This is a genomic window from Mycobacterium sp. E3305 (genome assembly GCF_001666785.1).
Lineage (GTDB): Bacteria > Actinomycetota > Actinomycetes > Mycobacteriales > Mycobacteriaceae > Mycobacterium.
The window spans coordinates 1-47,227 of sequence record NZ_LZJA01000073.1; the positions used below are offsets into that span (position 1 = coordinate 1).

Annotated in this window: 58 protein-coding genes and 2 pseudogenes; 29 read left to right on the forward strand and 31 right to left on the reverse strand. The window is 67.7% G+C overall.

The annotated features are described in order from the left end of the window. Nucleotides 1-138: 138 nt before the first annotated feature. Nucleotides 139-660: pseudogene (locus tag A5701_RS06585) on the reverse strand (alpha-hydroxy-acid oxidizing protein); the annotation flags it as partial. Between the two features lie 25 nt (nucleotides 661-685). Here A5701_RS06585 and A5701_RS06590 point away from each other — a divergent pair. Continuing rightward, nucleotides 686-1,123 (forward strand): DUF1810 domain-containing protein, encoded by a 438-nt coding sequence (locus A5701_RS06590; RefSeq protein ID WP_067750005.1) that lies wholly within the window; start codon nucleotides 686-688, stop codon nucleotides 1,121-1,123. On the opposite strand, the gene A5701_RS06595 is transcribed toward A5701_RS06590, so the two are convergent. From A5701_RS06595 to A5701_RS06605, 3 genes are read right to left on the reverse strand one after another with little or no spacing between them, the layout of a single operon-like run. Next, the gene (locus A5701_RS06595) at nucleotides 1,109-2,419 is read right to left on the reverse strand and encodes an alpha-amylase family protein (protein WP_067750007.1); all 1,311 of its coding nucleotides are present in this window, start codon (nucleotides 2,417-2,419) and stop codon (nucleotides 1,109-1,111) included. The genes A5701_RS06590 and A5701_RS06595 overlap by 15 nt on opposite strands. Nucleotides 2,420-2,423: 4 nt before the next feature. Then, nucleotides 2,424-2,960: an alkyl hydroperoxide reductase gene (locus tag A5701_RS06600; RefSeq protein ID WP_067750009.1), complete on the reverse strand. Its 537-nt coding sequence runs from the start codon at nucleotides 2,958-2,960 to the stop codon at nucleotides 2,424-2,426. A 28-nt stretch (nucleotides 2,961-2,988) separates the two neighbouring features. Next, complete coding sequence (locus tag A5701_RS06605; protein WP_067750011.1) at nucleotides 2,989-3,576, reverse strand: peroxiredoxin; 588 nt, start codon at nucleotides 3,574-3,576, stop codon at nucleotides 2,989-2,991. A 101-nt stretch (nucleotides 3,577-3,677) separates the two neighbouring features. On the opposite strand from A5701_RS06605, the gene A5701_RS06610 reads away from it, so the two are divergent. Next, nucleotides 3,678-4,667, forward strand: a complete 990-nt coding sequence (locus A5701_RS06610; protein ID WP_067750015.1) for a hydrogen peroxide-inducible genes activator — start codon at nucleotides 3,678-3,680, stop codon at nucleotides 4,665-4,667. 20 nt (nucleotides 4,668-4,687) lie between these two features. On the opposite strand, the pseudogene A5701_RS29275 reads toward A5701_RS06610, so the two are convergent. Next, nucleotides 4,688-4,792 (reverse strand): annotated as a pseudogene (locus A5701_RS29275) (PPE domain-containing protein); the annotation flags it as partial. A gap of 147 nt (nucleotides 4,793-4,939) precedes the next feature. Here A5701_RS29275 and A5701_RS06620 point away from each other — a divergent pair. Genes A5701_RS06620 through A5701_RS06630 form a run of 3 tightly spaced genes read left to right on the forward strand, consistent with a single transcriptional unit; the run spans nucleotide 4,940 to nucleotide 6,858 of the window. After that, a complete protein-coding gene (locus tag A5701_RS06620; protein ID WP_067750018.1) occupies nucleotides 4,940-5,650 on the forward strand; it encodes a hypothetical protein in 711 nt (236 codons plus the stop codon). Continuing rightward, nucleotides 5,647-6,090, forward strand: a complete 444-nt coding sequence (locus A5701_RS06625) for a TIGR03618 family F420-dependent PPOX class oxidoreductase (protein WP_067750019.1) — start codon at nucleotides 5,647-5,649, stop codon at nucleotides 6,088-6,090. The genes A5701_RS06620 and A5701_RS06625 overlap by 4 nt, the downstream gene beginning before the upstream one ends. Nucleotides 6,091-6,108: 18 nt before the next feature. Next, nucleotides 6,109-6,858 (forward strand): enoyl-CoA hydratase/isomerase family protein, encoded by a 750-nt coding sequence (locus A5701_RS06630; RefSeq protein WP_067750020.1) that lies wholly within the window; start codon nucleotides 6,109-6,111, stop codon nucleotides 6,856-6,858. 6 nt (nucleotides 6,859-6,864) lie between these two features. Here the strand turns inward: A5701_RS06630 and A5701_RS06635 are convergent, their stop codons facing one another. After that, on the reverse strand, nucleotides 6,865-7,050 hold the full coding sequence (locus A5701_RS06635) for a bacterioferritin-associated ferredoxin (RefSeq protein WP_055405246.1): 186 nt from the start codon (nucleotides 7,048-7,050) through the stop codon (nucleotides 6,865-6,867). A gap of 357 nt (nucleotides 7,051-7,407) precedes the next feature. Between A5701_RS06635 and bfr the strand changes: the two genes are divergently transcribed. The 9 genes from bfr to A5701_RS29190 all read left to right on the forward strand — a co-directional run bounded on the left by bfr (nucleotide 7,408) and on the right by A5701_RS29190 (nucleotide 15,723). Further along, nucleotides 7,408-7,887 (forward strand): bacterioferritin, encoded by a 480-nt coding sequence (gene bfr, locus A5701_RS06640; protein ID WP_055405255.1) that lies wholly within the window; start codon nucleotides 7,408-7,410, stop codon nucleotides 7,885-7,887. A gap of 83 nt (nucleotides 7,888-7,970) precedes the next feature. Then, nucleotides 7,971-10,043 (forward strand): MDR family MFS transporter, encoded by a 2,073-nt coding sequence (locus A5701_RS06645; protein WP_067750021.1) that lies wholly within the window; start codon nucleotides 7,971-7,973, stop codon nucleotides 10,041-10,043. A gap of 29 nt (nucleotides 10,044-10,072) precedes the next feature. After that, a complete protein-coding gene (locus A5701_RS06650) occupies nucleotides 10,073-10,567 on the forward strand; it encodes a carboxymuconolactone decarboxylase family protein (RefSeq protein ID WP_067750023.1) in 495 nt (164 codons plus the stop codon). A gap of 100 nt (nucleotides 10,568-10,667) precedes the next feature. Beyond that, the gene (locus A5701_RS06655) at nucleotides 10,668-11,558 is read left to right on the forward strand and encodes a TIGR03854 family LLM class F420-dependent oxidoreductase (RefSeq protein WP_067750024.1); all 891 of its coding nucleotides are present in this window, start codon (nucleotides 10,668-10,670) and stop codon (nucleotides 11,556-11,558) included. A gap of 42 nt (nucleotides 11,559-11,600) precedes the next feature. Then, nucleotides 11,601-12,953: a glutamine synthetase family protein gene (locus A5701_RS06660; RefSeq protein ID WP_067750026.1), complete on the forward strand. Its 1,353-nt coding sequence runs from the start codon at nucleotides 11,601-11,603 to the stop codon at nucleotides 12,951-12,953. 9 nt (nucleotides 12,954-12,962) lie between these two features. Next, a complete protein-coding gene (locus A5701_RS06665; RefSeq protein WP_067750028.1) occupies nucleotides 12,963-14,072 on the forward strand; it encodes an amidohydrolase family protein in 1,110 nt (369 codons plus the stop codon). Nucleotides 14,073-14,103: 31 nt separating this feature from the next. Continuing rightward, nucleotides 14,104-14,937: a lysophospholipid acyltransferase family protein gene (locus A5701_RS06670; protein ID WP_067750029.1), complete on the forward strand. Its 834-nt coding sequence runs from the start codon at nucleotides 14,104-14,106 to the stop codon at nucleotides 14,935-14,937. Then, nucleotides 14,937-15,371, forward strand: a complete 435-nt coding sequence (locus A5701_RS06675) for an SRPBCC family protein (RefSeq protein WP_067750030.1) — start codon at nucleotides 14,937-14,939, stop codon at nucleotides 15,369-15,371. Before A5701_RS06670 ends, A5701_RS06675 begins: the two co-directional genes overlap by 1 nt. Nucleotides 15,372-15,474: 103 nt before the next feature. After that, nucleotides 15,475-15,723 (forward strand): DUF3761 domain-containing protein, encoded by a 249-nt coding sequence (locus tag A5701_RS29190; RefSeq protein ID WP_082950430.1) that lies wholly within the window; start codon nucleotides 15,475-15,477, stop codon nucleotides 15,721-15,723. A gap of 93 nt (nucleotides 15,724-15,816) precedes the next feature. Here A5701_RS29190 and A5701_RS06680 read toward each other — a convergent pair whose 3' ends face one another. The 3 genes from A5701_RS06680 to A5701_RS06690 form a co-directional block, all read right to left on the reverse strand. Continuing rightward, a complete protein-coding gene (locus A5701_RS06680) occupies nucleotides 15,817-16,806 on the reverse strand; it encodes a DMT family transporter (protein WP_067750031.1) in 990 nt (329 codons plus the stop codon). A 33-nt stretch (nucleotides 16,807-16,839) separates the two neighbouring features. Continuing rightward, nucleotides 16,840-17,064, reverse strand: a complete 225-nt coding sequence (locus tag A5701_RS06685; RefSeq protein WP_156669957.1) for a hypothetical protein — start codon at nucleotides 17,062-17,064, stop codon at nucleotides 16,840-16,842. A gap of 365 nt (nucleotides 17,065-17,429) precedes the next feature. Continuing rightward, entirely contained in the window at nucleotides 17,430-17,873 is a 444-nt protein-coding gene (locus A5701_RS06690; protein ID WP_067750034.1) for a nuclear transport factor 2 family protein, read from the reverse strand. Nucleotides 17,874-17,946: 73 nt separating this feature from the next. On the opposite strand from A5701_RS06690, the gene A5701_RS06695 reads away from it, so the two are divergent. Further along, the gene (locus tag A5701_RS06695; protein WP_067750035.1) at nucleotides 17,947-18,279 is read left to right on the forward strand and encodes a hypothetical protein; all 333 of its coding nucleotides are present in this window, start codon (nucleotides 17,947-17,949) and stop codon (nucleotides 18,277-18,279) included. On the opposite strand, the gene A5701_RS06700 is transcribed toward A5701_RS06695, so the two are convergent. The 6 genes from A5701_RS06700 to A5701_RS06725 form a co-directional block, all read right to left on the reverse strand. Then, entirely contained in the window at nucleotides 18,276-19,607 is a 1,332-nt protein-coding gene (locus A5701_RS06700; protein ID WP_067750036.1) for a cytochrome P450, read from the reverse strand. The two genes, A5701_RS06695 and A5701_RS06700, sit on opposite strands and share 4 nt — an antisense overlap. 54 nt (nucleotides 19,608-19,661) lie before the next feature. Then, entirely contained in the window at nucleotides 19,662-20,081 is a 420-nt protein-coding gene (locus tag A5701_RS06705) for a lipoprotein LpqH (RefSeq protein WP_067750038.1), read from the reverse strand. A 13-nt stretch (nucleotides 20,082-20,094) separates the two neighbouring features. Next, complete coding sequence (locus A5701_RS06710; RefSeq protein ID WP_067750040.1) at nucleotides 20,095-20,928, reverse strand: SDR family oxidoreductase; 834 nt, start codon at nucleotides 20,926-20,928, stop codon at nucleotides 20,095-20,097. Between the two features lie 6 nt (nucleotides 20,929-20,934). After that, a complete protein-coding gene (locus tag A5701_RS06715) occupies nucleotides 20,935-21,408 on the reverse strand; it encodes an SRPBCC family protein (RefSeq protein WP_197498853.1) in 474 nt (157 codons plus the stop codon). Between the two features lie 38 nt (nucleotides 21,409-21,446). Next, the gene (gene rpfC, locus A5701_RS06720) at nucleotides 21,447-21,896 is read right to left on the reverse strand and encodes a resuscitation-promoting factor RpfC (protein ID WP_197504929.1); all 450 of its coding nucleotides are present in this window, start codon (nucleotides 21,894-21,896) and stop codon (nucleotides 21,447-21,449) included. Nucleotides 21,897-21,989: 93 nt separating this feature from the next. Further along, nucleotides 21,990-22,571: a chorismate mutase gene (locus A5701_RS06725; RefSeq protein ID WP_067750044.1), complete on the reverse strand. Its 582-nt coding sequence runs from the start codon at nucleotides 22,569-22,571 to the stop codon at nucleotides 21,990-21,992. Nucleotides 22,572-22,615: 44 nt separating this feature from the next. On the opposite strand from A5701_RS06725, the gene A5701_RS06730 reads away from it, so the two are divergent. After that, on the forward strand, nucleotides 22,616-23,233 hold the full coding sequence (locus A5701_RS06730; RefSeq protein WP_197498852.1) for a hypothetical protein: 618 nt from the start codon (nucleotides 22,616-22,618) through the stop codon (nucleotides 23,231-23,233). Between the two features lie 73 nt (nucleotides 23,234-23,306). On the opposite strand, the gene A5701_RS06735 is transcribed toward A5701_RS06730, so the two are convergent. Beyond that, on the reverse strand, nucleotides 23,307-24,293 hold the full coding sequence (locus tag A5701_RS06735) for an esterase family protein (protein WP_067750046.1): 987 nt from the start codon (nucleotides 24,291-24,293) through the stop codon (nucleotides 23,307-23,309). A 601-nt stretch (nucleotides 24,294-24,894) separates the two neighbouring features. Between A5701_RS06735 and A5701_RS06740 the strand changes: the two genes are divergently transcribed. Further along, nucleotides 24,895-26,001, forward strand: coding sequence for a hypothetical protein (locus A5701_RS06740; RefSeq protein ID WP_067750048.1), 1,107 nt, complete (start codon nucleotides 24,895-24,897; stop codon nucleotides 25,999-26,001). Between the two features lie 11 nt (nucleotides 26,002-26,012). On the opposite strand, the gene A5701_RS06745 is transcribed toward A5701_RS06740, so the two are convergent. From A5701_RS06745 to A5701_RS06755, 3 genes are read right to left on the reverse strand one after another with little or no spacing between them, the layout of a single operon-like run. Then, nucleotides 26,013-26,561 (reverse strand): YceI family protein, encoded by a 549-nt coding sequence (locus A5701_RS06745; protein ID WP_067750050.1) that lies wholly within the window; start codon nucleotides 26,559-26,561, stop codon nucleotides 26,013-26,015. 14 nt (nucleotides 26,562-26,575) lie between these two features. Then, nucleotides 26,576-27,589, reverse strand: coding sequence for an alcohol dehydrogenase catalytic domain-containing protein (locus tag A5701_RS06750; RefSeq protein WP_067750052.1), 1,014 nt, complete (start codon nucleotides 27,587-27,589; stop codon nucleotides 26,576-26,578). A gap of 10 nt (nucleotides 27,590-27,599) precedes the next feature. Next, nucleotides 27,600-28,883 (reverse strand): cytochrome P450, encoded by a 1,284-nt coding sequence (locus A5701_RS06755; RefSeq protein ID WP_067750054.1) that lies wholly within the window; start codon nucleotides 28,881-28,883, stop codon nucleotides 27,600-27,602. A 211-nt stretch (nucleotides 28,884-29,094) separates the two neighbouring features. Here A5701_RS06755 and A5701_RS06760 point away from each other — a divergent pair, with 211 nt between their 5' ends. Genes A5701_RS06760 through A5701_RS06770 form a run of 3 tightly spaced genes read left to right on the forward strand, consistent with a single transcriptional unit; the run spans nucleotide 29,095 to nucleotide 30,080 of the window. Further along, a complete protein-coding gene (locus tag A5701_RS06760; protein ID WP_067750056.1) occupies nucleotides 29,095-29,493 on the forward strand; it encodes a hypothetical protein in 399 nt (132 codons plus the stop codon). A gap of 11 nt (nucleotides 29,494-29,504) precedes the next feature. Further along, nucleotides 29,505-29,795: a hypothetical protein gene (locus tag A5701_RS06765; protein WP_067750058.1), complete on the forward strand. Its 291-nt coding sequence runs from the start codon at nucleotides 29,505-29,507 to the stop codon at nucleotides 29,793-29,795. Between the two features lie 57 nt (nucleotides 29,796-29,852). After that, the gene (locus A5701_RS06770; RefSeq protein WP_067750059.1) at nucleotides 29,853-30,080 is read left to right on the forward strand and encodes a hypothetical protein; all 228 of its coding nucleotides are present in this window, start codon (nucleotides 29,853-29,855) and stop codon (nucleotides 30,078-30,080) included. An 8-nt stretch (nucleotides 30,081-30,088) separates the two neighbouring features. Here A5701_RS06770 and A5701_RS06775 read toward each other — a convergent pair whose 3' ends face one another. Both A5701_RS06775 and A5701_RS06780 read right to left on the reverse strand, forming a co-directional pair. Continuing rightward, nucleotides 30,089-31,219 carry a nitronate monooxygenase gene (locus tag A5701_RS06775; RefSeq protein ID WP_067750060.1) on the reverse strand — a complete coding sequence of 377 codons (1,131 nt, stop codon included), beginning with the start codon at nucleotides 31,217-31,219 and terminating at the stop codon, nucleotides 30,089-30,091. Between the two features lie 124 nt (nucleotides 31,220-31,343). Continuing rightward, nucleotides 31,344-31,808, reverse strand: a complete 465-nt coding sequence (locus tag A5701_RS06780) for a hypothetical protein (RefSeq protein ID WP_067750065.1) — start codon at nucleotides 31,806-31,808, stop codon at nucleotides 31,344-31,346. Between the two features lie 467 nt (nucleotides 31,809-32,275). Here A5701_RS06780 and A5701_RS06785 point away from each other — a divergent pair, with 467 nt between their 5' ends. Together A5701_RS06785 and A5701_RS06790 are read left to right on the forward strand one after the other, a co-directional pair. Continuing rightward, on the forward strand, nucleotides 32,276-34,207 hold the full coding sequence (locus A5701_RS06785; RefSeq protein ID WP_067750067.1) for an NAD(P)/FAD-dependent oxidoreductase: 1,932 nt from the start codon (nucleotides 32,276-32,278) through the stop codon (nucleotides 34,205-34,207). A gap of 10 nt (nucleotides 34,208-34,217) precedes the next feature. Next, a complete protein-coding gene (locus A5701_RS06790; RefSeq protein WP_067750069.1) occupies nucleotides 34,218-35,243 on the forward strand; it encodes an alcohol dehydrogenase catalytic domain-containing protein in 1,026 nt (341 codons plus the stop codon). A 4-nt stretch (nucleotides 35,244-35,247) separates the two neighbouring features. Here the strand turns inward: A5701_RS06790 and A5701_RS06795 are convergent, their stop codons facing one another. Beyond that, nucleotides 35,248-36,159, reverse strand: a complete 912-nt coding sequence (locus A5701_RS06795; RefSeq protein WP_067750075.1) for a class I SAM-dependent methyltransferase — start codon at nucleotides 36,157-36,159, stop codon at nucleotides 35,248-35,250. Between the two features lie 60 nt (nucleotides 36,160-36,219). Further along, entirely contained in the window at nucleotides 36,220-36,651 is a 432-nt protein-coding gene (gene dtd / locus A5701_RS06800) for a D-aminoacyl-tRNA deacylase (RefSeq protein WP_067750077.1), read from the reverse strand. A gap of 51 nt (nucleotides 36,652-36,702) precedes the next feature. On the opposite strand from dtd, the gene A5701_RS06805 reads away from it, so the two are divergent. Continuing rightward, nucleotides 36,703-37,008, forward strand: a complete 306-nt coding sequence (locus A5701_RS06805; RefSeq protein WP_067750079.1) for an MTH1187 family thiamine-binding protein — start codon at nucleotides 36,703-36,705, stop codon at nucleotides 37,006-37,008. A 48-nt stretch (nucleotides 37,009-37,056) separates the two neighbouring features. Further along, a complete protein-coding gene (locus A5701_RS06810; RefSeq protein WP_067750081.1) occupies nucleotides 37,057-38,331 on the forward strand; it encodes a competence/damage-inducible protein A in 1,275 nt (424 codons plus the stop codon). Between the two features lie 13 nt (nucleotides 38,332-38,344). Here the strand turns inward: A5701_RS06810 and A5701_RS06815 are convergent, their stop codons facing one another. Together A5701_RS06815 and A5701_RS28005 are read right to left on the reverse strand one after the other, a co-directional pair. Next, the gene (locus tag A5701_RS06815) at nucleotides 38,345-39,541 is read right to left on the reverse strand and encodes an MFS transporter (protein ID WP_369807395.1); all 1,197 of its coding nucleotides are present in this window, start codon (nucleotides 39,539-39,541) and stop codon (nucleotides 38,345-38,347) included. A 157-nt stretch (nucleotides 39,542-39,698) separates the two neighbouring features. Continuing rightward, the gene (locus A5701_RS28005; protein ID WP_156669961.1) at nucleotides 39,699-39,842 is read right to left on the reverse strand and encodes a hypothetical protein; all 144 of its coding nucleotides are present in this window, start codon (nucleotides 39,840-39,842) and stop codon (nucleotides 39,699-39,701) included. 24 nt (nucleotides 39,843-39,866) lie between these two features. Between A5701_RS28005 and A5701_RS06820 the strand changes: the two genes are divergently transcribed. The 3 genes from A5701_RS06820 to A5701_RS06830 all read left to right on the forward strand — a co-directional run bounded on the left by A5701_RS06820 (nucleotide 39,867) and on the right by A5701_RS06830 (nucleotide 41,789). Continuing rightward, nucleotides 39,867-40,934 (forward strand): amidohydrolase family protein, encoded by a 1,068-nt coding sequence (locus A5701_RS06820; protein WP_067750083.1) that lies wholly within the window; start codon nucleotides 39,867-39,869, stop codon nucleotides 40,932-40,934. Between the two features lie 155 nt (nucleotides 40,935-41,089). After that, nucleotides 41,090-41,329 (forward strand): hypothetical protein, encoded by a 240-nt coding sequence (locus A5701_RS06825; protein WP_067750103.1) that lies wholly within the window; start codon nucleotides 41,090-41,092, stop codon nucleotides 41,327-41,329. Between the two features lie 58 nt (nucleotides 41,330-41,387). After that, nucleotides 41,388-41,789: a phage holin family protein gene (locus tag A5701_RS06830; protein ID WP_067750085.1), complete on the forward strand. Its 402-nt coding sequence runs from the start codon at nucleotides 41,388-41,390 to the stop codon at nucleotides 41,787-41,789. Between the two features lie 4 nt (nucleotides 41,790-41,793). On the opposite strand, the gene A5701_RS06835 is transcribed toward A5701_RS06830, so the two are convergent. The 6 genes from A5701_RS06835 to A5701_RS06860 all read right to left on the reverse strand — a co-directional run bounded on the left by A5701_RS06835 (nucleotide 41,794) and on the right by A5701_RS06860 (nucleotide 45,909). Continuing rightward, nucleotides 41,794-42,576, reverse strand: coding sequence for an enoyl-CoA hydratase/isomerase family protein (locus A5701_RS06835; protein WP_067750087.1), 783 nt, complete (start codon nucleotides 42,574-42,576; stop codon nucleotides 41,794-41,796). Continuing rightward, nucleotides 42,573-43,553: an FAD-dependent oxidoreductase gene (locus A5701_RS06840; RefSeq protein WP_067750089.1), complete on the reverse strand. Its 981-nt coding sequence runs from the start codon at nucleotides 43,551-43,553 to the stop codon at nucleotides 42,573-42,575. The genes A5701_RS06835 and A5701_RS06840 overlap by 4 nt, the downstream gene beginning before the upstream one ends. Before the next feature lie 43 nt (nucleotides 43,554-43,596). Beyond that, complete coding sequence (locus tag A5701_RS06845; protein WP_231969174.1) at nucleotides 43,597-44,166, reverse strand: hypothetical protein; 570 nt, start codon at nucleotides 44,164-44,166, stop codon at nucleotides 43,597-43,599. A 129-nt stretch (nucleotides 44,167-44,295) separates the two neighbouring features. Further along, entirely contained in the window at nucleotides 44,296-44,790 is a 495-nt protein-coding gene (locus tag A5701_RS06850; protein ID WP_067750091.1) for an SRPBCC family protein, read from the reverse strand. Continuing rightward, the gene (locus tag A5701_RS06855; RefSeq protein WP_067750093.1) at nucleotides 44,790-45,413 is read right to left on the reverse strand and encodes a nitroreductase family protein; all 624 of its coding nucleotides are present in this window, start codon (nucleotides 45,411-45,413) and stop codon (nucleotides 44,790-44,792) included. The genes A5701_RS06850 and A5701_RS06855 overlap by 1 nt, the downstream gene beginning before the upstream one ends. A 13-nt stretch (nucleotides 45,414-45,426) precedes the next feature. After that, a complete protein-coding gene (locus A5701_RS06860) occupies nucleotides 45,427-45,909 on the reverse strand; it encodes a carboxymuconolactone decarboxylase family protein (RefSeq protein ID WP_067750096.1) in 483 nt (160 codons plus the stop codon). 165 nt (nucleotides 45,910-46,074) lie between these two features. Here A5701_RS06860 and A5701_RS06865 point away from each other — a divergent pair, with 165 nt between their 5' ends. Together A5701_RS06865 and A5701_RS06870 are read left to right on the forward strand one after the other, a co-directional pair. Continuing rightward, nucleotides 46,075-46,773 (forward strand): hypothetical protein, encoded by a 699-nt coding sequence (locus A5701_RS06865; protein WP_067750098.1) that lies wholly within the window; start codon nucleotides 46,075-46,077, stop codon nucleotides 46,771-46,773. A gap of 9 nt (nucleotides 46,774-46,782) precedes the next feature. Then, on the forward strand, nucleotides 46,783-47,227 hold a 445-nt coding region (locus A5701_RS06870), incomplete at its 3' end, for an AMP-binding protein (RefSeq protein WP_156669962.1).

Sequence of the window (47,227 nt, forward strand, 5' to 3'; positions counted from 1 at the left end):
GCGATCGAAGACCTGGTGACCGCTGTTCCCCAGGGGCGCAAGTGGTTTCAGCTTTACATGTGGCGCGACCGCGACCGCTCGATGGCGCTGGTGAAGCGCGCGGCCGACGCGGGGTTCGACACCCTGCTGGCCACCGTCGACGTCCCGGTCGCGGTCGCGCCACATGTAAAGCTGAAACCACTTGCGCCCCTGGGGAACAGCGGTCACCAGGTCTTCGATCGCCGTGGTGCCCAGCGTGGAGAGCGAGAACGGGATCCCCGCCCGCGCGGCCGCCCGGGCGCCTGCGATCTCGCCCTCGGTGTGCATCAGCCGGGTGAATCCGGTGGGCGCGATGCCGAACGGCAGCACGACCGGTTGACCGAGGACGTTCCATCCGGCGGTCACATTGGAGACGTCGCGCAGGATGGTCGGGTGAAACTCGATGTCGCGGAAAGCCTGTCGGGCCCGCGCGATGGACAGCTCGTCGTCGGCGGCCCCGTCGGTGTAGTCGAATGCCGCCTTGGGCGTGCGCCGTTTGGCGATGCGTCGCAGATCGTAAATGGTGTACGCGGCGTCGAGGCGGCGCTTGGTCGCGTCGAACTGCGGACGCTTGAACTTGATCAGCGGCGCGAGGTCGCGCACCTTGGGCACTCGTCGTCGGACGGCCTTCCGTCTTTTCAATTCCACAGTGTGCAACCGTAGTCACATGGAACCGGAGAGCGACCCCTTCGACCTCCAGCGCTTCATCGACGCGCAGGCCCCGGTGTACCGCAACGTGGTCGAAGAGCTGCGGTCCGGGCGGAAACGCAGCCACTGGATGTGGTTCGTCTTCCCGCAGTTGCGCGGTCTGGGCGGCAGCCCCACCGCGGTGCACTACGGCATCTCGTCGCTCGACGAGGCCCGCGCGTACCTGCGCCACGATCTGCTCGGGCCGCGACTGCGCGAATGCGCGCGGCTGGTCAACGAGGTGCAGGGCCGATCGGTCGGCGACATTTTCGGCTCGCCCGACGACCTCAAACTTCGCTCGTCGATGACGCTGTTCGCACACGCGACGGAAGAAAACGAGGATTTCGTCGCGCTGCTCGACAAGTACTACGACGGCCGGCAGGACCGTCTCACGCTGGAGCGCCTAGCCCGAGCTTAGGATCCGCCAGCCGTGCGGCTCGACGACCACCGCGTCGAGGACCTCCTGGGGCGGCGCGGCGGACCCGCCGATGACCCGCCGGTGGGCGGTGCCCAGCTCCGAGGCCGCCACCCGCATCGGTTCGTCGCCGATGTTGAGCGCGACCAGCAGCGCGTCGTCGCCGCTGCGGGTCTCGTAGATGTAGTGCCGGTTTTCCAGCCGCAGCGCGCTCGTCGTCGCCCGGTGCAGCCACGGGTGGCGGCGGCGCAACCCTACGAGGAACTGGTGCAACGCCCACATATCGGTGCCGAACCTATCCAGTTGCATTGGGGGCGAGCCGAATTCGGGTCGCACGGCATCGTCGCCGCCGTAACGTTCTTCCTTGACGCCGCGGAAGCCCAATTCGTCGCCCGCGTACACGCTGGGCACGCCGCCGACGGTCAGCAGGATCACCAGCGCGTGCGCGACGTGCTCAGGACGTTCGAGGCGGCTGGCGATGCGGGTGACGTCGTGGTTGCCGATGAAGGTCAGCGGTGCGAAGCCGGCCAGGAACTCGGCGTGCCGCTGCAACGCCCAGTCCAACTCGAAGAAGTTGCCGTCGTTGAGGCTGCTCCAGATCGCCTTCCACAGCTCGTATTGGGTGGCCGAGTCGAACGTGGCGGCGCGCACCACCGCGGCGTAGTCGCCGTGGATGAGCTCACCGACGAACCAGGAATCCGGGAAGCGCTCGCGAACCCGCGGCAGCGTGGCCGCCCAAAAGCGTTCCGGCACCGTGTAAGCCGCGTCGAGGCGCCAGCCGTCGGCGCCGCGCCCCAGCCAGTGCGCCATCACATCCGCGGTGTAGTCGACGACCTCGGGGTTGTCGTGGTTGAGCGTGATCAGCTCGGAGTGGCCCTCGAAGGTGTGAAAGGCGCCGGGGCGTCCGCGGAACCAGCGCGCGGCCGCGTCATCGTGCGAAGCCTCCTGGTAGCGCGGGAAATCCACGCCGACGTGGTTGAACACGCCGTCGAGCAGGATGCGCAGGCCGCGGCGGCGGGCCTCGGCGACGAGGTGGTCGAAATCGGCGTCGTCACCCAGCCGCGGGTCAATGCGGTAATGGTCGGTGGTGTCGTAACCGTGTGTGCGCGAGGCGAATATCGGCCCCAGCGCAACGCCCGACGCCCCCAGGGCGATGGCGTGGTCGAACCAGTCGACGAGCCGCCGCAGCCGGTGTTCGCCCGGTTGCGGCGGCTCCGACGACGCGGGAAAGGCGCCGACGAACCCCAGCGGATAGACCTGCCACCAGATCGCGTGTTCTACCCAGGCTGGTTCCGTCACCGCGTCAGCCGACGGTGGCCAGCGTTTGGGAGGCGACGATCGCTTGCGCCACGCCGGAGATGATGGCCGCGGCCTTCAGCGCCTCCTGGATGGTCTCGCGACTCACGCCCGCCTCGCGCAGCGTGTGCTCGTGGGCGGCCACGCAGTCCGGGCATCCGTTGATCGACGACACCGCGAAACACCACAGCTCGAAGTTTGCCTTCTCCACACCGGGATTGGCGATGATGTTCATCCGCAATCCCGCGCGCAGATCGTCGTACTTCCCGTCGAGGAAGCCGCGGCCCCGGTAGAACACGTTGTTCATGCCCATGATCGACGCGGCCCCCAGCGCCGCGTTGTACGCCTCGGCCGACAGGACGTCGGCCGCCTCGGCGCCGATCTCGCTGATCACCTGGGTGTTCCGAGTCGCCGCGGCGCTCGCCAGCAGGGTGCCCCACAGCTGTTCCTCGTTGAGCTCCGTGGTGCGCGTGATAGAGCCCAGGTTCAGCTTGAGGTCCTTGGCGTACTCGGGCAGCGCCTCCTTGAGGTTTTCTACGCTCATCTCGCCTCCCTGATCAGACCCTAGGTGATTACGCCGAGGCCTTGAGCAGCTCGGTGGCGTTCAGCGTCGGGTCGCCCTTGCGCCAGTTGCAGGCGCACAGCTCGTCGGACTGCAGCGCGTCGAGCACCCGCAGCACTTCCTCCACGTTGCGGCCCACCGATCCGGCGGTGACCGAAACGAACTGGATCTCGTTGTTGGGGTCCACCAGGAAGGTGGCCCGGTCGGCGACGCCATCGGCGTTCAGAACGCCGGTGGCCAGGCTCAGCTCCCGCTTGATGTCGGACAGCATGGGGAACGGCAGCTTCTTCAGGTCCTCGTGCTGGGCCCGCCAGTTGAAGTGCACGAACTCGCTGTCGATCGAGACGCCCAGCACCTGCGCGTCGCGGTCGGCGAACTCGTCGTTGAGCTTGCCGAACGCGGCAATCTCGGTCGGGCACACGAAGGTGAAGTCCTTGGGCCAGAAGAACACAACGCGCCACTTGCCTTCGTGGTCCTCGCTGGTGACGGTGGTGAAGTAGTCCTCGGGCTGCTTGGCGTCGACCTTGGACAGATCGCCCGCGATCAGGGCGGTGAGCTCGTAGGCGGGGAATTGGTCGCCGATGGTCAGCAAAGGCATGGCTCTCCTAATTTGGATTTACTCAAGATTAGCTTTCCCTGTCATGTTGCCCGCATACCCTGTCTGAAGTAAAGGTGATATTTCCCACTACACTTATAGGCATGCCCGATAAGAGTTATCAGCCGACTATCGCCGGCCTGCGCGCCTTCGTCGCGGTCGCCGAAAGGCGCCAATTCAGCAGCGCCGCAACATCTCTCGGCGTCAGCCAGTCCACACTGTCACAGGCGCTGGCGGCGCTGGAAACCGGGCTGGGAACCCAGCTCGTCGAGCGCTCGACGCGGCGTGTCCTGTTGACACCCGAAGGTACGCAACTGCTGCCGCGCGCCCAGGCCGTGGTCGAAGCGGCGGAGGCGTTCGCGGCCGCCGCAACGGGAACGTCGGACCCACTGCAGGGCACCCTGCGGCTGGGCATGATCCCCACGGTAGCGCCCTACGTGCTGCCCACCGTGCTGGCCGGCGTCGCCGATCGCCTAACCGCGCTGACCCTGCGGGTGATCGAGGACCAGACCGAACGCCTGCTCACCGCATTGCGCGGGGGGTCCCTGGACGCCGCCCTGATCGCGCTGCCCGCCGACGCAACCGGACTCACCGAGGTCCCGATCTACGACGAGGACTTTCTGCTCGCGGTGCCGCCGGGGCACCCGCTGTCCGGCAAGCGCCGGGTGCCGGCGTCGGCGCTGGCGGATTTGCCGTTGCTACTGCTGGACGAGGGCCACTGCCTGCGCGATCAAGCCCTGGATGTCTGCCAAAAGGCCGGTGTGCGAGCCGAACTCGCGGACACCCGGGCAGCATCGCTGGCCACCGCGGTGCAGTGCGTGACGGGCGGGCTGGGGGTGACGCTGATTCCGCAGAGCGCCGCGCCCGTCGAGGCGGCACGCAGCCGGCTCGGGCTGGCGCAGTTTGCGAATCCACGCCCGGGCCGGCGCATCGGGCTGGTGTTCCGGTCGTCGAGCGGCCGCGACGAATCCTATCGGCGGCTGGCCGCCATCATCGGAGAGTCGATCGGCGGCGAACAGCGGGTGCGGTTGGTCAAAGAGCGTCACTCGGCGGCGGTGGCCAGCGCGTCCATCAGGGCGTCGACGTTGAGCTGAGATTGGATGCCCGCGGTTCCCGCGAGGCCCGGCGCGCCGGTTGCCGCGGCCAACAGCGGCCCCGACCCCGGGCCCGCATACATCAACCCCGAGTTGACCTCCGGGGGCAACGACCAAAAGTCCATGAATCCTTGCTCTCGTCGGCCGGCGCGGTCGCCGACCATCGTCGACCGAAACGACGAAAAACGGTCCGGGACGCACTACTGCACTTTTCGTCCCGACTAGGGAACGACTACTGCATTGCGCCCAGAGCGCGGCTGTAGGTTCTGCCTATGGAAAAGGTGATCGCGGTGCTCAGGACGGCGGATTTCGGCGACGATTGGTGTGCCCGCCAGCGGGGACCGGTCGCCGACGCGCTATTGGACCTGGGTTTGCCCGGGCTGTCGGTCAACGTGCGCGACGACGCGGTGCGCCATTCGCTGATGACGCTGACGACGCTGGACCCGCCCGTCGGCGCGGTGGTGAGCATGTGGACGCAGCAGTGCTACGGCGAGCAGATGACCGCGGCCCTCGACCTGCTGTCCGCCGAATGCGACCAACTCGCCGCGTACCTCGTCACCGAATCGGTGCCGCTGAAAGGGCCCAGCACCGAGCCGGGTTCGCGCACAACGGGTTTGGCCAACATCGCGTTGCTGCGCCGGCCCGAGGCCCTCGACCAGGTGAGCTGGCTGAACCGGTGGCAGCGCGACCACACCTCGGTGGCCATCGAGACGCAGTCGACCTTCGGCTACACCCAGAACTGGGTGGTGCGTGCCCTCACCCCGGGCGCGCCGGGAATCGCGGGCATCGTCGAGGAGTTGTTCCCCGCGGAGGCGATCACCGATCTCAAGGCGTTCTTCGGTGCCGCCGACGACAAGGACCTGCAGGACCGCTTGGGCCGAATGGTCGCCAGCACCACGGCGTTCGGCGCCAACGAGAACATCGACACCGTCCCCACCAGCCGCTACGTCTTCAAGACACCGTTCATCGAGGAACCCACATGACATCTCTGCGCGACGCCACGGCCCTGGCCGCGGCGGAAAGTGGCCTGGCGGTCGTCTCCACGGTTCGCGCCGACGCGACGGTGCAGGCGTCGCTGGTCAACGTCGGCCTGTTGCCGCATCCCGCGACCGGCCAGGAGGCGTTGGGCTTCACCACCTACGGCAAGGTCAAGCTGGCCAACCTGCGCGCGCGGCCCCAGCTGGCGGTCACCTTCCGCAAGGGCTGGCAATGGGCGACCGTCGAGGGCCGCGCGGAGCTGGCCGGCCCGGAGGACGCCCAGCCCTGGCTGACCACGGACGACCAGCTGCGACTCTTGCTCCGCGATGTCTTCACCGCCGCGGGCGGCACGCACGACGACTGGGACGAGTACGACCGCGTCATGGCCCGGGAGCGGCGCGCGGTTGTGCTGATCGCGCCCACCCGCGTCTACAGCAACGGCTGACCTGGTTAGGCTGCAGCCGTGACGCTGCAGATCGATGACGACAAGCGGGTGCGCACCCTCACGCTGAACCGGCCCGAGGCGCTGAACGCGTTCAACGAGGCACTGTACGACGCCACCGCGGAGGCGCTGTTGGCCGCGGCCGAGGATCCCGAGGTCGCCGTGGTGCTGTTGACCGGCGCGGGCCGCGGCTTCAGCGCCGGAACCGATCTCGCCGAGATGCAGGCCCGCATCACCGATCCGGACTTCACGCCGGGCAAGCACGGCTTCATCGGCCTGATCGATGCCCTCAGTGCGTTCCCCAAGCCGCTCATCTGCGCGGTCAACGGCGTCGGGGTGGGCATCGGCGCCACCATCCTCGGCTACGCCGACCTGGCATTCATGTCATCGACCGCCCGGCTGAAGTGCCCCTTCACCAGCCTGGGGGTGGCGCCGGAGGCGGCGTCGTCATACCTGCTGCCGCAACTGGTGGGCCGGCAGAACGCCGCATGGCTGCTGATGTCTTCGGAGTGGGTGGATGCCGACGAGGCGTTGCGGATGGGTCTGGTATGGCGGGTCTGCGAGCCCGACGATCTGCTGCCCGAAGCCCGTCGGCACGCGGAAATCCTTGCCAGCCGCCCCATTTCGAGCCTGATGGCGGTCAAGCACACGATCGTGGAGCCGGTCCGGCCCGAGATCGCGGCGGCCACTGCGCGGGAAAACGCTCACTTCGCCGAGCTGATGGGTGCCCAGGCCAACGCCGCGGCGCTGGCGGACTTCAACAAACGCTGACGCCGGCTAACGCGACGGGGCGGCCTCGAGGTTCGCCGACGCGGCGATGATCGCCCGCAGCGTTCGCCTGCAACGGCCGCAGTCGCCCCCGGCCCCGCACGCGGCCATGACCTCTTTCGAGGTGGAGGCGCCGCGCGCGACCACCTCGGACACCGTGTGGTTGGTCACGCCGACACACAGGCATACGTACATCAGCGCATCCCTTGCATGCGGGCGACGTTCTCTTGCCCGACGGCCTGGCCACGCGTGCGCAATTCGTCCTCCCTCTCGGCATCCCGTGTCAACGGGATTCCCGAAGAAAATGCCGAACCGACAGCCATATTAGTTGAGTCTAACCTAAGTTCGTTAGCGCAGTCTAACCTTAGTCGCCAGCAACGTCGGTCACGGGGGCGGCGCAGGACACACACTGAGCACAGCCATACCTTGCTGGCAGATTGAACTTCGGCATGGCAAAGTGCGACTACGGCCCCGCATGGTGCGCGCAGCCCAGCGCACCCCGCCAAGGCCAGGAATGACCACCGTTTCGACCGTCACCGTAGGGGAGTGATCATGCAAGGGGATCCGGATGTTTTGCGCTTGCTCAACGAGCAGTTGACCGGCGAGCTCACCGCGATCAACCAATACTTCCTGCACTCCAAGATGCAGGACAACTGGGGCTTCACCGAGCTCGCCGAGCACACCCGGGCCGAGTCCTTCGACGAGATGCGGCACGCCGAGGCGATCACCGACCGCATCCTGCTGCTCGACGGGTTGCCCAATTACCAGCGGCTGTTCTCGCTGCGCATCGGTCAGACGCTGCGCGAGCAGTTCGAGGCCGACCTGGCCATCGAATACGAGGTGATGGACCGGCTCAAGCCCGGCATCATCATGTGCCGCGAGAAGCAGGACACCACGAGCGCCAACCTGCTGGAAGAGATCGTCGCGGACGAGGAAAAGCACATCGACTACCTCGAAACCCAGCTGGAGCTGATGGACAAGCTCGGCGTGGAGCTCTACTCCGCGCAGTGCGTTTCGCGGCCGCCGAGCTAGCACAGCCCACGCCTTCGCGGGTTTTGGTTGCCACGGGTTGACCGTGGGCACTCACTACCATCGAAATCCGTGGGAAGGCGGGCATGACGAGGGCGACACCAGCGGCGGCTCCGGCCGGCCGCGCTTCGGACTCCGGCCCCGCGGACGTCGCGGTCGACCCGCAGCGGCGCAATTTCATCTTCGTGGCGATCCTGCTCGGCATGCTGATGGCCGCGCTGGACCAGACGATCGTGGCGACCGCGTTGCCCACTATCGTCGCCAATCTTGGTGGCGCAGGCCATCAATCGTGGGTTGTCACCAGCTACCTGCTCGCCTCGACCATCATCACCGCCCTCGTCGGCAAGTTCGGTGACCTGTTCGGCCGCAAGCGGGTGTTCCAGGCGGCCGTCGTGTTCTTCGTCGCCGGGTCGGTGCTGTGTGGGCTCTCGAGCTCGATGGGCATGCTGGTCGCGTCGCGGGCGCTGCAGGGCATCGGCGGCGGAGGGCTGATGGTGACCGCCATGGCGCTGATCGGCGAGGTGATCCCGCTGCGGGACCGCGGCCGCTACCAGGGTGCGATGGGCGCCGTGTTCGGCGTCACCACCGTGATCGGTCCCTTGCTCGGCGGCTACTTCACCGACCACTTCACCTGGCGCTGGGCGTTCTGGATCAACGTGCCGATCTCGGTCGTGGTCTTCTTCGTGGCGGCCGCCGCCATCCCGCCGCTGTCCGAGCGCACCAAACCGGTCATCGACTACACCGGCATCCTCTTGGTCGGGCTCGGCGCCGCCGGGCTGACGCTGGCCACCAGCTGGGGCGGGACCACGTACCCGTGGGGATCGCCGACGATCATCGGCCTGTTCGCCGGCTCGGTGGTCGCGTTGTGCCTCTTCGCCTGGGTGGAAAGCCGCGCGGCCGCGCCGATCCTGCCGACCCGGTTGTTCGGCAGCCCGGTGTTCACGGTGTGCTGCGTCCTGTCCTTCGTGGTCGGCTTCGCGATGCTGGGCGCCCTGACGTTCCTGCCGACGTACATGCAGTTCGTCGACGGCGTCTCGGCCACGACGTCGGGCCTGCGCACGCTGCCGATGGTGATCGGGATGCTGACCACCTCGATGGGCAGTGGCGTCATCGTCGGCCGCACGGGCCGGTACAAAGTCTTTCCCGTCGCCGGCACCGCCGTCATGGCGGTGGCGTTCTTCCTGATGTCGCGGATGGACCCGTCGACATCGGTGTTGGTTCAATCGCTGTTCCTCGTCATCCTCGGCGCCGGGATCGGGATGTGTATGCAGACTCTGGTCCTGATCGTGCAGAACACCGTGAGCTTCGACGACCTGGGCGTCGCGACCTCCGGCGTCACCTTCTTCCGCACGATCGGCAGCTCGTTCGGTGCGGCCATCTTCGGTTCGCTGTTCACGAACTTTCTGCACAGCCGGATCGGCCCGGCTATGGCGGCCGGCCACGCGCCGGCGGCGGCCGCCGCGTCTCCGGAGGCGCTGCACCGGCTGCCCCGAGAGGAGGCCGCTCCGATCGTCGCCGCCTACTCCGAGTCGCTCACCCACGTGTTCGGATGGGCGGTTCCGGTCGCACTGGTGGGGTTCGTCCTGGCGTTGTTTCTGCGCCAGGTGCCTCTGCGGGAAATGCACGACAGCACAATCGATCTCGGCGACGCGTTCGGCATGCCCAGCACCGAGACCCCGGATCAGATGCTGGAGGGCGCGGTCGAGCGCATGCTGCGCGGCGTGCCCGGCATGCGATTGCGCAGCATCGCCATGCGACCCGACTGCCGGCTCGACGTGGCCGGACTGTGGGGCGTCCTGCGCATCAACCGCTACGGACAGATGTATGGCACGGCCCGGCTCACCGACATCGCCGACTACCTGCGGATACCGTTCGAGGTTCTGGAGCCCACCTTCTCGCGGCTGATCGCCACGGGGTACGCCCGCGGCGACGGCGACCAGATGTGGCTGACACCCGCGGGCGCCCAGCAGGTGGACTACGTGCACTCCCTGCTCGTGGCCTGGCTGGTCGACAAGCTCGCCCGGTCACCCGGATTCGACGGGCGACCGGATCGTCGCGTGGTCGAGGCGGCGCTGAACCGGGTCGCGGGCCGCGTTCTCGCGCAACGGGACTGGAGCGACGACCGTCCCACCACGAAGATCCCGGCGACCACACCCTGAAACGGGCGGTGCGGGCGTACCATCACGCCATGAGCCGAATCGGAACATTTGCTGACGACGACCTGGCCGGCTGGTTCGTGAAGTCCCCCGACATCGGCGGTGCCCTCGGCGGCTTCAGCAACGCGGTCTACACCAAGAACCGGTTGCCGCTGCGCACCCGCGAATTGGCGCGCGCCGTGATCGCGCACCGTAACGAGTGCGTCGTGTGCGTCAACACCCGCGACGAGGACGGGCCCGCCGCCGGCGTCGACGAGGAGCTGTACGACCACGCACAGGAGTGGCGCACCTGGCCCGGCTATAGCGAGCAGGAACGGCTGGCGGCCGAATTCGCGGACCGCTTCGCCAGCGATCACACGGGTCTGCGCGACGACGAGGACTTCTGGAGCCGTTGCTCCGAGCACTTCTCCGACGAATTGCTGGCCGATCTCGCGCTCTCGTGCGCCCTGTGGGTCGGCATGGGTCGCGTCCTGCGGACCCTCGACATCGGCCAAGCCTGCAAGCTGACGATCCCCAGCCGCGCCTGACCACCACGACACATAAACGTCTGCGAGGACACGCCGCTAGACGCCTCAACGGTTTATGTCTCGCGGGCACAAACCGCGACACCGGTGCGTTGCCGTAGCCGTGAAGATTCGCTTCGGCGTCGGGTTGGGCTCGGACACCGCCCCGGACCAGCTGGCCCCCATCGTTGATCACCTGGAGGCCAACGGCGTGGATTCCCTGTGGTTCTCCGAGCTGGTGTACTCCCCGGCGGTCGACCCGGTGGTCGGGATGGCGTACGCACTGGCCAGGACGACCCGGCTGAAGGTCGGCACCTCGGTGGCCGTCTTGCCCGGACGGCACCCGGTGCTGGTCGCCAAGCAGCTGGCGTCGCTGTCGGCCGTCGCACCGAAGCGGGTCCTTCCCGTCTTCGGTCTGCGGTCGGCGATTCCCGCCGAGCGGGAGGTGTTCGTGGTCCCCGACGGCGAGCGCGCCGCGGTGTTCGACGAGTCGCTGAGGGTGCTGCGTTCGGCGCTGACCGAGGACTCGGCGAGCTACGACGGCCGGTACTTCACCGTCAGCGGGGCCGCCGTCATGCCCAGACCGCAGCCCCCGCTGGACATCTGGCTCGGCGGCTCGGCGCCGGCGGCGTACCGGCGCATCGGCGCGCTTGCCGACGGCTGGCTGGGCAGTTTCCTGACACCGGCGGAGGCGCGGACCGGCCGCGAGGCGATCCAACACGCCGCGGCGCAGGCGGGCAGGCAGATCGAGCCCGATCACTTCGGGATCTCGCTGGCCATCGTGGACGGGGTGGACGGCGAGCTGCCCGCGACGCTGGCCGCGGCGGCCCGCAGCCGTCGCCCGGACGTCGACCCCGCGGATTTGATCGCCGTCGGATGGGATCGGCTGCACCGGCAGCTGGACGCTTACATCGACGCGGGTCTGACGAAATTCGTCATCCGGCCCGCCGGCGGGGCGCCGCTGGACGGGTTCCTCGACCGGTTCGTCACGGAGCTGACCGCCCGCCAGAACTGAATTCGCGAGCCCCCGCCTCTCGCCCCCTGCACAATGACTGCCATGACCGGCACACCGCTTGCCGCCGCGGCCATCGCCCAGCTGGAATCCGAGGGCGTCGACACCGTCATCGGGACCGTCGTGAATCCCGCCGGGCTGACCCTGGCCAAGACCGTCCCGATCCGGCGGACCAACACCTTCGCCGATCCCGGCCTCGGGGCCAGCCCTTCGTGGCACGCTTTCGCGATCGATCAGAGCGGCATCGCCTTCACCCCCGATGTCGGCGTGATCGGGGACCAGCGACTCCGCATCGACCTGTCCGCCCTGCGCATCGTCGGCGACGGCCTCGCGTGGGCGCCCGCCGCATTCTTCTCCCAGGACGGAACACCCGTCCCCGCCTGCGCCCGCGGCACGCTGAGCCGGGTGGAAGCCGCGCTCGCCGAAGCCGGAGTCGAGGCGCTGATCGGGCACGAGGTCGAATTCCTGTTGGTGGGGCCCGACGGTGACCGCCTGCCGTCGACGCTGTGGGCGCAGTACGGTCTTGCGGGCGTCCTGGAGCATGAGGCGTTCGTCCGCGACGTCACCCGGTCGGCCGGCGCGGCGGGCATCGCGATCGAGCAGTTCCACCCCGAATACGGAGCCAACCAATTCGAGCTGTCGGTGGCGCCGCAGTCGCCGGTGGCCGCCGCCGACCAGCTGGTGCTGCTGCGGCTCATCGTCGGGCGGGTGGCCCGCCGTCACGGGCTGCGCATCAGCCTGTCGCCGGCGCCCTTCGCCAACGGTGTGGGCTCCGGTGCTCACCAACACTTTTCGCTGACAATGCCGGACGGACCGCTGTTCTCGGACGGCGCGGGCGCCCGGGGCATGACGGCCGCCGGGGAGCACGCGGTGGCCGGGGTGGTCCGCGGGCTGCCGGAGGCGCAGGGCTTGCTGTGCGGGTCGATCGTGTCCGGCCTGCGCATGCACCCCGGCAACTGGGCCGGCGCGTACGCGTGTTGGGGAACCGAAAACCGCGAGGCCGCGGTGCGATTCATCACCGGTGGGCCGGGCAATCCACGCGGCGGAAACGTCGAAGTGAAGATCGTCGATCCCTCAGCGAACCCGTACCTGGCGTCGGCGGCGATCCTGGGGCTGGCGCTGGACGGGATTGAACGCCAAGCACCGCTGCCCCCGGAGGTCACGATCGACCCGGCGGACCTCGCCGCTTCCGAGCGGGAGCGCGACGGTATCGTGAGCCTTGACCGTAACCAGGCGGAAGTGATTGCCGCACTGGATGATTCGAAGCTGATACGGGGCATCCTGGGCGATGCCGCGGTCGACATGGTGGTCGCCGTCCGCACGCTCGAGCAGGAGCGGTACGGCAACCTGGACCCCGAGCAACTGGCGGAGAAGTTCCGCATGGCCTGGAGCCTGTGACGGGCTTCCATGGCTTCCAACCCGCACGCGCTGGCCGAGCACATCGACGAAGTGACCCTCATCGACCAGCACGTCCACGGTTGCTGGACGACCGCGGGGGATCGCCATCGCTTCGAAAACGCGCTCAACGAGGCCAACACCGAACCGCTCGTGGGCTCGGGATTCGACACCCAACTCGGCTTCGCCGTGCGTGCCCACTGCGGCCCTGTCCTCGGGCTCCCGAAACACGCTGACCCGCAATCGTATTGGGAGCGTCGCGGCGAGTTCGGCGAGGCGGAGCTGGCTCGCATGTTCCTGCCCGCCGCCGGGGTGAGCGACTGGCTGGTGGACACCGGGATCGGCGCGGACACCGCCGGCCACGCCGACATGGCCGAGTTGTCCGGCAACCGCGCGCACGAGGTGATCCGCCTCGAGCAGGTCGCCGAGCAGGCCGCGCAGGCGCCCGGCGACTACGCGTCGGCTTTCGAGGACATCCTGCACCGGCGCGCGGCGACGGCCGTCGGCACCAAGTCGATCCTGGCCTACCGGGGCGGGTTCGACGGCGACCTGAGCGAGCCGGAGCCCGCGCAGGTGGCCGAGGCGGCCGACCGGTGGCGCGACCGCGGCGGCACCCGAGTGCATAACCGGGTGCTGCTGCGGTTCGGGCTGCATCAGGCGCTGCGGCTGGGCAAGCCCCTGCAATTCCATGTCGGCCTCGGCGACCGGGACTGCGATCTGCACAAGACCAACCCGTTGCTGCTGCTCGACTTCCTGCGGCAGTCAGCGAACACCCCGATCGTGCTGTTGCATTGTTATCCCTACGAGCGCGAGGCCGGGTACCTGGCGCAGGCCTTCAACAACGTATATGTCGACGGCGGGTTGAGCGTGAACCAGCTCGGGGCGCGGGCGCCGGCCTTCATCGCGCGGCTGCTGGAGCTGGCCCCCTTCGGCAAGGTCCTCTACTCGTCGGACGGGTTCGGCCCCGCCGAGCTCCATTTCCTCGGTGCGGCCCTGTGGCGCAGGGCAATTCATCGGGTGTTGCGCGGTTTCGTGGTCGACGACGACTGGAGCGAGGCCGACGCCATCCGGGTGGTCGACCTGATCGCCCACGGCAACGCCGCCGGGCTTTACCGCGTTTGACCCCCGGTGACACCGGGGTATACGGGCGATTATGGCGACCGCGAGGGGCGTCTTGGAGTGGGCCCGGGACAAGGTCGTGTCGTGGGTGCCCAAGGCCGACCTCGACCAGCGGGACCCCGACTACATCCGCGATCAGCTGCCGGGGACCTGGCTGCTGGCGTCGTTCTACTTCCGGGCGGACGTGCGGGGCCTGGATCGCATCCCGGCCGAGGGGCCGGTGCTGTTGGTGGGCAACCATAGCGGCGGCAACGTGCCACCCGACACCTTCGTCTTCACGCTGGCGTTCTGCTCCTACTTCGGCGTCGAGCGGCCCTTCTACCAGTTGGCCCACAACCTCGTCGTCTCCGCTCCGCCGCTGGGCTGGTTGCGCAAGTTCGGCACCGTGGCCGCGAACCCCGAGAACGCCCGTCTCGCACTGGATTCCGGTGCCGCCCTGCTGGTCTACCCCGGCGGCGACTACGAGGTGTTCCGGCCCTCGTGGGAGCGCCACAAGGTCGACTTCGGCGGCCGCATGGGCTACGTGCGGCTGGCCCGTGAGGCCGGGGTGCCGATCGTGCCCGTCGCCAGCGTCGGCGGGCAGGAGAGCGCGTTGTTCCTCAACCGCGGGCAGTGGCTGGCCAAGTTGCTGATGGCCGACAGGCTGCTCCGCCTCAAGAGCGTCCCGATATCGCTGGCACTGCCCTGGGGCCTGAACATCAGCGACCTGGCGGGCCACATCCCGTTGCCCACCAAGATCGTGATCGAGGTCCAGGACCCGATCGAGGTCGACGGGGACGACCAGGCGGTGCACGACAAGGTGATGGCCAGCCTGCAGGGCGGGGTCGACCGACTGGCGGCCGAACGGCGATTCCCGGTGATCGGCTGATGCGCGTCGAACGCCGCTGCGTCATCAACGCCGACCGCGACGCGGTCTGGAAGATCGTCAGCGACCCGGATTGCTACCCGTCGTTCATGACGAGCCTGGAACGCTGGGAGTCGTCCAACGACAAGCCGGCCGGCGTCGGCGCCCGCTACACCGTCCACTGGAAGATCGGCTCCGTACCCGTGGGCGGCCTCATCGAGGTGGTCGAATTCGACGAGGGCCGGGACCTGGCCTGGGTGGGCATCACCGGGGTCACGCTGCGCGGGCGGATCCGGCTGCGCGACCGCGGCGACGGCGGCACGAAGGTCACGTTCCGGCTCTCGTATCAGGCGCCGGGGGGCATCGTCGGTTACATCGCCGACCGGATCGCCGTCGGCCAGGTGGGACGCAATCTCGCCGAAACGCTGAAACGCCTGCGGAAGCTGGCCGAGTCGTAGCCATTTTTCCAATTTGGCATGTAATCAATCGCCGCGCGGCATACGCTCCGATCGACGAATCGGGCAACGTCACCATACGCATCGAAGAGGAAAGGTTTGGGGGATGTTGCTCCGAGCAACTCTTGTCGCAGCGGCCATCGCGGCCGCCGCCGGTGGTATGGCAGCACCGGCCAACTCGTCGCCCGGTTGTTATATCGCCAGTTCCGGCGACTGCGTGCCCTATCCGCAGCAGGGCCCGTCGCAGCCACCCGGCGCCACCGCGCAATGCGCGGACGGCAGCTGGTCGTTCAGCCAGCATCCGCATTCGGGCGGCACGTGCCACGGACACGGGGGAGTACAGCAGTACTTATAGCGGTCCGGCGCCGGGATGGTCGACGTACGAGGGGTGACCATCCCGGCGGTTCGGGCCGGTATCGCCGAACACGTTGCAGTGCAGAGGAATTAGCTAGGCGACCGAGATCGCCGAGCCGGCCGGGCATAGGTGTCGATGGCACCGCGGACCCGACGCTACGCGCGGCCGCGTGAGCGTCTCGAGCACCGTAGGCCGATCAGAGGTCTCCGCGTTTCGCACGTTACTGAGCGCGTCCGGATGGGCCTCGCCGCGGGCTAGAGCCACTATCGCGACAATCACCGCTATCGCCGCCGCCGCCAGGACGATCATGCCCACGCCATCGGCGTTGAGGGTCTCGCCGAGCACCACGATGCCCAGAACCGATGCCACCGCTGGTTTGGCCACGGTCACCGACGGCATCGAGGCGGTCAGCGCACCAGCGCGAAACGAAGACTGCTGAAAGATCATCCCTGCCAACGCCGCCAGTATCCAGACATAGAATTCCGGCGCGCACAGCAGCGCCCCGAAACCGTGTCCGGCCGCCGCGACGACGGCTTTGGTCAGCACCGCGAACAGGGCCAGCGACGAACCGGCCACCACCGCCAGCAGTACAGCCGCGCGGGGACCGGGCCAAATGCGCGCACCCAGGACACAGAGCACCAGTAGCGGACCCAACACCAGGGCCACCACAGTCCAGGTTGTCAGCGACCCCTGCGTCTGCCCGGCCTTCGGGTCGCCAACCGTGACGGCCACCGCCAAAGCGACGGCGAGCACCATCGCCCACATCCACTGACGGCGGGTCACCCGCTGACGGGTCAGCCGCGCATTGACCGGCAGGGCAAATAGCAGCGCCGTCACCTGTAGCGCCGTCACCAACATCACCGACCCGACAGCTAGCGCGGCGGCTTGCAGGCTGTAGTTGGCAACGGCTCCACCGCCGCCGAGCCACCACCGGGCGTCGCGCAACGACATGCGGAACAACTCCCAGTGGCCGACTGGCCCGTCGGTGACCTCGTGCGCGGACCGTTGACGGCTCACCGCGCCGATCGCGGATGCCAGCGCGGCGCACAGGGCGAGCACGACGGCGATCTCCGACTTCAACATGGGACCTCCTCAAGGTTCCGAGATCGCTTCGGGCTAGACCCCGAAGTAGACGCCGTACCTGCTCGTCGCGAGCGCTTTCAACAGCCACAGGACCAATCCGGTGCCCGCCAGGGTGCCCCCAGTCACCGCCACGATGAAGGCGGCCCGGAAGCTTTTGGAGAGCGCCGACCGGAGAGGCTTCTGCTGGTCGACGGCAGGCGACGGGTGGATGTCACTGCCGGCCATGGCACTCTCCTCGTTGACTTGCGTTCGAGTCATGAAGGAAATGGTCACCGACGAAGCACCGCTTGCGGAATGACCGGGAAGCCAGATTTGGGTTGCCCCTAGGGATAGGGTTTCCTATCCATTTGGCAAGCATTCGCGTGATCGAGTGCAACCAGTGTCGGTTGTCGCGCGAGCCCTGAAGTCGTCAGAGGACCACGCCCGAAAATCTGATGTTCGGCGCCGCAGTCACTCGTCTCGAGTACTCGAACGCGGGTTGCCCAACCTGCCACGGCGACAACGTGGTTGGGCGCGCCGAAGCGTTTCTCAGTCTGGCTACCCAGCCCGGAACATTCCGCTTGGTCAGTTGAGGGGGAGCGCTTGTGCGCTCACACCAGGAGAGAAATGAGTGGACGAGTCGGCTAGACCAAGCTTGTCGCGTCGAAGACCCAGCTGGTGTCGGCCGTCGCGAGGTTCTCGAAGTGGTTCGGGGGAGCGAAGGCCACCAAGGAGTTCATGTCCCAATAGTCTTTCCACACGGTGATCTTGCCGTCGGCGACCTTGTGCACGGTCACGAATCTCAGCACGCCTTGCTCACCCGTGGTGAACGTCCACGTCTCGGAGTGCTCGTACAGCACGTCGGAACCGTTGGACACCAGCACGCCGTCGTGATTCTCGTAAGCGGCCAGCGGCTCGAGGCCCATCTTCAGCCGCTTGACGATGTCTTCGGGTCCGCGCGCCGACAACGCGGGCACCGGCATGTCGACGTAAAGGCAGTCATCGGACAGGAACGTCTTGACCGCCTCCCAGTCCCGCCGCGAGAGCGCCTGCCATAGCCCGAATACGACATCCTCGACCGAGATCATAGATACGTCTGTCATAGCGCCAATAAACTCGGTTGCCGGACGAGTGTCAACACCGTTCGTAGAGGATGAATCCGTGAGCGGGCGAGCGAAGCTCCTGATCGCGGTAGCCGTCGGCGCGCTGCTGGCCGGGAGCTGCGCAGCGATCGCGTACGGGTTCTGGGCCGTCAGCCAGGATTGCCGGGAGTGGGTAGCCGGCAACGGCTACCGGCTGGTGCACGACGACTGGTGGGCGAAGAGCCGCGGCTGCCTGGCCAGAACGCCGGCCGGTGACGAGGTCACGCACAGCGAAGGGCTGGCCAGCAAGGCGACCGGGTGGGCCTGGCAATTGGCCATTTTCGGTGCCGGCGCCCTGCCGGCGGCGGTCATCTTGGCGCGCCTGACTTTTCGTTGGCGCGCGGATCCCTAGCCGTCGACGCGAGCCATGGACCGCGCCGGTCCCAGCGCCACCGGCAGCGACGACCAGCCCCGCAGTACCCGCGTGTCGCGCCGGCTGCCCGCGCCCGCCCCGCGCGCCTCGGGGAACCGGTCGAAGAACGTGCGCAGCCCCACTTCTCCTTCGGCGCGCGCCAGCGCGGCGCCCAGGCAGAAGTGCCGGCCCCCGGAGAACGCGAGATGCCTTCCGGCGTTGGATCGTTCGATGTCGAAGCGGTGCGGATCCGCGAAGACGGACGGGTCGCGGTTGGCGGCGGCCAGATAGACGAGCACCAGGTCGCCGCGCCGGAGCCGCTGGCCCGCCAGCTCGACGTCGCCCAATGCCACCCGTGCGGTCAGCTGCACCGGCGACTCCAGCCGCAGGATCTCCTCGACGGCGTTGGGCCACAGCTCGGGGCGGCGCCGCAGGGTGTCGAGGCGGTCGGGCGCGTCCAGCAGCATGCGGATCCCGTTGCCCAGCAGGTTGACCGTGGTCTCGAATCCGGCCGCCAACACCAGCCCGGCGATCGCCTGCAGCTCGTTGGAGTCCAAATATGTCTCGGCAGAGCCGCTTTCGGCTATCTGAATCAGCTGGCTCATCAGATTGTCGCTCGGGGCGCGCCGCAGCCGGCTCAGATGCTCGTCGAGCCAGGAGCTGAAGCCGGCCAGCCCTCGCTGCACACTGCGGTACTGCTGCCACGTCAGCCCGATGTCGAGACTCGGCGCGGCGAGCTCACCGAACTCCAGCACCCGCCGCCGGTCCGGCTCGGGTACGCCGAGGATGTCGCTGATGATCGCGACCGGCAGCTGCGAACAGAACCGCCCCACGATGTCGACGACCTGGGAGGCGCCGGACTCGGCGGCCAGCCGGTTCAACAGCTCGGTGGCGGTCTGCTCCACGCGGTCCCGCAGCGCGGCGACCGCCCGGGGAGTGAACACCGCCGACACCGTCTTGCGATACCGGGTGTGGTCCGGCGGCTCGACGGCGAGCAGCGACGGCGCGCGAAGCGGATGCAGCAGGTCGTCGCGGGTGCGGCCCTCCAACCATCGCAACGGCCCCGGCAGATTCGCGCCGAACATCACCACGCGGAAGTCGTCGGAACGCAGCAGCTCGTGGGCGAGCGCATGATCGGCCGTCAGGTAGCTGACGCGGCCCTTGACCAATGGGCCCGCGGCCCGCAGTTCGTCGTAATAGGCCACCGGATTGGCGGCCACCGTCGGATCGGCGATCAGCCGGGCGTGCAGGTCTCCCCGCCGGACCCCGAGCGTCGCGACGCCCCGGATGAAACCGTGCATCGCCAACCAGTGCAGTCGTTCCTTCACCGCCCCCTCCAACGATCGATGTCTTCCGAGCCTAGGCCCGAATCCCTGACCGGGTCAGCACTCGGCGATGATCTTGAAGTCGGTCGTGATGACCTTGTTCGGGTTGCTGCTGTTGATGCCGTAGGCGCTGCCGGTGATCGTGTACGCGTCGTTGGTGACCTCGGCGTGCGCGTCGCCCACCCCGCCTTCCCAGAAGCTGCCGGTGAACCCGTCGACGTTGCGGATCTTCACCCACTGGGGCATCACCCGGTAACCACTGGTGAGCACCACGGCCTCGACGGCGCCGTCGCGGTCCTTGATGTCGATGGTGCGGTACTGCTGGTTCTGGCTGCACGACGGCGGCCGCGTGCTGTGCGTGGCGCCGTCGATGGTCAGGCGGGCCGCTTTCCGCGGCGTGGTCTGGGCCTGACCGCACCCCGCGAGGCCGAAACCGGCGATCACGAGGACGACAACCGCGAGTAACCGGTTTCGCACCGGTTCACCTCCTTCACTGCCGATCCGGCATCATCCTGGGCAGGGACTTGACGATGCTGCGTCGCACGAACTCCGGACTCAGACCCTTGAAGAAGTCGATCAGCCGAATGCTCTTGGGCACGTACCAATGCAACCGCTTCGGGTGGTGGTAAGCCTGCCACGCGGTTTCCGCGACGCTGCTCGCCGGCATCAATCGGAGCATGCCCTTCTTGGGCGCGGTGGCGCGCAGCTCCTCCGCCGTCATCGGCGCGCGGCGGTCGTTGGAGTGATTAGTCGTCGTGGTCAGGATGGCGGTGTCGATCAGACCGGGCAGCACGTCGGCGACGCGGACGCCGTGTCGCTGCCACTCGACGCTGAGCGCCTCGGTCAGGCCCTTGACCGCGTGCTTGGTCGACGAATAGACCGCGAGGCGCGGCATCCCGTAGGTCGCGGACGAGGACGACGTCGAAAACATCAGGCTGCCCGGCGTCTCCTTCAAATATGGCAACGACGCGTAGGCGCCGGTCAGCACGGCCTTGTAGTTGATGTCGACGACGCGCATGGCGGCCTGGTAGGGCACGTCCTCGAACCAGCCGGATTCGCCGATGCCGGCGTTATTCCACATCATGTCGAGCCCGCCGCCGGTGTTGCCGGCGCAGAAGTCGGCCAGGGCACCCTCCAGGGCCGCCTTGTCCGTGACGTCGACGCGGCGCGTCCACAGCCGGTCGCCGCCCAGTTCGTCGCGCAGCGTGGCCAAGCCGTCCTCGTTGCGGTCCACGGCACCGACCCGCCAGCCCTTGGCGTGGAAGAGCTTTGCGCCCTCGCGGCCCATGCCGCTGCCCGCGCCGGTGATGAAGACCGATTTCACTGCGCGTCAGCCCGTCTCGACCACGTCTTTGATGCGGTTCAGCGTCTTGGTCATGTCGCGGACGTTGCGGCGCTTGCGCAGAAAGCCACCGAACAGCCAGTAGAGGCCGAGCCAGGGGGCGGGGTTGAGCCGGAACGACTCGGTCACGTCCGTGCCGCCGCCGCTGGGCGCCAACCGGTAGTGCCAGTTGTTGACCGCCCGATCACCGAGCAGCACCGCGAAACCGAATTCGCGGCCGGGTTCGCACGCGGTGACTTCGCAGGTCGTCCAATACACCGGTCCGATCTCGTTGCGCCTGACGTGGCCGCGGAATTTGGCGCCGAGGGCCGGGCCACTTGCGTCACCCAGCCACTCGGCTTCGAACACTTCCGGGGAGAACCGTCCGATATTGCGAACGTTCGCGATGAGATCCCAGATCTTGTCCGCGGACGCCGCCATATGAACAGTGGCCGAACCTTCCATGCGCTGATCCAAACACAGCTTCCCGCTCGGTCATAGACCGCGACGGTGGTTGATCGTCAGTGCGGAGCCGCCGCCTGGATCAGCCCGTTGATGATCTCCTTGATGCCCTGCGCGGGGTGCGAGTACCAACCGATCGGCAGGCCCGATTGCGCGCCGCACTTCGGCCACGCTTCCACGCCCTGGTCGGCGAAAACCCGGTTGGCCACGGCGATTTGCTGCTCCCTGGTGGCGGCCGCCGGGTTGCCGACACCGCCGTACGCGGCCCAGGTGGCCGGCTTGAATTGAAGTCCGCCGTACTCACCGTTGCCGGTGTTGGCGTGCCAGTTACCGCCGGACTCGCACTGGGCGACCGCGTCCCAGTTGGGGGTGGGGGCGGAGGTGGCGATACCGGTGGACGAAGCTATCGACGCTGCAACGAACCCGCCGACCGCCAGGGACTTGACGAGAGGCTTGCAGAGAATTTTCATGTGATGGATTTCGGCCGCTGTGGCCAAAGCGTTACCCATTCGAAAATGGTGCGAGATATGCCTTCCAGCTGCGGAAATGGCCTTATTGCGGCACGGGAAGAAAGTGTTAGAAACCGTTGAGGAAAAAATAAATTATTGCTGGCAATATGACCGGGTTGCTAACGCCAGCGCCCGTTGGTAGATGGCGTCGAGCCGGCGCGTGCGGACGACGCCGTCCCTGGCGAGGTCGAGCAACGCGGGGCAGGCGGCCGAATGCAGCAGGTCCCAGTCGGCCACGATCTGGTTCAGCATCGTTTGGTTGAGGTCGTCGATCGCCGACCGGGACGCCGCCAGGTCCGCCGACTGGGTCGGTGCGCCCGCGGGATCGAGCTTCCAGTCCGCGAACCGGCGGTATTCGATCCCCTCGGTGGCGTTGATCTGGTCGCCGAAGACCTTGGTGACGTAGTCGGGGTCGACTTGCCGGGCCGAGGCCTGGGTTGCCAATTTCGCGAGTTCTTGCTGGACGCGGTCAGGGTCTTCGATAGGCCCGTGGGTTTGCCACTTGACCGCGGCCACCGGTTCGGCGATCTGCAACCGCTGCGCGGCGGCGTCGACCAACTCGGTGAGCGCGTCCGCGTCGTCCGCCGCCGCCGGCGATGCGACGAACACGGCCAGCGCGCCGACGAAGACGCCGCAGCGCGCGGTCAGGCTGATGCGGCGGCAGGTCATGACCATGATTCTGCGGCAGCGGGGCACTTCGGAGTTAGCCTGAAGTGCTGATGTCGTCGATCATGGGCAGGCGCGGCCCGCAGCGCGTTGGCGGGAAGCGCGGAAAGTCGTTGCGTTCGAAGCAGATTCGTGCGCTGATTGCGGTTGCGCTGGCGCTTTCGTTGTTGTTGGGCGCTGCGATCCTGATGATCGACCGCCTGCATTCCACGCCCGCCGACGCCCTCGACCATCCCGCCAGCCCGGTGAGTGACGATCAGTCGAGGACTCAGGTTGTCCAATCGGCCCGGAACGTCGTGGCCGCGGCGGCCTTGCGGACGGCGTCGGCCGGCTACTCGCTGATGTCGTGCAAGAACCGCGACGACCCGCCGTACCAAGGCGCGGTCTACCTGACGTTCTCGGTGCCCGCCGCGCCGCGGGCCGACATGTACTTCGCCCGAATCGCCGCAACGCTGACCGACCACGGCTGGACCGAGGGCCTGCCGCCCAACAATCACGCCTTCGCCACGACGTTTACCAAGGACGCCGTCACGGTGATCGTTTACCGCCACGACGACGAGCCCAATGTGGGCGTGCTGCGCGTCTACGGCGAATGCCGGAACATGACCGATCACCGCGCGGACGCGACCGCCTGGACCGATATCACCGGCGAGTTCGCCAGGCCGAGCTGATCGGGCCCGAAACGCACCGCTGCGCCCGACGGCGTCGTCGTCGGGCGCAGCGGTGAGCTCGGTACAGCTGAGGTTATCCGCCGCCGGGGGTGGCACCCAGGCTGCTCTGCAGGTCGCCCTTCATGGCGTTGAGCTGGGCGCCCCAGTACTCCCAGCTGTGGGTTCCATAGGGCGGGAAGTTGAACACGGCGTTGTGGCCGCCGGCCGCGTTGTAGGCGTCTTGGAACTTCTTATTGACGCCGATCATGAAGTTGCTCTCGAGGAACGTGGCCGGCAAATTGGCACCGCCCAGTTCGTTCGGAGTCCCGTTGCCGCAGTACACCCAGAGCCGGGTGTTGTGTTCGACAAGCAGGTTGACGTTGACCAAGGGGTCGTTACGCTGCCACGCGGGGTCGTTGTCAGGCCCCCACATGTCTTCCTTCTTATAGCCGCCGGCGTCGCCCATCGCCAAACCTATCCAGCCCTGCCCCGTGGACGGGCTGAGGTAGCCAGACAGCGACCCGGCATAGACGAACTGGGCCGGGTGGTAATTCGCCAGGTTCATCGCGGAAGCACCCGCCATCGAGATCCCGACCGCGGCGCTGCCGTTCGGCTTGACACCCTTCTCGGACGACAGGTACCCGGGCAGTTCGCTGGTCAGGAACGTTTCCCACTTGTAGGTCGAGCAGCCGGCCTTTCCGCACGCGGGGCGGTACCAGTCGGTGTAGAAGCTGGATTGCCCGCCGACCGGCATGACGATCGAGAGACCCGACTTGTAGTACCACTCGAACGCGGGCGTGTTGATGTCCCAGCCGTTGTAGTCGTCCTGAGCGCGTAACCCGTCGAGGAGGTACACCGCCGGGGAGCCGCTTCCGCCGCTCTGGAACTGGACCTTGATGTTGCGGCCCATCGAGGCGGACGGCACCTGTAGATACTCGACGGGCAGACCCGGGCGCGAAAACGCGCCCGCGGTCGGCGCGCCGCCGGCAAGACCGACCAGGCCCGGCAGGGCCGCTGCCGCTGCCGCACCGACTAATAGCCGGCGCCCCCAGGCCCGGACCTTCTCGCTCAGTTCTGTCATACCTGCCCCTTGTCGTATGTGATGGCGGTCTCAGCAGGAATTTACCGGGTGAATAGGCCGAATGTCGATCGGGACGCGGTGTCGTCTCGATTTGGTATCGCTTTTCTTCCGGCAATTTCGCGGCCCGGATTAGGGCACGGCAGCCCCACCGGCCGGCCGGTTCGCCACCCGGCACCACCGGGGACCGGTCCAAAACGCCTGGCAGCGGTGGCTGGGCCCGGGTTTTACTCAATGGCACAAAGGCCCATTCTCGGTCCCGCCGTGACGGGCGCCCGCTCCGCGACGGCTAACCGCAGCGGAAAAGGCCGATTCGGTGCGCAAGAGCTTTATCACGGCGGAAACATGCGACGGTTTCGCGGCGCCGCGGGCCGCTCGCTCACCGGCGCGTCCCGTCCGCGGGCGGCGGTTGTCGCCCGGGGGCGAAGCCGAACCGGGGCAGCCGGACTTGCGCCGACCGCGTAGGCTCTCACGGAGCAAGCCGATGGAGACCACATTTTCTCGGTCCGTTCCGGCTCTCACGAACCACCTCACCAGGGGAATTACTGGTGCGCGCGGTGCGGTGAGGGTGTCGGAGGTCCGGGACCGATTTGGGGCATAAGTTTTGGACACGGTACTTGGGCTATCAGTGACGCCGACCGCCATTGGGTGGGTCCTCGCTGAGGGACACGGCGCGGACGGCACCATCCTGGACCACCGGGAGATGGCGCTGGTCCCAGGCCGCGGCGTCCGCGCCCTCAGTACCGCAGAGCAAGTAGCCGACGAGGTATTGCGGGTGGAAGCGCAGGCGGCTGCCAGCGATCGTCGGCTGCGCGTCATCGGGGTTACCTGGAACGACGAAGCGTCCGCCCAGGCGGCACTGCTGCTGGAAGCGCTTACCGACGCCGGCCTCGACAACGTCGTGCCGGTCCGTGCGCTCGACGCGGTCGAAACACTGGCCCAGGCCATCGCGCCGGTCATCGGCTACGAGCAGACCGCCGTCTGCCTGCTCGAACGTGAGGGGACGACCGTTGCCATGGTCGACACTCACGACGGGGAGACACGGACGGCCACCAAGCAGGTGGGCGGCGGCTTCGACGGCCTGACCCGCTGGCTGAGCGGCATGTTCGACCGCAATGGCTGGCAGCCGGGCGGGGTCGTCGTCGTCGGCGCGCAGAGCGACGTCGACGGTTTCTCCTGGCAACTCGAAAAGACGCTGCCGGTACCGGTTTTCGTGCAAACGATGGCGCAGGTGACCATCGCACGGGGCGCGGCGCTGACCGCCGCCCGCAGCACCGAGTTCACCGACGAGCAGTTGGTGATGCAGGACAGTGCGCCCGCCGCACCGCCCGCACCGCCGCGCAAGCTTTCATACGCCGGCGCCGTCACCACCCTGGCCGCCGGTGTGGTCACGTTCGTCTCCTCGTTATCGCTCGCCGTGGGTATTCAGTTGGCCCCGGCCAGCAAGCCTGGCCCACGGCACGCGGTGCAGCCGCCCACACCACAAATCGCCGAAGCCGTGGCGCCGCCCCCGGTCGTCGCGCCGCTGACCCCGCAGGCGAAGGTGCCCGCCGGTGAACCGATTACCGAACCCGCCGCCCCAGAGGTGCAGCAGTCCGAACCCGGTACCCGGCAGCCCTACCTGACAAGGGTTCTCGAGCACATACCGGCCGACGCCGGTGAGCCGACGGGCGACTCGGCGCCACAGGCGCCCGCGCTGCCGCAGCCCTGACGTCGAACCGCTCAGGCGTCCTTCGCGTGCGTCGCGGTGAAGGACAACGCAACGTCGTCGGCGACCTGGAGCGAACCCATCAGCAGTGAGTACGGCTTGACGCCGTAGTCCGTCTGCCGGACCGTGGACTCGGTGGACATGCGCCACGCGTCCCCGAGATCCTCTGTCCGCAGCTCGATTACGTGGTTCCGCGTCTTCCCCCGCACGGTGAGTTCGCCGCTGAGCCGGTATCCATCGCCGGTCTTGTCGACCGCCCGTGCGACGAAACGGATCTCGGGAAACCGGCTGGCATCCAACGACTTCAGGGCGTTGGACCGCACCAAGGCCTTCTCGGGCGCGGACAATCCCTTGACACCGCCCTCGCCGCGCAGCACCTCAAGCGAGTCGGTTTCGACCACGAGCTCGACCGCGGCCGGCTCGGAACCGGCCCAGCTCACGGTGGCGTGCCAGCGGGTCATCGCGATCGTGAGCCGGTGCCCCATCCGGGCGGCGCGGCCCTGGACTCCCGTGGCAAGCAGTAGTTCGCCGTCGGACGCGTCCAGTCGCCACTCGTCGGTCATGGGCCGATGTGCGATCACATCGTCAGGACCGTGCGGTAATGCGCGCGTCCCTGCTCCAACGCCGCGTAGCCCTCGGCGGCCTGCGACAGCGGCAGTTCCTCGACCCAGGCCCGCACCCCGGACAGCACGGCGAAATGCATTGTGTCTTCAACATCTTTCGCCGTGCCCGAGGGATGCCCGACGATGCTGATCCCGGGTGTGATGAGCTGGACGGGACTGATCGGCAACGGTTCCGGCGTGACGCCAATGGTGACGAGCTCGCCCTGCGGCGATATCCCGCCGACGGTCGCGGCCATCGCCGGCGAGTTGCCCGCGGTCGCCAGCACGACCGCGGCCCCACCCAAGGCCTTCAGCGCCTCTGCGGGATCGGTGGCAGTGGAGTCAATATAGTGGTGGGCGCCCAACTTCCGGGCGTCCCCCTCCTTGCCGGTGCCGCGAGCGATGGCGATGGTCTCGAAGCCCATCGCCCGGGCGAACTGCACCCCGAGGTGCCCGAGCCCGCCGACACCGAGGATGGCGACCCGGTCGCCCGGCACCGCCTTCGTATGGCGCAGCGCGTTATAGGTGGTCACACCGGCGCATCCCATCGGCGCGGCTTCCGCGTCGGAAAGCCCTTCCGGTATGCGAGCGAGCGCGCTCCCCGGGACGGTCACCGATTCCGCGTACCCGCCTGGATATTGGTAGCTGGGGACCTTCCCGTTCTCGCAATGGATGAAGTGGCCTTTCCGGCATTCATCGCAGTGGTAGCAGCACCCGCCGAACCACCCGACCGCGACCCGATCGCCGACGGCGAAACCGTCCACACCCGCACCGAGTTCGGCTATCGTCCCGGCGATTTCGTGCCCGGGCGTCAACGGCCACGTCATGCCGGGGAAGCCACCGGCGACAAAGTGTGCGTCCGTGCCGCAGATTCCGCACGCGGTCACGGTTATCCGCGCCTCACCGCGTCCCGGTGGCTTGGTTTCGACATCGACCAGTTCCAACGGTGCCCCGGCCGACGCTACGTGAACTGCTCGATGGGTTGCCATGCAGTTGAGGCTACTGGGCGGCAGGGGATTTCGCGCCGTCGGTGTGGTAGTCGACCTGCCAGTGCTTGATCCCGTTGAGCCAGCCGGATCGGAGCCGTTCGGGCTTCCCGATCGATTCCAGGTTCGGGATGCCGTCGGCGATGGCGTTGAACATCAGGTCGATGGTCATGCGCGCCAGGTTCGCGCCGATGCAGTAATGCGCGCCGGTCCCGCCGAAACCCACGTGCGGGTTCGGGTCGCGCAGGATGTTGAAGGTGAACGGGTCGTCGAAGACGTCCTCGTCGAAATTGGCTGAGCGGTAGACCATCACCACCCGCTGGCCCTTCTTGATCTGCACGCCGGACAGTTCGTAGTCCTCGAGCGCGGTGCGCTGGAATGACGTCACCGGGGTGGCCCACCGGACGATCTCGTCGGCCGCGGTGGCGGGGCGCTCCCTCTTGAACAGCTCCCACTGATCGGGGAAGTCGGTGAAGGCCATCATGCCCTGGGTGATGGAGTTGCGGGTTGTTTCGTTGCCGGCCACGGCCAGCAGGATGACGAAGAAGCCGAACTCGTCGTCGGAGAGCTTGTGGCCGTCGATGTCCGCCTGGACCAACTTGGTGACGAGGTCTTCGCCCGGATTCGCCGTCCGGTCGGCGGCCATCTGCATGCCGTACATGATGAGTTCGACGGACGCGGTGATGGCGTCGTTGCTGGCGAACTCCGGATCCTGGTCGCCGACCATCTCGTTGGACCAGTGGAAGAGCTTCTTGCGGTCTTCCTGCGGCACACCCATCAACCCGGCAATCGCCTGCAACGGCAACTCGCACGAGACCTGCTCGACGAAGTCACCGCGCCCCTCCGCCGCCGCTTCCGCGACGATGCGCCGCGCCCGCTCGGCGAGGTCGTCGCGCAGGCGCTCGATGGCCCGGGGGGTGAACGCCCGCGAGATGATCTTGCGCAGCCGAGTGTGTTGCGGCGCATCCATGTTGAGCAGGACGAACTTGCCGCGTTCGACTTGTTCGCCGACCGTTCCGTCCTTGTAGCGCGGCAGCGCGGTGTTTTTCAGGCTGGAGAAGACGTCGCTGCGTAGCGAGACCTCTTTGACGTCCTTGTGCTTGGACACCACCCAGAAGCCGCCGTCGTCGAATCCGCCGGCCCCGATCGGTTGTTCGTTCCACCAGATCGGCGCGGTCCGCCGCAGTTCGGCCAGTTCCTCCACCGGCAACCGCTCGGCGTGGATGTCCGGGTCGGTGAAGTCGAATCCGGGAGGAAGATTGGGGACCGGCTTGGCGGTTGGCTCGACGGTTGGCATTGCCCGCTCCTCGATGACGAAGTGGTCTAGTCGTCTTTGTGCAAATAAACCATTGCCGCACCACGGTTGGGAAGCGTTGACACAAGATCGCCGGGCACAAATTGAAACGTGTTCCTCGTTCTCGGGCCGCCTGGCCGATACGGTCTTGTGGCCCGCGTCTCGATGGATATGCTTTGGTGCAGGTCACCGGCGACGACAGGCGGGGTGGAACATGATTCGGGAACTGCTCAGCGCCGCTTCGATAGCGGGCATCGCGATCGGCATGGCGCCGAGCGCCGCAGCCGGGTACGACGGCGACGTGCCAGGCATGAACTATCAGGCCTCGTTGGGCGCGCCGTGCGACAACTACGAGCGCTTCATCTTCGGTCGGGGCCCCAGCGGCCAGGCCGAGGCGTGCCACTTCCCCCCGCCGAACCAGTTCCCCGCGGCCACCACCGGGTATTGGGTCATCTCCTACCCCCTGTACGGGGTGCAGCAGGCCGGCGCGAAGTGCCCTGGACCGCAGGCGGCGGCGCAGTCGGATCGCGGGCTGCCGATGCTGTGCCTGGGGGCGCAGGGTTGGCAAGAGGGCTGGTTCACCGGGGCGGGATTCTTCCCTCCGGCTGGATGAGCGGCTGAGTCATGAACGACGGCCGGCCCGGCGAGACCCTCGTCCCGCGCTGGCTTCGGTTCGTCCTCGCGTCCGATCGTGCCGGCTCGGCGTGGTACATCGGGACGGGATTCTTTTTCGCGCCGGTCCTCGCAGTGCTGTCGCCGTGGCCCGCGGTCACCGCCGTGCTGTGGGGAATCATCGGGCTGGCCGGGCTGTGGCTCGGCCTGCTGGGGATCGCGATGGCCGTCGGCCTGGCCCGAATCTTGCGGTCCGGGGCCGAAATCCCCGAGGACTACTGGCGCAGCCTGGTGAACTACTAGCCCGGCGCACCCCGGCTAGAGTCATAGCAACTGTCCTGCGACCAAAGGAGACTCGAGATGGCTTTCAACCCGAAGGATGCGGTCGACGCGGCCAAGGACATCGCGACCAACGCGGTCGAAAAGGCCTCCGACATCGTCGAACACGCCAGCGACATCATCCGCGGTGACATCTCCGGCGGCGCCAGCGGGATCGTTCAGAACTCGATCGAGATCGGCACGTACGCGGTCGACAGGACGAGGGAGATGTTCAGCGGCCGCGACGCGCTCGACGACGACGAGGTCTAGTTCCGCCGTCAGACCGACGCGGCCTCGTTGAGTTCGTCAAGCCGGTTGGTCGCTTCCAGGTATTCCTGCACCCAGCGCTCGATGACGGTCGCCGTCTTCTCCACCTTGGTGAACTGACCGACGACCTGACCGACCGGATTGAACGCGACGTCCACGCTCTCGTTCGGGTACCGGTTGGTGGCCCGCACCGCCATGCCGGAGACCATGTACTGCAACGGCATACCGAGCGGCTTCGGGTTGTCCGGCTGCTCCCACGCCTCGGTCCAGTCGTTGCGCAACATGCGGGCCGGCTTACCGGTGAACGACCGGCTGCGAACGGTGTCCCGGCTGCCCGCCTTGACGTACGCCTGCTGCTGAACCGGCGTGTTCGAGGATTCCTCGACCATCAGCCACTGCGAGCCCGTCCATGCGCCTTGGGCCCCCAGCGCCAACGCCGCGGCGATCTGCTGGCCGCTGCCGATACCGCCGGCCGCCAGCACCGGCACGGGGGCGACTTCCTTGACCACCTGCGGCCACAACACGATTGAGCCCACCTCACCGCAGTGGCCGCCGGCCTCGCCGCCCTGGGCGATGATGATGTCGACGCCCGCGTCCGCGTGCTTGCGGGCCTGCGACGGCGAGCCGCACAGCGCGGCGACTTTGAGCCCGGCCTCGTGGATGTGCTTGATCATGTCGGGCGGGGGAGTGCCGAGCGCGTTGGCGATCATCTTCACCTTCGGGTGCTTCAGCGCCACCTCGACCTGGGGCGTGGCGGTCGCCTCGGTCCACCCGAGCAGCTGCAGGCTGTCGCCGTCGCTGTCCTCGATCGGCACGCCGTGGTCGGCGAGGATCTTCTTGCCGAAGTCGAGGTGTTCCTGGGGCACCATCTTGCGCAGCGTCTCGGCGAGCTCTTCGGCCGAGAGGTGCGAGTCCATGCCCTCGTACTTGTTCGGGATGACGATGTCGACGCCGTAGGGGTGGTCGCCGATGTTCTCGTCAATCCAGTTGAGTTCGATCTCCAGCTGCTCGGGGGTGAAGCCGACCGCGCCGAGGACGCCGAACCCCCCGGCCTTGCTGACCGCCACCACGACATCACGGCAGTGGGTGAACGCGAAAATCGGAAACTCAATACCAAGCTCATCGCAGATGGCGGTGTGCATGCCTACTCCTGGGGCGCGGAACCGAAGCTCAACAAATTGAAACGTGTTCTAGTTTAGTACGAACCGCATTGACGTGGCCAGCGGGTCTTGACCTGCGTTTTGTCACTACGACCCGTCGGCCCCGTCAGAGTGCGGCGCTGCGCACGACCCACAGCGCCACGAACGCGAACATGCAGCCGGCACACACCAGGTGATCCCGGCAGACGGAGCGCGCCAGCCGGGTCTGCTCGGGCGGATCGTCCGCGCGCCGCCCCAGCCGCACCGCGTCGGGGACCGTTTGCGTCAGCGCGAGCATGATCGGAAGCCCGGCCAGGACGACCGACAGTGCCAGCAGCCACCACGGCTCCGGCCCCAGCGCGGACTGGTAGGTCAACGCCGCCACCAGGATCACCATGACGGCGGCGATCAGCCGATTCATCGGGCGAGACGTGGTGGTGGCGCGATGGTAGTAAGCCGCGATGGAAGCGAGCACCTCCTCGGGCAGATCGGCTGGCGGAGAACGGAATCGGAGCACCTGCACATCGAAGATCAGATCCATCCACAAGACTGCGAGCAGGAATCCGGCGCAGGCCGTGAGCAACGAGGCCATGGCGCTCCTCCATCTCCGTGCCACTGGGAGCACGCGTCGACGTGCACCCATTGTTTCCCAGCCCCACGTCGAAATGGAATCACTTCTGCCACTTGAGTTTCAGCGGCGATCGGGGCGAGCGGGATCAGACAGCTCAAACTCGTCATTCAGGGACCGCTCGACATCCGTCTGGTCGCCGAACGGATTGTTGTCGGTGGCCCGCCGTACTATTCGAACATGCGTTCGAGTAACCGTGAGGAGATCGCCGCGGACTATGCCGCGCTGAGCGATGTCGTTTCCCGCATTCTCGGCCACTCCTACCTTCCACCACCCCGAAAAGCTGATGTCGGACGGGGACGAGGACGTCGACCCGCCGTAGCGATCGGACTATTGATCCGCTCCGTGGCCAGCGGGTAGCGTAGTGCTGCCAATTACGACACCGCACGTCGCGTAATTGGGTTACGCCCGTCTCCGAGAGGATCGGCTCGATGCGCAGCGCCTATGCCGGCGATCCCTTCACCACGTCCACGGCGGAGATCGAGGCCGCCCTCGCGGACGTCAGCATCCCGACGCTGTTGCTTTCGCTGGTGCACATCACCGGTGACCCGCGGTTCATCCGCGACTTCAAACAGATGGGCGTCTTCCTCAACGAGATTCAGGGGTTCATGTCCGAGGAGGACAAGGCGCGGGCCCGCGCGGCGGCCCTGCCGGCGATCATCGACTATCGGGACCGCGGTTGCCCAGAGCCAAAGCCCCTGAGCCTCGACCTCATTCGGGAGATGATGGACTGGGCGGCCTGCGAGCACGTGCCCGACGATTACCTGCCGCTGATCCTGGAAGAGATGGACCTCGACGGCGTCGATCCCCGCCGCCCCCATGCCCTGCCGGCTGACGGCGCGGCGGACATGCCGGTCCTCGTCGTCGGCTGCGGCGAATCGGGCATCCTGGCCGGAATCCGGCTCAAGCAGGCAAACATTCCGTTCACCATCGTGGAGAAGAACGCCGGACCGGGCGGAACATGGTGGGAGAACAGCTATCCCGGTGCGCGCGTCGACGTCGCGAACCACTTCTATTGCTACAGCTTCGAACCCAATAACGACTGGACGCATTTCTTCGCCGAACAGCACGAGCTGCAGGACTACTTCACGAAGGTCATGGCGAAGCACGACCTGGCCGAGCACGTGCTGTGGAACACCGAGGTGCTGGCCGCCGAGTGGGTCGACGACGACGCCACCTGGAGCATCCGGCTGCGCGGCGCCGAGGGCCAGACGAGCACCGTGCGCGCGCGAGCCCTGATCACCGCGGTCGGCCAGCTGAACCGGCCGAACATCCCCCACTTCGACGGCGCCGACAGCTTCGCGGGGCCGTCATTTCACTCCGCCGCCTGGGACCACTCGGTCGACCTGCGCGGCAAGCGGGTCGCGCTGATCGGCGCCGGCGCCAGCGGCTTCCAGATCGCCCCCAGCATCGCCCCGGAGGTCGAGCACCTCACCGTGTTCCAGCGGACCGCGCAGTGGATGTTCCCCAACCCGATGTACCACGACGAGGTCGGCGAGGGCATGCGCTGGGCCATGCGCCACCTGCCGTTCTATGGACGGTGGTACCGGTTTCTGGTGCTCTGGCCCGGGTCCGACAAGGGCCTGGACGCCGCGGAAAGCGACCCGAACTACGCCGACCAGGACCACGCCGTCAGCGACATCAACGCCGCCGCCCAGATGATGTTCTCCCAGTGGATCACCAGCCAGGTCGGTGAAGGGGACGAACTGCTGGGCAAGGTGATGCCGGACTATCCCGCCTGCGGCAAACGGACCCTGCAGGACAACGGCAGCTGGCTGCAGACGCTGCGACGCGACAACGTCGACCTGGTGCGCACGCCCATCCGGCGGATCACCCCACACGGCATCGTCACCCAAGACGGCGAGACGCACGAGGCCGACATCATCGTGTACGCCACGGGATTCCGGCACACCGACGTGTTGTGGCCGCTGAAGATCACCGGTCGCGACGGGGTCGACCTGCGCGAGATGTGGGGGAGCCGTCCGTACGCCTACCTCGGCATCACCGTCCCGAAGTTCCCCAACTTGTTCATCATCTACGGGCCCGGGACCCACCTCGCCCACGGTGGCAGCCTGATCTTCCAGTCCGAACTGCAGATGCGCTACATCGACCAGTGCCTGGCGCGGCTGGCCGAAGGGGACGTGCACTCGCTGGAGCCGAAGCCCGACGCCGCCGCCGCGTGGCATGAGCGGACGCAGACCCAGATCAAGAAGATGGTGTGGGCGCACCCCGCGGTCAAACACTCCTACTTCAAGAACGCCGACGGGGAGATCCACACCGTCAGTCCGTGGCGCCTCAACGAGTACTGGGCGGCGGTCCGCGAGCCCGATTGGGCCCAATTCGTGGTACGGCAAGGGAAGTGAGCACGCCAGCATGCGCACGGTAGTCGTCGACGGGCCCCGCGCCATCCGGGTGGAAACCCGGCCAGATCCCGCCCTTCCCGGCCCCGACGGAGCGATCGTCCAGGTCACCGCTGCCGGCATCTGTGGTTCCGACCTGCACTTCTACGAGGCCGATTTCCCGATGCCCGAGCCGATTGCGCTGGGACATGAAGCGATCGGCACCGTGGTGGAGGCGGGCCCGCAGGTGCGCACCGTCAAGGTGGGCGACCTCGTCATGGTGTCGTCGGTGACCGGGTGCGGCGCCTGCGCAGGCTGCGCCACCCGCGATCCGGTCTTGTGCCACAACGGGTTCCAGATATTCGGCGGCGGCTTGCTCGGTGGCGCGCAGGCCGATCTGCTGGCCGTGCCCGCCGCCGACTTCCAGCTGCTGAAGATGCCGGAATCGATCAGCACCGAACAGGCGCTGCTGCTCACCGACAACCTCGCCACCGGCTGGGCGGCGGCGCAACGCGCCGACATCCCGTTCGGCGGCACCGTGGCGGTCATCGGCTTGGGCGCTGTCGGACTGTGCTCGCTGCGCAGCGCGCTGTTCCAAGGCGCCGCAACGGTTTTCGCGGTCGATCAGGTGGACGGGCGGCTGGACCGCGCCGCCAAGTGGGGGGCGACACCCCTGAAGGCCCCCGCGGTCGGGGCCATCCTCGACGCCACCGGTGGCCGCGGCGCGGACGCGGTGATCGATGCCGTCGCCACGGACGCCTCCCTGACGGACGCTCTCAATGCGGTGCGAGCGGGCGGTACCGTCTCGGTTGTCGGCGTGCACGACATGAATCCGTTCCCGCTCAACGCCCTGGGCTGCCTGATCCGCAGCATCACCCTGCGGATGACGACCGCGCCCGTGCAGCGCACCTGGCCGGAATTGATCCCGCTGCTGCAGTCCGGGCGGCTGGATGTCGACGGCATCTTCACGACGACGCTGCCGCTGGACGAGGCGGCGAAGGGCTACGCCACGGCGGCGTCTCGGTCGGGCGACGACGTGAAGATCCTGCTGACGCCGTAGCCCGCTACCGGGTGGCCGTTATGTATTGGGACCGCATGAAACTGTCGATCTTGACGTCGACGTCCGGCGGGGTCATTCCGTAGCCGGCCTGCAAGTCGAGCGTGCTGCGGACGGGATCGACCGACCAACCGTGGGCGGCCAGCCGTTCCGCGGGGTCCGTCTGGGGCTCGTAGGTCAGGGCGGAAAAGTCGACGTCGCCGGACATGTTGACGCCGGGATGGGCCGTCTCCAGGGCCTCGAGTTGGTCATGGTCGAGGCGGGAACCCAACGCCCCGATGGCGATTCGGCTGCCGGGCGCGCTGAGTCCGCTGATCCGGGTGAAAAGCGTGTTCTGGGCCTCGTCGGTCAGGTAGGGCAGCACGCCCTCCACCGACCAGGCGCTGGGCCGCTCCACGTCGAAGCCCGCGTCCTCCAGGGCTCTGGACCAGTCGGCGCGCAGGTCGGCCGCGACCTCGACCCGGGGGGCCTTGGGTTTGGCGCCGTGCTGGGCGAGCACGTGGGCCTTGAACTCCAGCACCTTCGGTAGATCGACCTCGAAAATCCTTGTGCCCTGGACCCATTCGAGCCGATACGCGCGGGAGTCCAGACCGGCGGCGACGATCACCGCCTGGCGGATGCCCGCGGCGCCGGCCTCGACGAAGAAGTCGTCGAAGAACCGCGTCTGCACGCCGTAGAGGCGAGGAAAGGCCAGCTCGTCTTCGGAGGTCCCCGGGTTTGCGAGCTTGGCCGCCAAGTAGGGGTCCCGCGACGCTTCGATGAAAACCTTGGCGTAGTCATCCCGGACGAGTGGTCGCGGGCTCAGCGCGTGGAGCGCGCGCCATCCGGCCACCAGCAGGGCGGTGTAACCCACGCTGCTGACGATGTCCCAGTTGTCGTCGTCGGAACGGAGCGACCCAAACTCAGGCGTCGGGCTCATGATCGCCCCTCCCATCAACAATCGGCCCCGGCAAGAGACGTATCCAACGTACCCGTCGGTTCAGAGTTCGAGGAGCACCGTGACGGGACCGTCATTGACCAGTTCGACCTGCATGCTCGCACCGAACACCCCGGTCTGGACCTCGGCGCCCAGCCGCCGCAGCGCGTCGGCGAAGGCCGCGACCAGCGGCTCGGCTGCTCCGCCCGGCGCGGCCGCGTTCCACGACGGCCGTCGGCCCTTGGCGGTGTCGGCGTAGAGGGTGAACTGGCTGACCACCAGTATGGGCGCGCCAACGTCGGCCGCCGATCGTTCGTCGTCGAGAATCCGCAAATACCAGAGCTTTTCAGCGAGCCGGCGCGCCCTGTCGAGATCATCGCCGTGGGTGACGCCCACGAAAGCCAACAAGCCCTGACCGGCCGGCCGAATGGCGCCCACCACTGCACCGTCGACCGCCACCGTCGCCGACGTCACCCGCTGCACCAGGACCCGCATGGGCCTTGATGCTGCCAGGCCGGGCCCGAACAGCTTGGGTAGGCTCGTTGGATGTCTGTGCTCGTGGCGTTCTCCGTCACCCCGATGGGGGTGGGCGAGGGCGTCGGCGAGATCGTCGCCGAAGCGGTTCGGGTGGTCCGCGATTCCGGCCTGCCCAACCGGACGGATTCGATGTTCACCGTCATCGAGGGCGAAACCTGGGAAGAGGTGATGGGGGTCGTACAGCGCGCCGTGGAGGCGGTCGCCGCCCGCGCGCCCCGGGTCAGCACGGTGATCAAGGCGGACTGGCGGGCCGGGGTCAGCGACGCGATGACGCAGAAGGTCGCCACCGTCGAGCGTTACCTCGAAGGCGGCTAACCCAGAACGCCTCGCTCGGCTATGCCTTCTCGCGCTGCCAGTAGGCTCATGCCGGTGAGCGCACGCGCAGGCATCGTCGTCACCGGAACCGAAGTCCTCACCGGGCGCGTCCAAGATGCGAACGGTCCCTGGATCGCGGATCGCCTCCTGGAGCTGGGCGTCGAGCTGGCGCACATCACGATCTGCGGCGACCGCGCGAAAGACATCGAGGCGCAGCTGCGCTTCATGGCGGAACAAGGCATGGACCTGATCGTCACCAGCGGCGGCCTGGGCCCGACGGCCGACGACATGACGGTCGAGGTGGTGGCGCGCTTCTGCGGCCGCGACTTGGTGCTGGACGACGAGACCGAGAACAAGATCGCGAACATCCTCAAGAAGCTGATGGCCCGCTTCGAGGGCGTCGACTTCGACGCGGTGCGCGCCGCCAACCGCAAGCAGGCGATGATTCCCGCCGGAGCGCAGGTGCTCGACCCGGTGGGCACCGCGCCGGGTGTCGTCGTCCCCGGCAAGCCGACGGTCATCGTCCTTCCGGGCCCGCCGCGGGAGCTGCAGCCGATGTGGAGCCGGGCCATCGAGACGCCCGCGGCGCAGCAGGCGATCGCCGGCCGAACGCTCTATCGGCAGGAAACCGTGCGAATGTTCGGGCTGCCCGAATCGGGTCTGGCCGAGACGTTGCGCGACGCCGAGACGTCGGTGCCGGGCTTCGAGTCGCTCGAGATCACCACCTGCCTACGGCGGGGCGAGGTCGAGATGGTTACCCGCTACGAGCCGGACGCCGCAGCCAGCTACGCGAAACTGATGCAGCTGGTGCGCGACAAGCACTCTCAGCAGCTCTTCTCCGAGGACGGCTCCACAGTCGACGACCTGGTGGCCCGGGCGCTGGCCGGCCGCCGGATCGCAACGGCCGAATCCTGCACGGCGGGGCTGCTGGCCGCGCGGCTGACCGACCGCCCCGGATCGTCGGACTACGTCGCCGGCGGGGTGGTGTCCTACTCGAACGAGGCCAAAGCGGAGCTGCTCGGCGTTGACCCGGCGCTGATCGAGGCGCACGGAGCGGTGTCCGAGCCGGTGGCCGAGGCGATGGCGGCCGGCGCCATCCGCCGCTTCGGCGCGGACACCGCCGTCGCGATCACCGGCATCGCAGGCCCCGGCGGTGGCACACCCGAAAAACCCATCGGGACGGTCTGTTTCAACGTGACCCTCATCGACGGCCGCAAGGACACCCGAACCCTGCGGCTGCCCGGCAACCGCTCCGACATCCGGGAGCGCTCGACGACCGTGGCGATGCACCTGCTGCTGCGACTGCTCAGCGCGGCCGACTAGGAGCGACGCCCGATCACGTCATTTCGGTTGGCAGAAAAGCGCTTTCGGCGGTCCCGAAGCGGATGCCCGTGGCGTCCTTGCCGATCAGCGTCAGGAACGCGACCGCGATCAGCACCGGCACGATCGTCGCCGCCAGGGCGAAGGGATACCCGTGCGACTCGGCAAGGCGCTCTTGAATGGGTAGGTTGAACGCCGCCAACAGGTTTCCCAACTGGTAGGTGACGCCGGGGTACAGGCCGCGGATCGCGTCCGGCGACATCTCGGTCAGGTGGGCGGGGATTACGCCCCACGCGCCCTGCACGAACAGCTGCATCAGGAATGAACCGAGGCACAGCATCGCCGCCGTGCGCGAGTAGGCGAACAGCGGCACGATCGGCAGGCCGAGCATCGCGCAGAAGATGATGGTGTAGCGGCGGCTGAACCGCTGTGACAGCGTGCCGAAGACAAGCCCGCCGATGATGGCGCCGATGTTGTAGACGATCACGATCAATTTGACGGTAGCGCTGGACAGGCCGGCGCCGTGGTTGGCGGTCGAGGTCAGGAAGGTCGGGTAGACGTCCTGGGTGCCGTGGCTCATCCAGTTGAATGCCGTCATCAGCAGCACCAGGTAGAAGAATCGGCGGATGATCGCCCCGTCGCGCAGCACGTCGCGGATCCTGGTGCTGGTCAGTTTCATCTGGTCCTGCGCGGCTTCCCAGACCTCGGACTCCTCCACGCGGTAACGGATGATCAGGCTGACCAGAGCGGGGACGATGCTCAGCGCGAAGAGCCACCGCCACGACAACCCGAGCCAGTTCATCACCACCAGCGAGGCGACGCTCGCCAGCAGGTAGCCGAACGCGTAGCCCTCCTGGAGCAACCCGGAAAAGAAGCCGCGTCGCTCGACGGGAACCTTTTCCATCGCCAGCGCGGCGCCCAGGCCCCACTCACCGCCCATGCCGATGCCATAGAGCAGCCGCAGGATCACCAGCACGGTGAAGTTGGGTGCGAACGCGCACAGGAAGCCCACCACGGAGTAGAACATCACGTCCACCATCAGCGGCAGCCGGCGCCCGACACGGTCGGCCCACAACCCGAACAGCAGCGCGCCGACGGGACGCATGATCAGGGTGGCGGTGGTGACGAAGGCGACCTCTGCCTTGCTGTGGTGGAAGGTCTTGGCGATGTCGGCGTAGACGAGCACGACGATGAAGTAGTCGAAGGCGTCCATCGTCCAGCCCAGCAACGCCGCGACGAACGAGTTTCGCTGATCGGCGGTCAGCTTGTTTCGAGGACTTTGTGTTGTCACGTTGAGCATCGTGGCCTACCGGGCGCGCGATGGCGAGTCTTTCTGCCCGCGTGCCACGACGGCGGGTTTCACCCCGCGCTCATCCCACCAACCTCCGCAGCCCTTGCCGATAGGCGTAGAGGCTGTGGCGCCATAGTGCGCCGGGACCGCCGCTGTTGATGTAGATCGCGGCGCCGACGTGCTCGTAGCCACCACGCGGTCGCAGAGCCGTTTCAACATGCAATCCGCGAGAGTAAGTTCCGGATACATGCGCATCATCGACGCCGACGGACACGTCGCCGAGAATCCCTCGCTGGCGATCGAAGCGATCAAACGCTGGCCGCAGTACGTCAAGCCCAGCACCGACGGGCGGATGCGGTTGACGTTCGAAGGCCGCAACTACCCGGAGGACCGGGGCCCGGGTGCGGGGTGTCCGCCGGAGCACGGCATCAGCGATGCGCCCGACATCAACTGTCGATCCACCGAGGGCGTGCTGGGCGACGCCGACCGCGACCACATCGACACGATGGTGCTGTACCCGAGCCTCGGCCTGTGCGCGCCCACCCTCGAGGATCCCGAGTTCGCCGCCGGGTTCGCCCGGCTCTACAACCAGTGGATCGCGGATTACTGCGCACCGTCGGGTGGACGGTTGCGGGGCGTCGCCGTGACCCCGATCGAGCATGGCCAGGCGGCGATCGACGTCATGACCGAAGCGAAAGACCTTGGGCTGGTGGCGACCCTGGTGCCGCCGGCGCTCAAGACGCGAAACCTCGACCACCCCGACCTCGACCCCTTCTACGCCGCGGCGGTGGATCTGGAGATGCCGTTGGGCATCCACGGCGCCCCGGGCATTCACCTGCCGAAGATCGGCGTGGACCGGTTCACCAATTACATTCAGGTGCATTGCATCAGTTTTCCGTTCGACCAGATGACGGCGATGACGGCGTTGGTGTCCGGCGGTGTCTTCGAGCGCCACCCGCAGTTGCGCGTCGCCTTCCTCGAGGCCGGCGCGGGGTGGGTCCCGTTCTTCATGGATCGCCTGCACGAGCACTACGAGAAGCGAGGCGACTGGGTCGAACGCGGCTGGCGCCGCGATCCGCACGAATATCTGGCCGCGGGCAATATCTGGGTGACGTGCGAGCCGGAGGAGCCCATCCTGCCCGGGGTGATCGACGTGCTGGGCGCCGACTTCATCATGTTCGCCAGCGACTACCCGCACTGGGACGGCGAATGGCCGGAAAGCACCAAGCACCTGCGGACTCGCCCGGACATCAGCGAAGAGGCACGCGAAAAAATCGGTGGGTTGAACGCGCAGCGCTTCTACAACCTGAATTAGGTTCTGCTGGTTGGCGACTGGCAACCAGCGACCGGAGTTGGCTCAATGGCGGTCGCGGATGTACCGCGTTATCGCCGGCCTCCCGCACAAACGCCGTGTCAAGCGACCCGATAGCCTCGGACGATACGGAAATTTGCGTCGAGACGAGGTTCTGCATGGCTGACAAATGGTTCTCCGACATCAGCGCGCCGGGACAATTGACCCTCGCGGACGTGTGCGACCAGATCGAGGAGAAAATCCATCTCAACGCGGACAACCAGAAACCCCCGCATGAGTTTCCCGACTGGCAGTCATGTGTGGCGGATCGGGACGCCACGATTGCCAAGTTGAGCGCCGCCGTGGTCAACCTCTGCCAGATGGTGAAGCACTTGGCGTCGCAGCGCGGTGACGCTTAGCTCGGCGGTGAGCTGAACGGGCTGCCGTTCTCGCACCGGTGGTGAGAGGATCGTGGGCATGGGCCCCTTTCTGCTCCGCGCCGCGCTGACCGGTTTCGCGTTATGGCTGGTGACGAAGTTCGTCCACGGGATCACGTTCGTCGGCGGTGACACGAGGCTGGAGCGGGTCGGCATCATCTTCGTCGTCGCCGTCATCTTCGGTCTGGTCAACGCGTTCATCAAGCCGATCGTCCAGATTCTGTCCATCCCGCTCTACATCCTCACCCTTGGGTTGTTCCACATCGTCGTCAACGCGCTGATGTTGTGGCTCACCGCCCGCATCACCGAGCACACCACGCACTGGGGTCTGCAGATCGATCACTTCTGGTGGACGGCGATCTGGGCGGCGATCGTGTTGTCCATCGTGAGCTGGCTGCTGTCGCTGGTGATTCGCGACGTGGGCCGCCGCACCCGGGCCTGAGGGCTCAGCGGCCCTGCCAGCGCGGTGGTCGTTTTTCGGCGAAGGCGCGCGGCCCCTCCTTGGCGTCCTGCGTCTCGAAAATGCGGTCGCTGTGCCGGGTTTCGTTGTCATACGCCGACTCGAGGTCGAGCGCCAACCCCTCGACGGCGGACTGCTTCGTCGCGTACACCGCCAGCGGTGCGTTCGCCGCGATGCGCTCGGCGTAGTCGTACGCGGTGTCCATCAGCCGCTCCGGCGGCACCACCCGATTGATCAGCCCCATCGCCAGGGCGCGGTCCGCGTCCACCATGTCGGCGGTCAGCAGCAGTTCCATCGCCAACGGGTAGGGCATTTGCCGCGGCAGTCGCACGGTGCTACCGCCGCCGGCGAAAAGGCCGCGCTTGGGCTCCATCACCGCGAATCGCGCGGCGGGTACTGCGATCCGGATGTCGGTGGAGCTCAGCATCTCGAAGCCGCCCGCGACGCAGGTGCCATTGATCGCGGCGACGATCGGCTTGTAGACGGGAAACCGGTGCAGGACGGCGTGAATGGCGTCTTCCTTGTTCCACCCTTCCGGCTGCGGTAGTTCGCCCGTGAGTTCGGGAATGAACTTTTTCAGGTCCGCGCCCGTGCAAAAGTCTTGCCCCACCCCGGTAATCACCGCCACCCACGCGTCGGCGTCGTCGCGGAACGCCTCCCACGCGTGGGCCAGGTCGCGGAAATGCGCCATGTCCAGCGAGTTGCGCGTCTCGGGACGGTTGATCGTGATGGTGGCGATGTGCGCGTCCAGCGCGTAGTCGATGCTCACTGCGCCGCCTGGCCGGCCAGCCGGACCACGTCGCGCGCGCAACCCCACGACAAGGTCACGCCGTTGCCGCCGTGGCCGTAGTTGTGGATGCACCAAGCCTCGCCGTGGGCACCATCCAGCGGCTCGCCCTCCACCCGCACCGTGGGACGGTCGGGGCGCAGCGCGGTGATGATCTCTATCACCTGTGCTTCGGCCAGGCGGGGCTCGATCTGCCTGCAGCGCTGCAGGATTCGCTCGGTCACATCGGGATCCGCGGCGGTGTCCCAGCGCCCGGCGACGCTGATGCCGCCGCACACCACCCGCTGAGGATGGGGGAAATAGCAGGTCCATTCCGGGCCGCCGTCGAACTCCAGAAACAGTTGGCGCAGACCGGGATTGGTGAGCACCACGTGCTGGCCGAACAGTGGGCGCACGCTGTCGTCACCGCTCAGTCGTCCCGCGGCGAGGCCGGTGCAGTTGACCACGATCGGCGCGGCGTCGGCGGCCTCGGCCAGCGACCGCACCGGATGCACCTCGATGTCGCAGCCGGCCGCGGCCAGTCGCCGGGTCAGGTAGTCGAGATAGTGCGGCATGTCGATCATCGGCAGCGTGGCTCGAAAGCCGTTGCCGAAGCCGTCCGGGAGGTCGGCCGGATCGGCCGGCCGCAGGTCGGGGATCAGCGCCGCCGCGGACGACATCGCCTCCGTGGCCGTCAATTCACCGACGGCCATCGCCGGGGCCAGTTGGACGCCGGAGCCGGGATCGTCGGCGAGTTCGCTGAAGACCCGCAGCGAGTGCGCGGTCCACGCCAGGGTGTCGCCGGCCCGCTCCGCGGGCCGCGGCGGCAGCCACACCGCGCCGGCCACTTTCGACGTCGTCTGCTGCGGCAGGGCGGCCGTCCAGACTCGCACCGGCCAGCCGGCCTCGGCCAGGCACACGGCCGACGTCAGCCCGCTTACTCCCGCACCGACGACGACGATCTGTTGCGCATTGGCCACGGCGCCACCGTAACGAAACCGGGCGAAATCGCGTCAGCGCTCGTCAGGAATGGGGAGGCTGCTGCCCGCCCTGACCGCCGAGCAACCCGTTGAGGATCCCGAGCGTGCCCTGCACGCTGCCGGGCGCTGCGGTGGGGGGCAGGGCGGCGTCCGGGGTCAGCTGCCAGGGTTGACAACCCGAGGTCTTGAACGCCTTGTCGGTCGGGTCGATCTGCACCACCTGTGGCTTCTTGCTCATCGCGTTGTCGATGATGTTGCCGTCGGGGTTGCCCGTCCGCTTCCAGTAGCAGGTGCCGTTGTTGACGGGGCCGCCCGAGCTGTAGATGCCGGGGGCGATGTCGGAGCCGACGTTGTAGATGCCGTCCTTGTCGATCGTCGTCTTCGGTCCCGGTGCCGGTGTGGCGGCGGGTGAGGCTCCGGGGGAGGCCGCGGGTGAGGGCGCCGACGAGGCGGCCGGCGCGGGCGCCGGCGAGGCAGATGACGGAGGCGGGCCCGGTGGGGGCCCCTGCGAGGCTGCCGGCGACGGTGACGGCGCAGGCGTCTGGTCCGGGTCGGCCCCCGCGAACCCCGCCGAGGCGGTCCAACCCGCGATCATCAGTCCCGCGACGGCCAACCGTGCCGCGGTAGGAACACCAGCCTCAAACCCCATAGCACGCCAGCGTACCGGGGCGGGCACCGTAAATCACACAATGCGGCATACGCCGGTCACCCCCGTCGGGCACGTTAGCCCTGGTCGGAACCTTTAAGTCAGGCGCCGAACGCGGCCGGCATAGCCGAGCGCATGCTCGTACGTCTTGAGGTTGTCGCGAGAAATCCGCGCGTGCACGGGCCGTTCGAGAAGGAACCGCAGCACCGGGTTGTAGGCGTGGTAGGTCTCGTGGAAGGTCAGCACGGTGGTCCCGTCCGGCTGCTCGTCGAGCCGGTGGTAGCCCTCGGCCCGGGACCAGAGCGGCGCGCCGACGGCCACGTACCGCGACAGCTTGTTCTTCTCGGCCTCCGTGACGGTTTCCCACGACCGCGCCCGGCCGCCCGACAGCAGGTACTTGGGCACCTCGTAGACGCAGGTGCGGACCAGGCCCTCGCCGGCCTCGTTGCCCTCGTTGAGGATCTCCATGCTGCCGCCGGGCCACTCGAGGACGCGCGGCCGCGGCGCGTCGGGCGGGGCGGGCGGATGCAGCACCCGCCACACCTTCGCCGGTGGCGCGTCGACGTGAAACCGCACGGTGTAGGACTGCATCAGCCCCAGCCGTCCCAGAACGTGACGGTCTCGGCGGGCGGGCGCGCGGCGGGCCGGAAGTCGGTGCCGATGGTGTAGGCCACCGGGAACAACGCGGCCTGGGTGACCGTGTCGGGGATGCCGAGCAGCTCGGCGACCTCCCGCTCCTTGGCCAGGTGCATCGTCGTCCACACCGAGCCCAGCCCCCGGGACCGCAGGGCGAGCAGGAAGCTCCAGCCCGCCGGGATGATCGACGCCCAGGCCGACGCGGCGACCAGCAGGTTGGAGTTGTCGATGCGGTTGGCCAGGCAGGGGATCACATGCACGGGAACCTTGCCCAGCGTGTCGGTCAGGGCGAACGCGCTGGCGTACACCCGCCGGGTCTGGGGGTCCGACGCCTCCTTGGCGGCGTGCGCCAGATACTCGGCACCGACGCTGCGGTAGATCTCGGCGATCGCGGCGCGCTTGTCGGCATCGGTGATCACCAGCCACCGCCAGTCCTGCGTGTTGCTCGCGGTGGGCGCCTGCATCGCGAGCCGGATGCATTCGAGGATCACGTCGCGGCCGACCGGGCGGTCGAGGTCGAGGCGCTTGCGCACCGACCGCGTCGTCGTCAGCAGTTCGTCGACCGTGGCCAGGTCCATCCGGTGTTCCTCACTAGAGATCGATTGCGCAGGACTGATCGACACCCAACACGGTCAACGACCGGCCCAGGCCGAGAAACACCGCGACGCAGAGGGTCAGGTCGAGGATCTCGGCGTCGGAGAAGGACTCCCGCAGCCGCTCGAAGAAGCCGTCGTCCAGGGAGGCATGGTCGGTGGCGAAGCGCTCGGCGAATTCGATCGCGAGCCGCTGGCGCGGCGTGTAGCCGGGGTAGCTCGCGTACGCGGCGACGTGGTCGTAGAGCTCCGCTGCGACGTCGGCGTCCAGCACCGACTGCGCCCGGAATCCGGAGCAGGCGACGCAGTCGTTGATCTGCGCGATCCGCATCCTGGCCAGCTCGCGCTCGTCGGCGGGCAACACGCTCTGCTGATAGGCGCCCCGGATCATCCGCTCCACCATGTCGCCGAGTTGCGGCCGCAGCGTCCAGATCATCGCGGCTTCGCCGCCCGGGCCATCCGGCACGGTGAGACGGGCCATCGGCGACTCCTGCCCGGTGAGGTAGTTACTGAGTCGAGCAAACCAGTTCGCCCCCCGGCTGTCCAGGGTGCCGCAAAACCGCCCATGGACACGACAACTCCACGGCGTTAGCGTCCGTTGGACGGGGGCGCTCACGGCCGAGCGCGCCCGGTGGGAGGTCTCGGCATGCTGTTCATGCACGAGGTGCACAAGGTCCGCGGCCGCTGCGAAGACGACTTCGAGGCCGCCTTCCGGCGGGGCTGGCTGCCCATGCTCGCCGCCGGCGATGACGCCCGGTTGCTCTGGTACGCCGACCACGCCCAGGGCAGCGGCCCGTCCTACACCGTCGTGACCGTCACCGCGGTCCGCGACGGCGCCGCGTGGGAGCGCCTGGCGCTGCGGGTGCAACAGGGCGATCTGCGGGGCTGGATGCGCGAGCTGGACGAACTGCGCTACGACGTCGAGGCCAAGCTGATGGCACCACTGCCGTGGTCGCCGCTGCGGGAGCTGCCGCTGGGGGAGGTGCCGGTCGACGGTCAGGAGCACGAACTCAGCCTCTACATGGAAGACACCATGTGGCCCTTCCCGGGCAAGTTCGAGGAATACATCGAGCGCAGCGGTGACGTGTACGCCCAAAGCCTGGACCGGCCGTCGTCAATGCTGTTGATCCAGGCGGCTTTTCAGCCCGCACTGGGCAGCCACTTGCATCGCGAGGTCGTCCTGATGCAGCGCATCGAGCGGCCCGAACGGCTTCTGGCGCTGCTGCAGACCCGCATTCCCGCCGAATACCGGGCCCCGGGCACCTGGATGCACGACGCCCTCGACCTGCGGGACCAGTGGACCAGCCGCCTGCTGCGCACCTCCGCGTGGTCACCCCTGTACTGAGCCGCGCGCATGAATATCGGAACAATGCTCGAGGCCGCCGAGGCGGCTGACCCCGCTCGCGTGGCGCTCATCATCGATGGGGCCGCGATCGGTTACGGCGAGCTGGCCGCGACCGTGCGCCGCTGCGCCGCCGGCCTGGCCGACCGCGGTGTGGTGGCCGGCCAACGCGTCGCCGTGGTCGACGGCGGAAGCCTGCTCTCGATCGCGGCCGTGCTCGGGGCGGCCCGCATCGGCGCCGCGGCCGCGCTGATGAATCCGGCGCTGACGCCACCCGAGCTCCGCGGCCTATTGACGGCCGCGGGCTGTGCCGACGTGGCCGTCGCGGGGGAACCGTACGCCGACCGGCTCCGAAATGCCGGTGCGCGAACGGTATTGGGCGCGGAGCTCGGGTGGCGTCAGCGCCGGATTCATCAGCGCGGCCGCGGCGCCGATGCGGGCCGCCCCGAGCACGGCC

Coding starts and splice junctions, on each gene's coding strand:
- A5701_RS06590 (WP_067750005.1), top strand. CDS start 686: ATGGAACCGGAGAGCGACCCCTTCGACCTCCAGCGCTTCATCGACGCG.
- A5701_RS06600 (WP_067750009.1), bottom strand. CDS start 2,960: ATGAGCGTAGAAAACCTCAAGGAGGCGCTGCCCGAGTACGCCAAGGAC.
- A5701_RS06605 (WP_067750011.1), bottom strand. CDS start 3,576: ATGCCTTTGCTGACCATCGGCGACCAATTCCCCGCCTACGAGCTCACC.
- A5701_RS06610 (WP_067750015.1), top strand. CDS start 3,678: ATGCCCGATAAGAGTTATCAGCCGACTATCGCCGGCCTGCGCGCCTTC.
- A5701_RS06620 (WP_067750018.1), top strand. CDS start 4,940: ATGGAAAAGGTGATCGCGGTGCTCAGGACGGCGGATTTCGGCGACGAT.
- A5701_RS06625 (WP_067750019.1), top strand. CDS start 5,647: ATGACATCTCTGCGCGACGCCACGGCCCTGGCCGCGGCGGAAAGTGGC.
- A5701_RS06635 (WP_055405246.1), bottom strand. CDS start 7,050: ATGTACGTATGCCTGTGTGTCGGCGTGACCAACCACACGGTGTCCGAG.
- bfr (WP_055405255.1), top strand. CDS start 7,408: ATGCAAGGGGATCCGGATGTTTTGCGCTTGCTCAACGAGCAGTTGACC.
- A5701_RS06645 (WP_067750021.1), top strand. CDS start 7,971: ATGACGAGGGCGACACCAGCGGCGGCTCCGGCCGGCCGCGCTTCGGAC.
- A5701_RS06650 (WP_067750023.1), top strand. CDS start 10,073: ATGAGCCGAATCGGAACATTTGCTGACGACGACCTGGCCGGCTGGTTC.
- A5701_RS06660 (WP_067750026.1), top strand. CDS start 11,601: ATGACCGGCACACCGCTTGCCGCCGCGGCCATCGCCCAGCTGGAATCC.
- A5701_RS06665 (WP_067750028.1), top strand. CDS start 12,963: ATGGCTTCCAACCCGCACGCGCTGGCCGAGCACATCGACGAAGTGACC.
- A5701_RS06670 (WP_067750029.1), top strand. CDS start 14,104: ATGGCGACCGCGAGGGGCGTCTTGGAGTGGGCCCGGGACAAGGTCGTG.
- A5701_RS06675 (WP_067750030.1), top strand. CDS start 14,937: ATGCGCGTCGAACGCCGCTGCGTCATCAACGCCGACCGCGACGCGGTC.
- A5701_RS29190 (WP_082950430.1), top strand. CDS start 15,475: ATGTTGCTCCGAGCAACTCTTGTCGCAGCGGCCATCGCGGCCGCCGCC.
- A5701_RS06680 (WP_067750031.1), bottom strand. CDS start 16,806: ATGTTGAAGTCGGAGATCGCCGTCGTGCTCGCCCTGTGCGCCGCGCTG.
- A5701_RS06685 (WP_156669957.1), bottom strand. CDS start 17,064: ATGACTCGAACGCAAGTCAACGAGGAGAGTGCCATGGCCGGCAGTGAC.
- A5701_RS06690 (WP_067750034.1), bottom strand. CDS start 17,873: ATGATCTCGGTCGAGGATGTCGTATTCGGGCTATGGCAGGCGCTCTCG.
- rpfC (WP_197504929.1), bottom strand. CDS start 21,896: ATGGGTAACGCTTTGGCCACAGCGGCCGAAATCCATCACATGAAAATT.
- A5701_RS06725 (WP_067750044.1), bottom strand. CDS start 22,571: ATGGTCATGACCTGCCGCCGCATCAGCCTGACCGCGCGCTGCGGCGTC.
- A5701_RS06730 (WP_197498852.1), top strand. CDS start 22,616: ATGTCGTCGATCATGGGCAGGCGCGGCCCGCAGCGCGTTGGCGGGAAG.
- A5701_RS06735 (WP_067750046.1), bottom strand. CDS start 24,293: ATGACAGAACTGAGCGAGAAGGTCCGGGCCTGGGGGCGCCGGCTATTA.
- A5701_RS06745 (WP_067750050.1), bottom strand. CDS start 26,561: ATGACCGACGAGTGGCGACTGGACGCGTCCGACGGCGAACTACTGCTT.
- A5701_RS06750 (WP_067750052.1), bottom strand. CDS start 27,589: ATGGCAACCCATCGAGCAGTTCACGTAGCGTCGGCCGGGGCACCGTTG.
- A5701_RS06755 (WP_067750054.1), bottom strand. CDS start 28,883: ATGCCAACCGTCGAGCCAACCGCCAAGCCGGTCCCCAATCTTCCTCCC.
- A5701_RS06760 (WP_067750056.1), top strand. CDS start 29,095: ATGATTCGGGAACTGCTCAGCGCCGCTTCGATAGCGGGCATCGCGATC.
- A5701_RS06765 (WP_067750058.1), top strand. CDS start 29,505: ATGAACGACGGCCGGCCCGGCGAGACCCTCGTCCCGCGCTGGCTTCGG.
- A5701_RS06770 (WP_067750059.1), top strand. CDS start 29,853: ATGGCTTTCAACCCGAAGGATGCGGTCGACGCGGCCAAGGACATCGCG.
- A5701_RS06775 (WP_067750060.1), bottom strand. CDS start 31,219: ATGCACACCGCCATCTGCGATGAGCTTGGTATTGAGTTTCCGATTTTC.
- A5701_RS06780 (WP_067750065.1), bottom strand. CDS start 31,808: ATGGCCTCGTTGCTCACGGCCTGCGCCGGATTCCTGCTCGCAGTCTTG.
- A5701_RS06785 (WP_067750067.1), top strand. CDS start 32,276: ATGCGCAGCGCCTATGCCGGCGATCCCTTCACCACGTCCACGGCGGAG.
- A5701_RS06790 (WP_067750069.1), top strand. CDS start 34,218: ATGCGCACGGTAGTCGTCGACGGGCCCCGCGCCATCCGGGTGGAAACC.
- A5701_RS06795 (WP_067750075.1), bottom strand. CDS start 36,159: ATGAGCCCGACGCCTGAGTTTGGGTCGCTCCGTTCCGACGACGACAAC.
- dtd (WP_067750077.1), bottom strand. CDS start 36,651: ATGCGGGTCCTGGTGCAGCGGGTGACGTCGGCGACGGTGGCGGTCGAC.
- A5701_RS06805 (WP_067750079.1), top strand. CDS start 36,703: ATGTCTGTGCTCGTGGCGTTCTCCGTCACCCCGATGGGGGTGGGCGAG.
- A5701_RS06810 (WP_067750081.1), top strand. CDS start 37,057: ATGCCGGTGAGCGCACGCGCAGGCATCGTCGTCACCGGAACCGAAGTC.
- A5701_RS06815 (WP_369807395.1), bottom strand. CDS start 39,541: ATGGACGCCTTCGACTACTTCATCGTCGTGCTCGTCTACGCCGACATC.
- A5701_RS06820 (WP_067750083.1), top strand. CDS start 39,867: ATGCGCATCATCGACGCCGACGGACACGTCGCCGAGAATCCCTCGCTG.
- A5701_RS06825 (WP_067750103.1), top strand. CDS start 41,090: ATGGCTGACAAATGGTTCTCCGACATCAGCGCGCCGGGACAATTGACC.
- A5701_RS06830 (WP_067750085.1), top strand. CDS start 41,388: ATGGGCCCCTTTCTGCTCCGCGCCGCGCTGACCGGTTTCGCGTTATGG.
- A5701_RS06850 (WP_067750091.1), bottom strand. CDS start 44,790: ATGCAGTCCTACACCGTGCGGTTTCACGTCGACGCGCCACCGGCGAAG.
- A5701_RS06855 (WP_067750093.1), bottom strand. CDS start 45,413: ATGGACCTGGCCACGGTCGACGAACTGCTGACGACGACGCGGTCGGTG.
- A5701_RS06860 (WP_067750096.1), bottom strand. CDS start 45,909: ATGGCCCGTCTCACCGTGCCGGATGGCCCGGGCGGCGAAGCCGCGATG.
- A5701_RS06865 (WP_067750098.1), top strand. CDS start 46,075: ATGCTGTTCATGCACGAGGTGCACAAGGTCCGCGGCCGCTGCGAAGAC.